The 50,304-nt window shown below is 61.0% G+C and carries 45 protein-coding genes and 1 pseudogene (1 of these 46 running past the window's edge); 37 read left to right on the forward strand and 9 right to left on the reverse strand.

Annotation, left to right across the window (positions count from 1 at the left end):
• The 11 genes from nusA to MTX36_RS20240 form a co-directional block, all read left to right on the forward strand.
• On the forward strand, positions 1-330 hold the 3' end of the coding sequence (gene nusA, locus MTX36_RS20190; RefSeq protein WP_243621458.1) for a transcription termination factor NusA. It extends 702 nt beyond the left edge of the window; only the last 330 of its 1,032 coding nucleotides appear in the window; the start codon falls outside the window, past its left edge; its stop codon occupies positions 328-330.
• A 44-nt stretch (positions 331-374) separates the two neighbouring features.
• On the forward strand, positions 375-725 hold the full coding sequence (locus MTX36_RS20195; protein WP_243621459.1) for a YlxR family protein: 351 nt from the start codon (positions 375-377) through the stop codon (positions 723-725).
• 108 nt (positions 726-833) lie between these two features.
• Positions 834-3,857: a translation initiation factor IF-2 gene (infB, locus tag MTX36_RS20200; protein ID WP_243621460.1), complete on the forward strand. Its 3,024-nt coding sequence runs from the start codon at positions 834-836 to the stop codon at positions 3,855-3,857.
• A 140-nt stretch (positions 3,858-3,997) separates the two neighbouring features.
• Positions 3,998-4,288, forward strand: a complete 291-nt coding sequence (locus MTX36_RS20205; RefSeq protein WP_243621461.1) for a DUF503 domain-containing protein — start codon at positions 3,998-4,000, stop codon at positions 4,286-4,288.
• A gap of 117 nt (positions 4,289-4,405) precedes the next feature.
• Entirely contained in the window at positions 4,406-4,891 is a 486-nt protein-coding gene (gene rbfA / locus MTX36_RS20210; protein ID WP_094272389.1) for a 30S ribosome-binding factor RbfA, read from the forward strand.
• Positions 4,892-4,903: 12 nt separating this feature from the next.
• Positions 4,904-5,896 carry a bifunctional oligoribonuclease/PAP phosphatase NrnA gene (locus MTX36_RS20215; protein WP_243621462.1) on the forward strand — a complete coding sequence of 331 codons (993 nt, stop codon included), beginning with the start codon at positions 4,904-4,906 and terminating at the stop codon, positions 5,894-5,896.
• A complete protein-coding gene (locus MTX36_RS20220) occupies positions 5,893-7,296 on the forward strand; it encodes an MATE family efflux transporter (RefSeq protein WP_243621463.1) in 1,404 nt (467 codons plus the stop codon). The genes MTX36_RS20215 and MTX36_RS20220 overlap by 4 nt, the downstream gene beginning before the upstream one ends.
• Entirely contained in the window at positions 7,281-8,204 is a 924-nt protein-coding gene (locus tag MTX36_RS20225; RefSeq protein WP_243621464.1) for a metallophosphoesterase, read from the forward strand. Before MTX36_RS20220 ends, MTX36_RS20225 begins: the two co-directional genes overlap by 16 nt.
• A gap of 13 nt (positions 8,205-8,217) precedes the next feature.
• Positions 8,218-8,877, forward strand: coding sequence for a 4'-phosphopantetheinyl transferase (locus MTX36_RS20230; RefSeq protein WP_243621465.1), 660 nt, complete (start codon positions 8,218-8,220; stop codon positions 8,875-8,877).
• A 24-nt stretch (positions 8,878-8,901) separates the two neighbouring features.
• The gene (truB, locus tag MTX36_RS20235; protein ID WP_243621466.1) at positions 8,902-9,822 is read left to right on the forward strand and encodes a tRNA pseudouridine(55) synthase TruB; all 921 of its coding nucleotides are present in this window, start codon (positions 8,902-8,904) and stop codon (positions 9,820-9,822) included.
• Positions 9,823-9,845: 23 nt separating this feature from the next.
• Complete coding sequence (locus tag MTX36_RS20240; RefSeq protein ID WP_243621467.1) at positions 9,846-10,307, forward strand: hypothetical protein; 462 nt, start codon at positions 9,846-9,848, stop codon at positions 10,305-10,307.
• 9 nt (positions 10,308-10,316) lie between these two features.
• On the opposite strand, the gene MTX36_RS20245 is transcribed toward MTX36_RS20240, so the two are convergent.
• Positions 10,317-11,063: a metal-dependent transcriptional regulator gene (locus MTX36_RS20245; RefSeq protein WP_374230509.1), complete on the reverse strand. Its 747-nt coding sequence runs from the start codon at positions 11,061-11,063 to the stop codon at positions 10,317-10,319.
• Between the two features lie 116 nt (positions 11,064-11,179).
• On the opposite strand from MTX36_RS20245, the gene MTX36_RS20250 reads away from it, so the two are divergent.
• The 22 genes from MTX36_RS20250 to MTX36_RS20350 all read left to right on the forward strand — a co-directional run bounded on the left by MTX36_RS20250 (position 11,180) and on the right by MTX36_RS20350 (position 34,280).
• Positions 11,180-12,178 carry a bifunctional riboflavin kinase/FAD synthetase gene (locus MTX36_RS20250; protein WP_243621468.1) on the forward strand — a complete coding sequence of 333 codons (999 nt, stop codon included), beginning with the start codon at positions 11,180-11,182 and terminating at the stop codon, positions 12,176-12,178.
• 169 nt (positions 12,179-12,347) lie between these two features.
• The gene (gene rpsO / locus MTX36_RS20255; protein WP_243621469.1) at positions 12,348-12,617 is read left to right on the forward strand and encodes a 30S ribosomal protein S15; all 270 of its coding nucleotides are present in this window, start codon (positions 12,348-12,350) and stop codon (positions 12,615-12,617) included.
• A 487-nt stretch (positions 12,618-13,104) separates the two neighbouring features.
• Positions 13,105-15,375 carry a polyribonucleotide nucleotidyltransferase gene (locus MTX36_RS20260; RefSeq protein WP_243621470.1) on the forward strand — a complete coding sequence of 757 codons (2,271 nt, stop codon included), beginning with the start codon at positions 13,105-13,107 and terminating at the stop codon, positions 15,373-15,375.
• 134 nt (positions 15,376-15,509) lie between these two features.
• Positions 15,510-16,856, forward strand: coding sequence for a pitrilysin family protein (locus tag MTX36_RS20265; RefSeq protein WP_243621471.1), 1,347 nt, complete (start codon positions 15,510-15,512; stop codon positions 16,854-16,856).
• A 31-nt stretch (positions 16,857-16,887) separates the two neighbouring features.
• Complete coding sequence (locus MTX36_RS20270) at positions 16,888-17,994, forward strand: alcohol dehydrogenase catalytic domain-containing protein (RefSeq protein WP_243621472.1); 1,107 nt, start codon at positions 16,888-16,890, stop codon at positions 17,992-17,994.
• Between the two features lie 186 nt (positions 17,995-18,180).
• Complete coding sequence (locus tag MTX36_RS20275; protein WP_243621473.1) at positions 18,181-19,905, forward strand: cutinase family protein; 1,725 nt, start codon at positions 18,181-18,183, stop codon at positions 19,903-19,905.
• Between the two features lie 139 nt (positions 19,906-20,044).
• On the forward strand, positions 20,045-20,374 hold the full coding sequence (locus MTX36_RS20280; protein ID WP_243621474.1) for a hydrogenase maturation nickel metallochaperone HypA: 330 nt from the start codon (positions 20,045-20,047) through the stop codon (positions 20,372-20,374).
• Between the two features lie 2 nt (positions 20,375-20,376).
• Positions 20,377-21,180 carry a hydrogenase nickel incorporation protein HypB gene (gene hypB / locus MTX36_RS20285; protein ID WP_243621475.1) on the forward strand — a complete coding sequence of 268 codons (804 nt, stop codon included), beginning with the start codon at positions 20,377-20,379 and terminating at the stop codon, positions 21,178-21,180.
• Between the two features lie 148 nt (positions 21,181-21,328).
• On the forward strand, positions 21,329-22,402 hold the full coding sequence (locus MTX36_RS20290) for a hydrogenase expression protein HypE (protein WP_243621476.1): 1,074 nt from the start codon (positions 21,329-21,331) through the stop codon (positions 22,400-22,402).
• A 51-nt stretch (positions 22,403-22,453) separates the two neighbouring features.
• Positions 22,454-24,247: a nickel-dependent hydrogenase large subunit gene (locus tag MTX36_RS20295; protein WP_243621477.1), complete on the forward strand. Its 1,794-nt coding sequence runs from the start codon at positions 22,454-22,456 to the stop codon at positions 24,245-24,247.
• Between the two features lie 15 nt (positions 24,248-24,262).
• On the forward strand, positions 24,263-25,168 hold the full coding sequence (locus MTX36_RS20300) for a NifU family protein (protein ID WP_243621478.1): 906 nt from the start codon (positions 24,263-24,265) through the stop codon (positions 25,166-25,168).
• A gap of 14 nt (positions 25,169-25,182) precedes the next feature.
• Positions 25,183-25,806 carry a DUF5947 family protein gene (locus MTX36_RS20305; protein ID WP_243621500.1) on the forward strand — a complete coding sequence of 208 codons (624 nt, stop codon included), beginning with the start codon at positions 25,183-25,185 and terminating at the stop codon, positions 25,804-25,806.
• Complete coding sequence (locus tag MTX36_RS20310; RefSeq protein WP_243621479.1) at positions 25,803-26,441, forward strand: DUF6084 family protein; 639 nt, start codon at positions 25,803-25,805, stop codon at positions 26,439-26,441. Before MTX36_RS20305 ends, MTX36_RS20310 begins: the two co-directional genes overlap by 4 nt.
• The gene (locus tag MTX36_RS20315) at positions 26,438-27,823 is read left to right on the forward strand and encodes a hypothetical protein (protein ID WP_243621480.1); all 1,386 of its coding nucleotides are present in this window, start codon (positions 26,438-26,440) and stop codon (positions 27,821-27,823) included. The genes MTX36_RS20310 and MTX36_RS20315 overlap by 4 nt, the downstream gene beginning before the upstream one ends.
• Positions 27,820-27,939: a hypothetical protein gene (locus MTX36_RS30590; protein ID WP_371851312.1), complete on the forward strand. Its 120-nt coding sequence runs from the start codon at positions 27,820-27,822 to the stop codon at positions 27,937-27,939. Before MTX36_RS20315 ends, MTX36_RS30590 begins: the two co-directional genes overlap by 4 nt.
• Before the next feature lie 6 nt (positions 27,940-27,945).
• Entirely contained in the window at positions 27,946-28,434 is a 489-nt protein-coding gene (locus MTX36_RS20320) for a hydrogenase maturation protease (protein WP_243621481.1), read from the forward strand.
• Between the two features lie 3 nt (positions 28,435-28,437).
• Positions 28,438-28,695, forward strand: coding sequence for a HypC/HybG/HupF family hydrogenase formation chaperone (locus MTX36_RS20325; RefSeq protein WP_243621482.1), 258 nt, complete (start codon positions 28,438-28,440; stop codon positions 28,693-28,695).
• Positions 28,692-31,013, forward strand: a complete 2,322-nt coding sequence (hypF, locus tag MTX36_RS20330) for a carbamoyltransferase HypF (RefSeq protein ID WP_243621483.1) — start codon at positions 28,692-28,694, stop codon at positions 31,011-31,013. The genes MTX36_RS20325 and hypF overlap by 4 nt, the downstream gene beginning before the upstream one ends.
• A 16-nt stretch (positions 31,014-31,029) precedes the next feature.
• Positions 31,030-31,347, forward strand: a complete 318-nt coding sequence (locus MTX36_RS20335; protein ID WP_243621484.1) for a HypC/HybG/HupF family hydrogenase formation chaperone — start codon at positions 31,030-31,032, stop codon at positions 31,345-31,347.
• Positions 31,344-32,456: a hydrogenase formation protein HypD gene (gene hypD, locus MTX36_RS20340; protein ID WP_243621485.1), complete on the forward strand. Its 1,113-nt coding sequence runs from the start codon at positions 31,344-31,346 to the stop codon at positions 32,454-32,456. Before MTX36_RS20335 ends, hypD begins: the two co-directional genes overlap by 4 nt.
• Complete coding sequence (gene hypE, locus MTX36_RS20345; protein ID WP_243621486.1) at positions 32,446-33,516, forward strand: hydrogenase expression/formation protein HypE; 1,071 nt, start codon at positions 32,446-32,448, stop codon at positions 33,514-33,516. The genes hypD and hypE overlap by 11 nt, the downstream gene beginning before the upstream one ends.
• Positions 33,516-34,280: a DUF6390 family protein gene (locus tag MTX36_RS20350; protein WP_243621487.1), complete on the forward strand. Its 765-nt coding sequence runs from the start codon at positions 33,516-33,518 to the stop codon at positions 34,278-34,280. Before hypE ends, MTX36_RS20350 begins: the two co-directional genes overlap by 1 nt.
• On the opposite strand, the gene MTX36_RS20355 is transcribed toward MTX36_RS20350, so the two are convergent.
• Together MTX36_RS20355 and MTX36_RS20360 are read right to left on the reverse strand one after the other, a co-directional pair.
• A complete protein-coding gene (locus MTX36_RS20355; protein WP_243621488.1) occupies positions 34,248-34,649 on the reverse strand; it encodes a Zn-ribbon domain-containing OB-fold protein in 402 nt (133 codons plus the stop codon). The two genes, MTX36_RS20350 and MTX36_RS20355, sit on opposite strands and share 33 nt — an antisense overlap.
• 234 nt (positions 34,650-34,883) lie before the next feature.
• The gene (locus MTX36_RS20360; RefSeq protein ID WP_243621489.1) at positions 34,884-35,819 is read right to left on the reverse strand and encodes a helix-turn-helix domain-containing protein; all 936 of its coding nucleotides are present in this window, start codon (positions 35,817-35,819) and stop codon (positions 34,884-34,886) included.
• Positions 35,820-35,959: 140 nt separating this feature from the next.
• On the opposite strand from MTX36_RS20360, the gene MTX36_RS20365 reads away from it, so the two are divergent.
• The gene (locus MTX36_RS20365) at positions 35,960-36,127 is read left to right on the forward strand and encodes a hypothetical protein (RefSeq protein ID WP_243621490.1); all 168 of its coding nucleotides are present in this window, start codon (positions 35,960-35,962) and stop codon (positions 36,125-36,127) included.
• Between the two features lie 23 nt (positions 36,128-36,150).
• On the opposite strand, the pseudogene MTX36_RS20370 reads toward MTX36_RS20365, so the two are convergent.
• Together MTX36_RS20370 and MTX36_RS20375 are read right to left on the reverse strand one after the other, a co-directional pair.
• Positions 36,151-36,431, reverse strand: a pseudogene (locus tag MTX36_RS20370) (pyridoxamine 5'-phosphate oxidase family protein).
• Between the two features lie 267 nt (positions 36,432-36,698).
• Positions 36,699-38,066, reverse strand: a complete 1,368-nt coding sequence (locus MTX36_RS20375) for an HNH endonuclease signature motif containing protein (RefSeq protein WP_243621491.1) — start codon at positions 38,064-38,066, stop codon at positions 36,699-36,701.
• Positions 38,067-38,253: 187 nt separating this feature from the next.
• On the opposite strand from MTX36_RS20375, the gene MTX36_RS20380 reads away from it, so the two are divergent.
• Entirely contained in the window at positions 38,254-39,303 is a 1,050-nt protein-coding gene (locus MTX36_RS20380) for a biotin/lipoate A/B protein ligase family protein (protein ID WP_243621492.1), read from the forward strand.
• Between the two features lie 20 nt (positions 39,304-39,323).
• On the opposite strand, the gene MTX36_RS20385 is transcribed toward MTX36_RS20380, so the two are convergent.
• Complete coding sequence (locus tag MTX36_RS20385) at positions 39,324-40,487, reverse strand: hypothetical protein (protein ID WP_243621501.1); 1,164 nt, start codon at positions 40,485-40,487, stop codon at positions 39,324-39,326.
• Positions 40,487-41,413 (reverse strand): metal-dependent hydrolase, encoded by a 927-nt coding sequence (locus MTX36_RS20390; RefSeq protein ID WP_243621493.1) that lies wholly within the window; start codon positions 41,411-41,413, stop codon positions 40,487-40,489. The genes MTX36_RS20385 and MTX36_RS20390 overlap by 1 nt, the downstream gene beginning before the upstream one ends.
• A 275-nt stretch (positions 41,414-41,688) precedes the next feature.
• Here MTX36_RS20390 and MTX36_RS20395 point away from each other — a divergent pair, with 275 nt between their 5' ends.
• Entirely contained in the window at positions 41,689-42,309 is a 621-nt protein-coding gene (locus MTX36_RS20395) for a TetR/AcrR family transcriptional regulator (protein WP_243621494.1), read from the forward strand.
• Here the strand turns inward: MTX36_RS20395 and kstD are convergent.
• Entirely contained in the window at positions 42,306-44,003 is a 1,698-nt protein-coding gene (kstD, locus tag MTX36_RS20400) for a 3-oxosteroid 1-dehydrogenase (protein WP_243621495.1), read from the reverse strand. The two genes, MTX36_RS20395 and kstD, sit on opposite strands and share 4 nt — an antisense overlap.
• On the reverse strand, positions 44,003-44,623 hold the full coding sequence (locus tag MTX36_RS20405) for a TetR/AcrR family transcriptional regulator (protein ID WP_243621496.1): 621 nt from the start codon (positions 44,621-44,623) through the stop codon (positions 44,003-44,005). Before MTX36_RS20405 ends, kstD begins: the two co-directional genes overlap by 1 nt.
• A gap of 267 nt (positions 44,624-44,890) precedes the next feature.
• Between MTX36_RS20405 and MTX36_RS20410 the strand changes: the two genes are divergently transcribed.
• A partial coding sequence (locus MTX36_RS20410) for an amino acid adenylation domain-containing protein (RefSeq protein WP_374230510.1) occupies positions 44,891-50,304 on the forward strand: 5,414 nt, incomplete at its 3' end.

Raw genomic sequence — 50,304 nt, forward strand, 5'->3', positions numbered from 1 at the left:
GCGTGCATCGGCCCGATGGGCCAGCGTGTGCGCAACGTCATGAGCGAACTCGCGGGTGAAAAGATCGACATCATCGACTTCGACGAGGATCCCGCGACGTTTGTGGGCAACGCCCTCTCTCCGTCAAAAGTGGTCTCTGTCACTGTCGTCGATCCCGATGCTCGTGCAGCCCGCGTTATCGTGCCTGATTTCCAGCTCTCGCTGGCTATCGGCAAGGAGGGCCAAAATGCCCGCCTTGCTGCACGGTTGACCGGCTGGCGCATCGATATCCGTAGCGATGCCGCACCGGTCGACGAGGGGTCGGAACGCTCCGGCGCGTCCAACGGATAACGGTGGAATGCAGTGTTCGAGACGGTTCGACGGTAGAGTGGACGATGGTTCGACGTGAGTCCTCGGATTCTGCGCGCGTGAGGCCCGGTTCACCGGTCCGGACATGCGTGGGATGCAGGGAACAAGGGTCGGCTGCCGATCTGTTGAGGGTCGTGGTTGGTGAGCTGGGGCCGGAGGGTTCCTTGCTCGTCCCCGACGTATTGCGACGGCTTCCCGGTCGAGGTGCTTGGCTGCACCTTGATCCGAGTTGTCTGAGCCTGGCAGAGCGGCGCCGAGCATTCAGCAGAGCACTGCGAGTGTCCGGAAATCTGGACACGTCCGCTGTCGACCAACTGGTCGACGCAGTTCACACAAAAGCAGTACCTCTCGAGAAGAACAGGCACAAGCACTCATGAGCACACCGTGAAGCACCAACGATGAACGTCCATCGGCTATAACCCGAGGTCGTGTGGGACCCACATCTGTGGGAAGCCTCCTGCTCGACCTCATCAGTGAGGAGAGCAGTGGCAGGCAAGGCCCGCGTACACGAGTTGGCTAAAGAACTCGGTGTCACCAGCAAGGAACTACTCGCAACGCTCAAAGAGCAGGGCGAGTTCGTGAAGTCTGCGTCATCCACAGTGGAGGCGCCCGTCGCCCGTCGTCTGCGGGAGTCATTCCCGTCTGCCGCCGGCGCAGAAACCAAGTCCGATTCCGGCGATGCAGCGGCAAAGCCCGCAGCAAAGCCCGGTACTCCGGCACCGTCCGCGGCAAAGCCGGGCGCTCCGCGTCCGGGTCAGCGTCCCGGCCCCAAGCCGGCCGCACCCGCTCCGGCTGCTCCCGAGGCTCCGGCAGCACTTGTTGCTCCCGCAGCAAAGGCGCCGGCACCGGCTGCACCCGCCGCTCCGGCAACTCCGGCGGCTCCGGCCGTCGCATCTCCGGCAGTGCCTACACCCACGTTCAACGCACCGAAGCCCGGTCGTCCGGCTCCGGCTGCTCCCGCGGCTCCGGCTCCGGCAGCACCCGCAGCTCCGGCACCGGCTGCACCCGCAGCAGCAGCTCCGGCCGCACCGTCGACCGGCGCAAAGCCCGGTGGACCGCGTCCGATGCCCAAGGCTCCGCGCGTTGGCAACAACCCGTACTCCTCGGCTCCGACCGAGCGTCCGGCTCCTCGTCCGGCTCCCGGCGCACCGCGTCCGGCACCGGGTCAGGGTGGACCTCGTCCGACTCAGGGCCAGGGTCAGGGCGGATCTCGTCCGGCTCCCGGCCAGGGCGGTCCTCGTCCGGCTCCCGGCCAGGGCGGTCCTCGTCCGGCTCCCGGCCAGGGCGGTCCTCGTCCGGCTGCAGGTCAGGGTGGACCCCGTCCTAGCCCCGGCTCCATGCCTCCTCGCCCGAACCCGGGTGCAATGCCTGCTCGTTCCGCTCGTCCCGCGCCCGGTGGCGGCGGACGTCCGGGTCGTCCCGGTGGCGCTCCCGGCGGTCGTCCCGGTGGTGGCGGCGGCGGTGGCGGTGGATACCGCGGTGGCGGCGCTCCCGGCGCCGGCGCTGGTGCAGGTGCTCCCGGTGGAGCAGCTCCCGCAGGTGGTTTCCGCGGTCGTCCCGGCGGCGGTGGCCGTCCCGGTCAGCGCGGCGCAGCAGCAGGTGCATTCGGTCGTCCCGGCGGAGCAGTTCGTCGTGGACGTAAGTCGAAGCGGGCAAAGCGCGCCGAGTACGAGAGCATGCAGGCTCCCGCAGTCGGTGGCGTCAGGCTTCCTCGCGGCAACGGCGAGACCATTCGTCTCGCTCGCGGCGCGTCGCTGTCCGACTTTGCCGACAAGATCGATGCGAACCCCGCAGCGCTCGTGCAGGCACTGTTCAACCTCGGCGAGATGGTCACGGCAACTCAGTCGGTAAACGACGAGACGCTGGAGCTTCTCGGTGGCGAAATGAACTACGTCGTTCAGGTCGTCAGCCCTGAGGACGAAGATCGTGAGCTGCTCCAACACTTCGACCTCACCTACGGCGAAGATGCCGGTGGAGAAGACGACCTCGACGCCCGTCCGCCTGTGGTCACCGTCATGGGCCACGTCGACCACGGTAAGACTCGTCTGCTCGACGTGATCCGTAAGGCCAACGTCCGTGAGGGCGAAGCCGGCGGTATCACGCAGCACATCGGTGCTTACCAGGTGCTTACCGAGCTCGAGGGCAACGAGCGTCTCGTGACGTTCATCGATACGCCGGGTCACGAGGCCTTCACGGCTATGCGTGCTCGTGGTGCCAAGGCCACCGACCTCGCGATTCTTGTTGTCGCAGCCGACGACGGCGTCATGCCGCAGACGGTGGAAGCGATCAACCACGCCCAGGCGGCCGACGTGCCGATCGTGGTCGCGGTGAACAAGATCGACAAGGAAGGCGCGAACCCGGACAAGATCCGTCAGCAGCTGACCGAATACGGACTGGTTGCCGAGGAATACGGCGGAGACACCATGTTCGTCGACATCTCGGCGAAGCAGGGTCTGAACATCGACCAGCTTCTCGAAGCTGTTCTGTTGACGGCGGATGCTTCCTTGGATCTGCGTGCTAACCCGGACATGGACGCACAGGGTGTTGCCATCGAGGCACACCTCGACCGTGGCCGTGGTCCCGTTGCTACCGTGCTTATCCAGCGCGGAACGCTGCGGGTCGGCGACTCCATCGTTGCCGGCGATGCTTACGGCCGCGTCCGCCGCATGGTGGACGAGCACGGCGAGGACGTCCACGAGGCAACGCCTTCACGTCCCGTTCAGGTCATCGGCTTCACGTCGGTTCCCGGCGCAGGCGACAACCTGCTCGTGGTCGACGACGACCGGACTGCCCGTCAGATCGCAGACCGTCGTAATGCGCGCAAGCGCAATGCGTTGGCAGCGAAGAGCCGCAAGCGCATCAGCTTGGACGATCTCGATGCAGCTCTGAAGGAACATTCGCAGCTGAACTTGATCCTCAAGGGCGACAACTCGGGAACCGTCGAGGCTCTCGAAGAGGCATTGCTGGCAATCCCGATCGACGACGAGGTGCAGTTGCGCGTCATCGACCGTGGTGTCGGTGGCGTCACGGAGACCAACGTCAACCTGGCAGCGGCTTCCAACGCGATCATCATCGGCTTCAACGTCCGTGCCGAAGGCAAGGCGACCGAGCTGGCGAACCGCGAGGGTGTCGACATCCGGTACTACTCGGTGATCTACCAGGCCATCGACGAGGTCGAGAAGGCTCTCAAGGGTCTGCTCAAGCCGGTCTACGAAGAGGTCGAGCTGGGCAAGGCGGAGATCCGTGCGATGTTCCGTTCGTCCAAGATCGGCAACATTGCCGGTTGCTTGGTCACTTCGGGTTCCATCCGTCGCAACGCCAAGGCACGTCTCATCCGCGACAGCATGGTTGTCGCCGAGACGGTCACCATCTCCTCGCTCAAGCGGGAGAAGGAAGACGTCACCGAGGTTCGCGAAGGCTACGAATGTGGTTTGACCGTCACCTACTCCGATATCAAGATCGGTGACGTTCTCGAGTGCTACGAGCTTCGTGAGAAGCCGCGCGACTGATAGTCGCCCACGAGTGTTGGGGCGCTCGTGAGTACTGACTGACTGGACTCTCCCGGACATTGACAAAATGTCCGGGAGGGTCCATTCGGCTATTTCTAGGCCGGTGGCAGTAGAGTTTCTCGGGTATTTCGAGGGGGAAAATGTTTGTAGGAGCATTGGAGTTCGACATTCTTTTCGGAGATGTCCACTCACTCAAGGAAAAGCGTTCTCTGGTGTCACCGGTACTGACCGAACTGCGTCGGTTCGGTGTCAGTGCGGCCGAAGCCGGTGAGCAGGGACGGTTTCGTCGGGCTCTGGTCGGGGTCGCGGCTGTCAGTTCGTCCGTCGATCATCTACACGATGTTCTCGATCATTGCGAGCGTGCAGTGGCCGCGCGACCGGAAATGCAACTACTCGCAGTACGACGACGAATATTCGGTCCCGAGGACTGATTTGGTTGCCAGGCTGCGATGCACAAGACTGTTGTCGGTAATAATTCTTGTTAATCAGCACTTTGATCGATCGAGTCAGCTCGTATCGAATGTCCAGGGAGAAGGAGACAGAGAGTCATGGTGGATCCAGCCCGGGCCCGTAAGCTCGCAAAACGAATCGGCACGATTGTCGCAACCGCAATTGACCACGAGATCAAGGATCCGCGGCTCGATTATGTGACTGTCACCGATACCAAGGTCACCAACGACCTGCACGACGCGACCGTGTACTACACCGTCAGAGGTGAAAAGGTCGACTCCGCGCCGGACGTCGAAGCTGCCGCGGCCGGTCTCGAGAAGGCCAAGGGCGCACTGCGCTCAAAGGTGGGAGCAGGAACGGGCGTCCGTTTCACTCCGACTCTGACGTTTGTCGCGGACACAGTTCCGGACACTGCACGGCACATGGAAGAACTGTTGGCGCGTGCACGTGCAGCCGACATCGAAGTTGCCAAGGCACGCGAGGGGGCGCAGCCGGCCGGCGACGCAGATCCGTACAAAGAGCCCCGCACAGTAGCCGACGACGAGGACGACGTCGTGTCCTCGGACGCTCGTGACAACGACTGACGCGTAGCGAAGATGACGATCACCGCGCCCACTGGCGAAGACCTCTGCGAGGCAGAATTCGCCCAGGTGGTCGAGGTGTTGGACGTGGCACGGACGGTAACCGTCCTGTGCCACGTCCAGCCGGACGCCGACACGATCGGCAGTGGGCTGGCACTCGGCCTGGTGCTCGAACGCAAAGGCGTCTCGGTTCAGGTTGCATTCAGTCGCCCTGAGGAACTACCGGAGTCGATGGCAGGTTTGCCCGGACTGCATCTGCTGGTTCCACCGGCGAGCGTGCGTGCGTCGGTTGATGTTCTTGTCACTGTCGACGTCGGCAGTATCGGTCGGCTCGGTGATCTTGCGAACCGTCTCGAGGGTGCCGATCGAACCATCGTCGTCGATCACCATCGGTCGAATTCCGAATTCGGCACCATCAACGTCGTGGACGAGTCTGCGGCGTCGACGACGGCACTCCTGGCGAGAATGTTCGATTTCTGGGGTGTGGAGATCGATCGGAATGTAGCGCATTGTCTCTACGCCGGTTTGGTGACGGACACCGGTTCCTTCCGATGGGGCGGCCCGTCGACACATGTTCTGGCGGCCAAATTGTTGGCGACCGGCATTGACGGAGACGCCATTGCCCGTCAACTTCTCGACACCCATCCGTTCGGTTGGCTGCCGATGTTGTCGTCCGTTCTGGGATCGGCGACGTTGGTGCGCGAGGCTGCGGATGGTCGCGGGCTCGTGTATGCGGTGATCCGCCGAAGTGACGTGGGAAACCTTCGTTCGGAAGAAATCGAGAGCGTCGTCGACATCGTGCGAACGACCGCCGACGCGGAAGTTGCGGCGGTTCTCAAGGAATCGGAACGTGGTGGTTGGTCGATCTCGTTGCGTGCGAAGTCCGAAATCGACGTGTCGGCTGTGGCGGAAAGTCTCGGCGGCGGCGGGCATCGGCTCTCGGCTGGATACACCTCGTCGGATTCGAGTGAGCAGACCGTCGCGGCATTGATTGCGGCGCTGGGGTGAGTTCGGGGTCTGTCGCTCCTGATACCGGCGCCGATTTCGAGGTGACCGGTCGTCGAATCTTTGGGCTGGCTTTTCCCGCATTGGGTGTGTTGGCCGCGGAACCCTTGTATCTCCTGTTCGATATTGCCGTTGTCGGACGACTCGGTGCACTCCCGTTGGCAGGGTTGGCGGTGGGCGGACTCATCTTGTCTTTGGTGAGTACCCAGCTGACGTTCTTGTCGTACGGAACCACGGCACGCGCTGCGCGACTGCACGGCGCCGGTCGTGAGCGGGACGCGGTGGGCGAGGGCGTTGCGGCCACGTGGTTGGCGTTGGCGATCGGGCTGATATTGGTGGCGATCGTGCAAGTGATCGCCGGGCCGTTGACGTCGGCAGTGGCCGGTGGTTCGGATATTGCGGACGCGGCCGAAAGTTGGTTGCGCATCGCAGTTCTCGGTGTGCCGCTGATTCTGGTGGCATTGGCCGGAAACGGTTGGATGCGCGGCGTCCAGGACACAGTTCGGCCGTTGCGGTTCGTCCTGGTCGGTCTCGGTACCTCAGCGATTCTGTGCCCCATTCTGGTCCACGGTTTGTGGGGCGCGCCGCGCCTGGAACTCGAAGGATCTGCCGTCGCAAATCTGGTGGGCCAGAGCATCTCCGGTGCGTTGTTCGGCTGGGCGTTGTTTCGTGAACCGGTATCGGGTCGTCCCAATGTTGCGATCATGCGAGCGCAGATGGTCATGGGACGCGACCTGATCCTGCGCAGTCTCGCGTTTCAGGCGTGCTTCGTCTCGGCTGCAGCGGTGGCGTCGCGATTCGGCGCCGCAGTTGTCGGTGCGCATCAGGTGGTTTTGCAATTGTGGAATCTGGTTGCGCTACTACTCGATTCACTCGCGATTGCTGCGCAGACGTTGATCGGTGCGGCGTTGGGCGGCGGATTTGCGGCAGCGGCCAAGAAGATGTCGTGGCGGATTACGGTGTGGTCGACGGCCTTCGCAGTTCTTCTGGCCGTGATCTTTGCAGCCGGACACTCGGTTATCCCGCAGTTGTTCACCGCTGACGAGGACGTACTCGGTCAGATGTCGATCGCGTGGTGGTTCTTCGTCGCGATCATGCCCGTCGCCGGAATCGTGTTTGCGCTCGACGGCGTTCTGCTCGGCGCGGGCGACGTCAAGTTCCTGAGAAACGCGACCATGCTGTGTGCCGTCGTAGGTTTCCTGCCGGCGATCTGGATGTCGTTGGCCTTCGACTGGGGCTTGGCCGGAATCTGGGCCGGACTCACGGTGTTCGTAGTACTGCGGATGATTGCGGTGTGCTGGCGCGCAGTCTCCGGCAAGTGGGCGGTCACCGGAACCGAGACAACTGCACATTCAGTCGAGAGTTCGAGCGAGGAAACTGAGGGATCGTGGCAGCAAAGTTGATGGCAGTGAGCGACATTCATGTCGGTCACAACGGCAATAAGCCGATGACGGAAGAACTGTTTCCGGATTCACCCGAAGACTGGCTCATTCTGGCCGGCGACGTGTCCGAGAAGACCGACGACATTCGCTGGGCTCTGACGCTGCTGCGCTCGCGCTTCGCGAAGGTGATCTGGATTCCCGGAAACCACGAGTTGTGGACCACGGCCAAGGACCCGGTTCAGATTCACGGCGCGGCGCGGTACGAGTACCTGGTCAACATGTGCCGCGAGATCGACGTCATCACGCCGGAAGATCCGTTCCCGATCTGGGACGGTGAAGACGGTCCGGTGACGTTGGTGCCGATGTTCCTTCTCTACGACTACTCCTTCTTGCCGGCCGGGGCCCGGGACAAAGCGCACGGACTCGAGATCGCCCGCGAGAAGAACGTTGTCGCGACGGACGAGTTCCTGCTTTCTTCCCAGCCGTACGCGACGCGGGACGCGTGGTGCCATGCCCGGATCGAGTACACGAAGGCTCGGCTGGATGCCCTGCCCGACGGTACGAAGACAATCTTGATCAATCACTTTCCGATGGTCCGTCAGCCCACTGATGTTCTGATCTATCCGGAGTTCGCGCTCTGGTGCGGTACGACGCTGACGGCCGACTGGCACGTGAAATACAACGCGGTGTGCTCGGTCTACGGGCATCTGCACATCCCGCGTACGACGTACTACGACGGCGTCCGCTTCGAAGAAGTCTCACTCGGATACCCACGAGAATGGCGTCGGCGAGGATTGCCCGAAAAGTTGTTGCGTCAGATATTGCCCGTGCCGGAATATCCGCCGGGAACTCTCAACAAGTGGGGCGGCCACTTCAAGGTGACGCCGGAGCAGGAAGCCGAAGTCGAGCGCATGCGCTCGGGGAAGTGAGAGGTACCGACACGTGATCGAACAGATTCTTCCCGGCGGCATCGCGACGGCTGAAGCGTTCGAGGATCCGCCCGGGCTCGTTCCGCACCCGAGTGAAGAGGCGCTGATCGGCCGAGCAGTGGAGAAGCGTCGTCGTGAATTCGTGACGACACGACATCTCGCCCGAACGGCGATGGGGAAACTAGGCGTCCCGCCGGCGCCCGTCATGCGAGGCGAGAGGGGCGCGCCGTTGTGGCCGCGCGGTGTTGTGGGCTCGCTGGCCCACTGCGACGGATATCGGGGCGCCGTGCTGGCGTATTCGATGCAGGTTCGTTCGCTCGGGATCGACGCGGAACCGCATGCGCCCCTACCCAAGGGTGTACTGCCGGCCGTCAGCATCGAAGACGAGCGAACGTGGCTCGGAACGGTGGACATGGATGGCCCCGTCCACTGGGATCGAGTCCTGTTCTGTGCCAAGGAAGCCACGTACAAGGCGTGGTTCCCGCTCACCCAGCGTTGGTTGGGATTCGAGGACGCGCACATCACTTTCGAATCCGAGTCCGCCACGTCAGGCACGTTCAGGTCGAAGCTGCTGGTCCCCGGGGAGGCGACGTCGGGTGCGCCGCTCACCGAATTCGACGGCAAATGGATGGTCTCCGGCGGCCTGATTCTGACGGCAATTTCGGTGCGGTGAGTTCGGCTGGCAGAATCGGGACACGTGTCAGCTCGCGAAAAGCCTTCCTCCGGACTTGTCGGCGCCGGAATCCTGATCGTCGACAAAGAGGCAGGTCTTACCAGCCATGATGTTGTGGCTCGGTGCCGCAAACTGTTGAACACCCGAAAGGTCGGTCACGCCGGCACACTCGATCCGATGGCGACGGGCGTTCTCGTGCTCGGCGTGGAGCGCGCAACCAAGTTGCTGGGCTTGCTGGCCCTGACGACCAAGGCGTACTCGGCCACCATTCGTCTGGGTGCGTCCACGGATACCGACGACGCCGAAGGCGCGATCCTGACGACGGCCGACGCGAGTGCTGTCACCGATGAGGAAATTGCCGCCGTCGTGGCGACGCTGACGGGGGACATCGAACAGATTCCGGCCAGTGTCAGTGCAATCAAGGTGGACGGCCAGCGGGCTCATGCGTTGGTGAGGGCCGGCGAAACCGTCGAACTTGCCGCGCGTCCGGTGACGGTGTCGACGTTCGATGTTCTGGCTCGCCGCGATGTCGACGGCGGTTTTGTGGACCTGGATGTCGAGGTGGAGTGCTCGTCGGGCACCTACATCCGTTCGTTGGCTCGGGATTTGGGACGCGAACTCGGAGTGGGTGGCCATCTGACTGCGTTGCGTCGCACGAGGGTCGGTCCGTTCACACTCGATCATGCACTGACTCTCGAAGATCTTGCCGAAGCTCCCAGTGTCAGTTTGGATATCGACGAGGCCGCGCAGACAGCGTTCCCGCACCGTCAGATCACGGCCGAGGAGGCCGAGGCCATCAGTCAGGGCCGTTGGCTCGAACCGATGGGCGTCAAGGGCATCTATGCGGCCATCGATCCCACCGGTCACACGATTGCCCTGCTCCAGGAGAAGGGCAAGCGTGCCAGCTCGGTGATGGTCGTGCGGCCGGCGACCCTGCGACAGTGAGTACGCCCCGCGACCCTGCGACAGTGAGTACGCCCCGCGACCCTGCGACAGTGAGCCTGCCCGACACGGTTCTCATCGTCCTGAAACGGTCGAGGATCTCGTTTCTGCGGTGCGGCGCCTACCGCCCGTTCGTCACGATCAACGGCCACACGGATGTACTTCCGTGGGGTGAGCACCGTGTGTCGATTCCGGATGCGCAACCGTTGTCGATCGATATCTATGTCAACCTGCGAGATCCGAAATCGAAGAGATGGACGTTCGGGCGTTGCGACGCCGTCGTTCCTCCCGGAATCGGTCGGGTGGTGGAGTATTCGGCACCGGCGCAGGAGAGCTTCAAAGGTGATCTGGGGCCGTTAGGCACCACGCGGTCGCACGGGTTGATCGCTCAGGCGCTGATTGTCGGCGCGCTGGGGCTGCTCTGTGCGCTGATTCTGCTCGGGTTTCTGGGTATGGGGCTGGCCGCACTCAACGGTGAACTCAGGTGACAGGCGAAGCTAAACCAGCCAGATAGCTTGGGCCACCGGACTTCCCAAGTCGATGCAGTCAGGGTTGTCGCCGAGTCGCACGGAGACTGTGCCGGCAAAATCGCGTCGTTCTTCCACCATGATTTCGACGTCGAGGCTGACGCCGACGGAATCGAAATAGCGGAGCATCTCCGGATCGGAATCGGAGATGCGAGCTACGCGACCGCGCTCACCGTTGGCGAAGTCGCTCAGTTGCCGGGCCGGGGGAGTCGGTACCGAACCGTCGGCGGACGGAATGGGATCTCCGTGCGGATCGCGCTCGGGGAAGCCGAGTTTGGCGTCCATACGCGAGATCATCAGATCCGAGACGGCGTGTTCGAGGATCTCGGCTTCATCGTGGACCTCGTCCCAGCCGTACCCGAGTTCTTGAACCAGATACGTCTCGATCAAGCGGTGGCGTCGCACCATGGACACTGCGGCTGCGCGTCCGGTGTCCGTCAGTGCGATGGATCCGTACCGGGCGTGATCGACGAGTCCTTGATCCGACAGTTTGCGAATAGCCTCGGACACCGTCGATGCGGAGACGCTCATCTTCTCGGACAGCAGCTTGGTGGAGATCCGTTCATGCGACCATTCCTGGACGGTCCAGATCACCTTCAAGTAGTCCTGGGCGACGGAGGAGAGCGCAAGTGTGTCGATCGATGCATTCGATGTCTGTTCGACAGCGTTGTCCGCATTGGAGGGATCGCCGGAGGGTTCGGTCTTGTGAGCTGCCACGACACTTAGCTTAGGCTACGAATTCCCGAAGGTCCGTACGCGAGCGAGCATGCAGTGTGAGCCGCTCGGCGGGTCCGAAGGTGAGAGTCGCCGACGCGCCCCGTAGGCTGCCATTCGTGCTGAGGTGGCGTGGTCTCGACGAAGTTCCGGCCGATTGGGGTCGTTGTGTGCTCACTGTCGGTGTATTCGACGGTGTGCATCGTGGGCATGCCCAATTGATTGCGACGGCGGTTACCGCTGCGCGCAAGCGGGGTGTTCCCAGTGTTTTGATGACATTCGATCCGCACCCCATGGAAGTGGTGCGCCCGGGCAGTCATCCGGCTCAGTTGACGACGCTGGCCCGCCGGGCGGAACTGGCCGAGGAGCTCGGCATCGACGTTTTCTGCGTCATACCGTTTACCGCGGAGTTCATGAAGGTGACCGCTGAGCGTTACGTCCACGAGATCCTCGTCGAGCGCCTGCATGTCGCCGAGGTAGTAGTGGGGGACAACTTCACTTTCGGTAAAAAGGCCCTCGGCAATGTTGATCTGTTGCGCGAGATGGGTGCTCGATTCGGGTTTGCCGTTGACGACGTCCAGTTGCTCGTGGAGCATGCAGTCACGTTCTCTTCCACCTACATTCGCTCCTGCGTCGACGCCGGAGACATGGCTGCGGCAACCGAAGCGCTCGGCCGGCCTCATCGGGTCGAAGGCGTCGTAGTCCACGGAGACAAGCGTGGCCGCGAACTCGGATTCCCTACGGCAAACATTGCGCCGCCGATGTTTTCGGCCATTCCGGCCGATGGTGTGTATGCAGCCTGGTTCAGCGTTCTCGGAATCGGTGACGCCGTCGCGCCCGGCGCAGAATTGGGTACCGTCGTACCAGGTCGCAAGTACAGGGCGGCGGTTTCGGTGGGAACCAATCCGACGTTCTCCGGACGCACCCGTACCGTCGAGGCGTTTGTCCTCGACACGGACGCAGATCTGTACGGCCAGCACGTCGCGGTCGATATGGTCGAGCGGATTCGGGGGATGGAGAAGTTTGATTCCATCGAAGCGTTAATCGTGGCCATGAACCGAGATGTCGAGCGCACTCGCGAGATATTGGGCAAGGATGCCGAGCGTAGCGTCGGCTGATTTTGCTCATCTCGTGACCGGCCGGAGTGTCGACCGCCACACTTCTCCGTGGCCGTCGAGTTGGCCGCATTCCTCCTGGTAGGATCATCTCTCGGTGTGTGCTGCGGTTTGCGGCGGCCGCATCCGATCTAGATCCTTTTGCGCAATCGTCATCACAGGAGTGAATCAAGTGGCATTGACCACCGAAGAAAAGAAGACTGTTCTCGGCGAGTACGGCTTGCACGAGACCGATACGGGATCGCCTGAGGCTCAGGTGGCAATGCTCACCAAGCGCATCCTCGATCTCACCGAGCACCTCAAGATGCACAAGCATGACCACCACTCGCGTCGTGGACTGCTGCTCATGGTCGGCCGTCGTCGTCGTCTGCTCAAGTACGTAGCAAAGACCGATGTCGCTCGTTACCGTGCGCTCATCGAGCGTCTCGGCCTGCGTCGCTAGTTTTACGACGCTGATCGAAAGCAACACGGCAAACTCACGTTTGCTCAACACTCCGTCAGCCGGCGAATCCACGGATAGACTGGGATTCGCTGGCTTTCGGCGTTACTGCCGCAAGGCAAGTGAATGGCTGTAACTGAACAGCGATCGGCTGCAACTGGACAGTGATTCAGCTGTGACAGGCAGTCGAGTTGGCGGGCGAAAGCGCCGTCAACACACCGTATGCACCAGAGAACGTGGTGTCGGTTGTCGGTAGTGGTTTTCCGGATCGGACTCGAGTCTGTCAATATCTCGAGCCCGTCATGTTCCGGCGAACTTCGATCGACGGCCGCCCGAAGGTCAGTGACGTCCCGAAGCAGAGAAAAGTTCGCAGCTATCGCGAACCTCTGCAATTCAAGAGGGGGACGTCCCTCGGTGCGCAGTTTCCACCAGGAGGGTGGAAACGCCCGCGCGGGTACGGCGAAGACGAGAGGGAAGTGAAGAGAAAAAGATGACAGAGAATTCCGTAGTAGAGGTCGACGAAGGCGTGTTCGAATCCACCGCCGTGATCGACAACGGGTCCTTCGGTACCCGCACCATCCGTTTCGAGACCGGACGCCTTGCTCAGCAGGCTGCCGGCGCCGTCGTTGCTTACCTGGACGACGAGACCATGCTGCTTTCCGCCACGACGGCCGGCAAGCACCCCAAGGAAAACTTCGACTTCTTCCCCCTGACGGTGGACGTCGAAGAGCGTATGTACGCAGCGGGCCGTATCCCGGGCTCGTTCTTCCGTCGTGAGGGCCGCCCCTCCACCGACGCGATCCTCACCTGCCGTCTGATCGACCGGCCGCTGCGCCCGTCCTTCGTCGACGGTCTGCGTAACGAGATCCAGGTCGTCGTCACGGTCATGAGCCTCAACCCGCAGGATCTGTACGACGTCGTGGCTATCAACGCTGCTTCCGCGTCGACTCAGATTGCAGGTTTGCCGTTCTCCGGTCCCGTTGGTGGCGTGCGTGTTGCACTCATCTCGACGGACGAGAACAAGGCCGGCCAGTGGGTCGCATTCCCGACGGTCGATCAGCTCGAGAACGCCGTCTTCGACATGGTTGTTGCCGGCCGCGTCGTTTCCGGCAGCGGTGACAATGCCGATGTCGCGATCATGATGGTCGAGGCCGAGGCTTCCGTCAACGTGATCGCGAAGATCGCCGACGGCGCTCAGGCCCCCAACGAGACCATCGTCGCCGAGGGTATCGAAGCTGCCAAGCCGTTCATCGCTCGTCTGTGTGCTGCTCAGTCGGCACTCGCGTCCAAGGCTTCCAAGCCGACGGGCGACTACAAGGTCTTCCCGGCTTACCAGGATGACGTCTTTGCTGCCGTCGAGGCTGCTGCAGCCGAAAAGCTCAATGCTGCACTGACAATCGCCGGCAAGCAGGAGCGCGACGAAAAGACCGACGAGGTCAAGGCCGAGGTTCTCGAGCTCGTTGCACCCAACTTCGAGGGTCGCGAGAAGGAACTGGGAGCAGCGTTCCGCTCGCTCACCAAGAAGCTGGTTCGCCAGCGCATCCTGCGTGATCAGTTCCGCATCGACGGCCGTGGCATCACGGACATCCGTTCGTTGTCCGCCGAGGTTGCGATCATTCCGCGCGCACACGGCTCTGCACTGTTCGAGCGTGGCGAGACCCAGATCCTGGGCGTCACCACCCTCGACATGGTCAAGATGGCTCAGCAGGTCGACTCGCTCGGTCCCGAGACCAGCAAGCGCTACATGCACCATTACAACTTCCCGCCGTACTCCACCGGTGAGACGGGTCGCGTCGGTTCGCCCAAGCGTCGCGAAATCGGCCACGGCGCACTCGCCGAGCGCGCTCTCATGCCGGTTCTGCCCAGCGTCGAAGAGTTCCCGTACGCGATCCGCCAGGTCTCCGAGGCGCTGAGCTCCAACGGCTCCACCTCGATGGGCTCCGTATGTGCTTCCACGCTCGCACTGCTCAACGCCGGTGTGCCGCTGAAGGCTCCGGTTGCCGGTATCGCAATGGGCCTCGTGTCCGACCAGGTCGACGGCGAAACCCGTTACGTGGCACTGACCGACATCCTCGGCGCCGAAGATGCTTTCGGTGACATGGACTTCAAGGTTGCCGGTACCAAGGACTTCGTCACGGCTCTGCAGCTCGACACGAAGCTCGACGGAATTCCGTCCAAGGTTCTGGCCGGCGCTTTGGCTCAGGCCAAGGATGCTCGCACCACGATCCTCGAGGTCATGGCCGAGGCCATCGACACCCCGGACGAGATGAGCCCGTTCGCTCCCCGCGTGACGGCCATCAAGGTCCCCGTCGACAAGATCGGTGAGGTTATCGGCCCCAAGGGCAAGATGATCAACTCCATCACCGAGCAGACCGGTGCCAGCATTTCCATCGAAGACGACGGCACCGTGTTTGTCGGCGCCACCGATGGACCGTCTGCACAGGCCGCGATCGACATGATCAACGCCATTGCCAACCCGCAGCTCCCCAAGGTCGGCGAGCGGTTCCTGGGCACGGTCGTCAAGACCACCGCCTTCGGTGCCTTCGTTTCGCTCCTGCCGGGTCGCGACGGATTGGTTCACATCTCCAAGCTGGGCAGTGGCAAGCGCATTGCCAAGGTCGAAGACGTGGTCAACGTCGGATCCAAGATCCGCGTCGAGATCGCCGACATCGATGCTCGCGGCAAGATCTCGCTGATCCCCGTCGAAGAGGGCAACGACGACGCAGCAGCTCCCGTAGCTGAAGAGGCTGCTTCCGAGTAAGCATGTTCACTCAGCGGCCCCGTGCGGATTTTCGTACGGGGCCGCTGGCGTAAAGTTCCTTTCGCCGTGGCGACCACACGGCGTTCTTCCCAAAATTTTCACCCCAACTTCTTCAAGGACCGTTGACACACTTCATGGCCAACACCGCGCGCAGCCGTACAACTGCACTGAAATCCCCGATCGACGCGCAAGCTCCCGAGTCCGGGGTCCAGCGGACGGTCCTGCCCGGTGGACTCCGTGTAGTCACCGAATTCATTCCGGGCGTGCGCAGCGCTTCGGTCGGCGTCTGGGTTGGTGTCGGATCGCGTGACGAGCAACCGAGTGTTGCCGGCGCGGCACACTTCCTCGAGCACCTTCTGTTCAAATCGACTCCGTCGCGGACTGCGCTCGATATCGCACAGGTCATGGACGGTGTCGGCGGCGAACTCAACGCCTTCACGTCCAAGGAGCACACGTGCTTCTACGCGCATGTGATCGACGAGGACCTGCCGATGGCGGTGGACCTTGTTGCGGATGTCGTTCTTCGTGGCCGATGCCGTACCGCGGATGTCGATGTCGAGCGGCAGGTAGTTCTCGAAGAGATCGCGATGCGCGACGACGATCCGGAAGACCTTCTCGGCGACGCGTTCATTACGGCGCTGTTCGGTGATCATCCGATAGGCCGTCCCATTATCGGCAGTGTGGAATCGATCGAATCGATGACCCGCAGCCAGTTGCATTCCTTCCACGTGCGCCGGTACACCCCGCAGAGGATGGTTCTTGCTGTGGCCGGCAACGTCGACCACAAGCAGGTTGTGACGTTGGCCCGGCGTGCATTTGCCGGGCATCTCGAGCGTGGCGTGAAGCCTGCTCCGCGTCGTGAAGGAACATTGCGACTGCGCACGATGCCCGAACTGAGCCTGACCCATCGCGACAGCGAGCAGGTTCATCTGGCACTTGGAGTGCGGGCATTCGGTCGCCACGAAGGTCATCGTTGGGCATTGTCCGTGCTCAACACTGCTGTGGGCGGCGGCCTGAGTTCTCGTCTGTTCCAAGAGATTCGGGAACAACGAGGCCTCGCGTACTCCGTGTACTCGGGCGTCGACACCTTTGCCGATACCGGAGCGTTCTCGGTGTACGCGGGCTGCCAGCCCGAAAACCTCGGCGAGGTCACCACGGTAATCCGCGAGGTTCTGGCGCAGGTTGCAGCGAGCGGCATCACCGATGCCGAAATTGCTCGCGCCAAGGGTGCTTTGCGGGGTAGTTTGGTTCTTTCCCTGGAAGATTCGGGTTCACGAATGACCCGGATCGGCCGTAGTGAACTCAATTACGGCGACCATCGCAGTGTGGCGCAAACCTTGGCCACCATCGACGCGGTCACTGCCGAAGAAGTTCTCGAAGTAGCTCAGGTTCTGCTGACGCGTCCGTTCGCGGCTGCTGTCGTCGGACCGTACAAGCGTGTGAGGGACCTCCCGGCTTCGGTGCGCGGGATCGTCGGGTAATCAGTCGGTTCAACGAAATCGAGGTGGGCAGTTGAAGATTCGCGGCGGCGTGCTCGAAGAGATCGGTCGCAGCCGGCCGTATGCATCTTCACTTCCCATCTCGGTGTCCGAACTCGAGCTGGATCCGCCCGGAAATGGTGAGGTCCTCGTCAAGATCGAGGCTGCCGGACTGTGTCACTCCGATCTTTCCGTGGTGGACGGCAATCGCGTTCGCCCCGTGCCGATGCTGTTGGGGCATGAGGCTGCTGGCCGGATCATTCAGGTCGGGGAGGGTGTCGACGACTTAGTCGTCGGTACACGTGTTGTCATGACGTTCCTTCCTCGCTGCGGTGAGTGTGCGGGCTGCGCCGCAGATGGTCGGCTGCCCTGCACGGTGGGCGGGGCTGCTAACAACGAAGGAAGCTTGCTTGGAGGTGCCCACCGGTTGCGCCGCGGCAGTGGGATCGTTAAGCATCACCTCGGAGTCTCGGGCTTTGCGACGCATGCGGTCGTGAACGCCAAATCCGTCGTCGTAGTCGACGACGACGTTCCGCCGGACATCGCGGCAGTGCTGGGTTGTGCCGTATTGACCGGTGGGGGAGCTCTGCTCAACGCAGCCCGGCCACTCCCGACGGACACCGTCATGGTGGTCGGGTTGGGCGGCGTCGGGATGGCCGCGATTCTGACTGCCCGCGCGCTGGGGGTGGAGACGGTGATCGGAGTCGACGCCCTCGAATCGAAGTTGGCTCAGGCAGTTGAAATGGGTGCGACGCAGGTATTCACCCCGGCAAGTTTGACGAAATCGGGCCTTCGAGCGGACATCGTCGTCGAAGCTGCTGGTAACGCGGGGGCCTTCGAAGCTGCTGTGGCTGCTACTGCGCCCGGCGGGACTACGGTCACGGTCGGATTGCCGGGGCCCCATGCGCGGTCCTCGATCTCGCCGCTGGGTTTGGTGGCCGAAGCTCGGACCATTATCGGGAGCTACCTCGGGTCGGCTGTGCCGGCCCGAGACATTCCCATTTACGCGCAGTTGTGGCGCGACGGAAAGTTACCCGTCGAGAAGCTGATCTCTTCCCGAATCACTCTGGACGATATCAATGCGGGGATGGACGAACTCGCTGACGGCAAGGCGATCCGGCAAGTGATCATGTTCGACTGACCTGCGCACTTGTCCCACATCGCCGGCGAAAATGCCCCGGGGTGGGCCGACGATCGCAGCCTAAACCGTTCGCTCGAGTGTTACCCGCTGTAACGCGATCGATGTACTCGACGACTTCAGTTGTGACGTTACGTTCTGCCCTGGGGGTCGGTCGGTACGTTTTCCGGAGTGAATTGGGGAGTAGATATGGCTGTACGTGGGTTCTTTTCGCGACATCGAATACTTGCGGGGGCAGTTGCGCCCGCAGCGCTCGGCGTGGCTGCGCTGGTCGCAGTCGCAGTCGCCGTGGACTCGCCGCAGTCCCGCACGATCGACACCGAACTGACGGCATCGGTCACCGAATGCCACGACATGGTGAGCATCGCCGTTGCCGGTCGCCACGACACACCGGACCCGAACACAGTCCTGATGTTGGAAGGCGCAGACGGAAAGCTATTGCCGGCCGCGATGTCGGGCGATTACAAGAGTGATCGCGTCGATCAGGTAATCAATCCGGCCGGATCGGTCAACACCACCAAGCCGGGCTCTTACGCTGCGATGTACATCGCCTATCCGGCCAACATGGCGACGTATGAGGATGCCGTGGCTGCAGGCGCAGCCAATACTCAATCCGTGATGAGTGCGATCAGTGCAGCATGCCCGAACACCCAGTTCTCGATCGTCGGATACAGCGAAGGCGCAGACGTCGTCCGCCGCGTTGCCATGGATATCGGTACGCAGAAGGACAACGAGTTCGGTGTCAGCGCCGACAAGGTTGTCGGTGTTGTGCTGCTCGCCGACGCGGGCCGACAGGAAGGCGACGGTACGTTCCTCGGCGCGAAGGATCCGTTCACGAACCCGGACAACTTTGACAAGAAGTACCAGAACGGAACGTCGGCGATACCGGGCCAGGGTGCACTCCCGGATACCGCAGGCGGTTTCGGAAAGTTGAACGGCAAGGTCGCTTCGTTCTGTTCCGACGGTGACTTCACTTGTTCGGCTCCGGAGAACATCTCCTTGCTGATTTTGGCCGCGAACGTCGGTCGTCAATTGAATGTCGACCAATTGGAATCGCAGGGCCTCACGCCGACGACGGGTCAAGATGTCGCGGTTGTATTCAGTGGGATCATGTTCAAGGCATTCAACGATATTTCGTCTCAGCCGGATTGGATGCAGAGCGACGAGACGTTCATGGACGTCCTGCTGAAGGTCTCGACTCCGGGGTACAAGCCGGGTACGACGGACACCGTGACGCCGGTCGCCGAGGACGGCACGATTTCAGCGGAGAAAGTGTCGCCGCTGGCGTACCTGCCGCAGAAGCTGTTCAAGGAGATCGTCGGTCTGATCGCCACCAACCAGAACACGATTCCGGTGATCATGAGCGATCCGTACCAGATGACACTGGCTCCCGGTGTCGGCCATCACTTCGACTACTGGACTGACGCTGATGCTGCCAATGGCAAGCCGTTGACGTCGGCGCAGTATTCGGCAGCGTGGCTCACGTATCTTGCTCAGCAGGCGCAGGAGGGCAAGCCCGTTGACACGACGGTAAAGCCGACCCCTGAACAGCTTGCAGCTGCCGTGGATCTGTACATGGCAAATGGTGGCGGTGAGGCCGGAGCCACTGACGGAAATGGCACGACGACCGATACCACTTCCGGGTCCGGTCAGGCCCCCAGCGGGACCACTGGTTCGACGGAATCTTCGGGCGCTGCCGCAACGCCGTCGCAGGCACCTGCTGCGGGATCGGCTTCTGCAACGTCGAGTGCCGTCGCTTCACCGACCGGATCGGTAGCACCGACCTCGAGTGCGGCCGTAACGAGCGCTCCGACATCGCAGGCTGCACAGTCGGACGCAGCAGTCACACCCACCACTACCACCACCACCACCACCACCGGCGCGACGACAACCACGAAGGCTCCGGCCAACTGACCTTCGTCAGTAGCACTGCAGCAGGCTGCGATCCGCACAAATGTGCGGATCGCAGCCTGCTTTTTGTGTCTGCTCTGTTCTCGACGGTCGGTGGCGCTTATCGTGGAATGCACGATCGATCTCGAATTGTGGGTCTGCCGTGCATGAATTGTCGATTGCCCAGAGTGTGGTCGACGCTGTGTGCGAGCGCGCCGGGGATCGAAGGATTATCACCGTTCGTCTCGAGGTCGGTCGGTTGTGCGCAGTAGTTCCAGATTCGTTGTTGTTCTGCTTCGACGTCGTGACCGCGGGTACCCACGCCGAGGGCGCGAGTTTGTGCATCGACGAGGTCCCGGCCAGTGCACGGTGTAGAGCGTGCGGTGACTCGTTTTCACCGCCGGACATGTTTCTTCTGTGCCCGTGTGGCAGCGCCGACGTCGAGGTTCTTGCCGGCCAGGAGCTGCGAATATTGTCGATGGAAGTGAGCTGATCATGTGTGCGACGTGTGGCTGCGGGGAGAGTGCGGGAGTGCGGGTTTCCGACTCTGCACACAGTCATGACCATGACAGCCATGACCATTCTGTACATAGCCATGACCATGGCGATCTGCACCATCATCCACACAGCGAGACTGTGGTTCTGGAACAACGGGTATTGGCCAAGAACGACGAGCTGGCGGCGCGCAATCGAGAATGGATGCGGACTCGCGGGATCTCCGCGCTCAATGTCATGAGTTCTCCCGGCGCCGGAAAAACAACCTTGCTGGTTCGTACGATCAACGATCTCGGTGGCAGGTTTCCCATTGCTGTCATCGAAGGAGATCAGGAGACTCAGCTGGACGCCGAGCGAGTTCGCGCCACGGGATCGACTGTTGTACAAGTGAATACGGGCGCAGGATGTCATTTGGACGCCGACATGATCGATCGCGCGCTTGCGGTGAGTCGTCCGGTTGACGGGTCGTTGCTTTTGATCGAGAACGTCGGAAACCTTGTATGTCCGGCACTTTTCGACCTCGGCGAGGAAGGCAAGGTTGTCCTAATTTCAACGCCGGAGGGCGCCGACAAACCTGTGAAGTACCCGCACATCTTTGCTGTTGCGGATCTGGTGATCATCAACAAGATTGATCTGCTGCCGTATCTGGATTTCGATGTCGAGGCCTGTGTTCGGCAAGCCGAAGCGCTCAATCCTGCTGTGCGCGTGATGACTTTGTCGGCGACAACGGGTCAAGGTCTGTCCGAGTGGTACAGCTGGATCGGTGCTCGACTGGGCCGGGCGCCGGTGACCGTTGACAACTGATGTGCTCGGGTAGTTAATGAAATGAGTGGGTGCCACAGACGAGGGCCGATTTTCGGTTCGGGTGGCGTTCGATACCGGCGGCAGTTCGACCCGGTGGAACAGACTCGGTGGAACACATGGTGCCGTCGCACACGTGAAAGCGGCTGACATGGACACTCGAATTGAGACTGCTGAGAGCGCAGCAGCCAAGGCAGAAGAAACTCTGATCCATGTTCTGTGGATCAACGCCGGACTCAGTTGTGACGGAGATTCAGTGGCGTTGACCGCCGCCACACAACCGAGCGTCGAAGAGATCGCACTCGGCGCGCTACCGGGATTACCCAAGGTTGCGATGCACTGGCCGCTCATCGACTTCGAGTGTGGTCCTGAGGGTGGTGCCGACGATTTTCTGGAGTGGTTCCGGAAAGCCGACCGTGGTGAGTTGGAACCGTTTGTCCTCGTCGTCGAGGGTTCCATCCCGAACGAGAAGCTGCACGACGAGGGCTACTGGTGCGGATTCGGAAATAACCCGGAGACCGGGCAGCCCATCACGACGAGTGAATGGCTGGACCGACTGGCTCCCAAAGCGACAGCTGTGGTGGCGGTGGGTACATGCGCGACGTACGGCGGTATCCACGCGATGGCGGGCAATCCGACCGGTGCGATGGGTGTGCCGGACTACCTGGGGTGGGGTTGGAAGTCGAAGGCCGGCATTCCGATCGTGTGTGTGCCGGGCTGCCCGATCCAGCCGGACAACCTCTCCGAGACTTTGACCTACCTGCTGTACATGGCTACGGATCAGGCGCCGATGATTCCGCTCGACGAATCACTGCGGCCGCAATGGTTGTTCGGTGCGACCGTGCATGAGGGGTGTGATCGCGGCGGGTATTACGAGCAAGGTGAATTTGCGACGGAATACGGTTCACCGAAGTGCATCGTCAAGTTGGGTTGCTGGGGTCCGGTCGTGAAATGCAATGTGCCCAAACGAGGTTGGATCAACGGTGTCGGGGGATGCCCCAATGTCGGCGGTATCTGCATCGGCTGCACGATGCCGGGATTCCCGGACAAGTTCATGCCGTTCATGGACGAACCACCTGGCGGCAAGCTATCGACAAATGCAGTTGGCCTGTACGGCACGGTAATTCACAGCTTGCGCCGAATTACCGGGAGCACCCTGGACCATGAACCGCACTGGCGTGAACGCGGGTCGACGCTGCTCACCGGAGCCCGGCGCACGTGGTGAAGGACGCACTATGAGAACACGAGTTTTCGACTTCTCTGGGAGGCACTGAAAATGACGGCCATCATTCCCGAACCCACCTCGACGGCAGACCGTGACGGTCTGGTCGAGATGGCCTGGGACCCCATCACACGAATTGTCGGAAGCCTCGGCATCTACACCAAGATCGACTTCGCCAATCGTGAAGTCGTGGAATGCCACAGCACGTCGTCGATCTTCCGCGGATATTCCCTGTTCATGAAGGGAAAAGATCCGCGTGACGCGCACTTCATCACCAGCCGTATCTGCGGGATCTGCGGTGATAACCACGCGACGTGCTCGTGCTACACGCAGAACATGGCGTACGGAGTCAAGCCTCCCCACCTAGGCGAGTGGATTGTCAATCTCGGTGAGGCTGCGGAATACATGTTCGACCACAACATCTTTCAAGAGAATCTTGTGGCGGTCGACTACTGCGAGAAGATGGTGTCCGAGACCAATCCTGGCGTCCTGGCACAGGCCGAGAACACTCGCTGCCGCCATGAGGATCAGCACGGATACCGCACGATCGCCGACATCATGCGCACGCTCAATCCCTTCACCGGTGAATTTTACCGTGAGGCACTTCAGGTTTCGCGTTCTACCCGTGAAATGTTCTGTCTGATGGAAGGGCGTCACGTCCACCCGTCGACTCTCTACCCGGGCGGAGTCGGAACCGTCGCAACCATTCAGTTGATGACGGATTACATGACGCGGTTGATGCGGTACGTGGAGTTCATGAAGAAAGTTGTGCCCATGCACGACGATCTGTTCGATTTCTTCTACGAAGCTCTCCCCGGATACGACAAGGTCGGTCTGCGTCGAACGTTGCTCGGCTGCTGGGGGTCTTTCCAGGATCCGGAGTACTGCAATTTTGCATACAAGGACATGACCGAGTGGGGACGGAAGATGTTTGTCACCCCCGGTGTTGTTGTCGACGGCAAACTGGTGACCACGGATCTCGTGGATATCAACCTCGGAATCCGGATCATGCTGGGCTCTTCGTACTACGAGGACTGGAAAGACCAGGAAATGTTCGTCACGACCGATCCGCTCGGGAATCCGGTGGATCGGCGTCACCCGTGGAATCAGCACACCAACCCACACCCGCAGAAGCGCGACCTCGAGGACAAGTACAGCTGGGTGATGTCGCCGCGTTGGTTCGACGGCCAGGACAACCTTGCACTCGACACGGGCGGCGGCGCGCTCGCCCGGTTGTGGAGCACAGCTCTGGCGGGGCTGGTCGATATCGGCTACGTGAAGTCGACAGGGCACAGCGTGCAGATCAATCTGCCGAAGACGGCGTTGAAGGGTCCGGTGTCGCTCGAGTGGCACATCCCCGAATATGGCAGCAACACCCTCGAAAGAAATCGGGCACGTACCTATTTCCAGGCATATGCTGCGGCGTCAGCCCTGCATTTTGCCGAGAAGGCCCTGGTGGAGATTCGCGCGGGCCGGACCAAGACGTGGGAATCCTTCGAGGTGCCCGACGAAGGCATCGGTTGCGGATTCACCGAAGCTGTACGCGGAGTTCTCTCGCACCACATGGTGATTCGCGACGGCAAGATCGCGAACTACCATCCGTATCCGCCGACGCCCTGGAACGCGAGTCCGCGCGACAGCGAAGGCACCCCGGGTCCGTACGAGGATGCCGTGCAGGGGCAGCCGATCTTCGAGGAGAATGATCGCGAGCACTTCAAGGGCATCGACATCATGCGCACCGTCCGCAGCTTCGATCCGTGCCTTCCCTGTGGCGTGCACATGTATCTCGGCGGCGGCAAGACCATCGAGAAGTTGCATTCACCGACGCAGTCCGTGACGGGGGAGTAGCCGATGGACCACGAGATGCCTGCAGATTACTGGCGCGGCGCGGGTGACCGTATCGAGACCTTGTTGCAGAGTAGCGCCGGCGGCGGACCCGTAGCGCGGGATCGTGCCGAGCAATTGGTGCGCGAGGTCGTGCAATTGTACGGCGCTGCGCTCGAACGGGCTGTGCAGCTTGCAGATCCGGAGATGGTCGAGAAAATGGTGCGCGACGATCTGATCTCGAGCCTGATGCTGGTCCACGGGTTACACCCCCACGACGTCGAAACCCGTGTCCGAACCGCGCTGGACAGCGTGCGTCCATACCTCGGATCGCATGGCGGGGACGTCGAATTGATCGAAGTGTCCGGTGGCGTCGTTCGTTTGCGACTTCTGGGCAGTTGCAACAGTTGCCCGTCCTCGTCGGTGACCCTCGAGTCGGCGGTGCAGGATGCCGTTCAGTCCGCAGCGCCGGAGACGACGGGAATCGAAGTCGAGACGCCGACCGAGCACGCGCCGAAAGCCGGTGTGATTTCGGTGGAATCTCTTTTTTCGCATGTCCACCGCGATACCGGCAGCCAGTGGGTCAGCGTTCCGGAGTTCGCCGAGGTCGCTGCCGGTGAAGTTGCAGGCTTCCGGATCGGCGGCGTGGATCTGCTGGTGTGCCGATCCGGTGACGACCTGTACGCGTACCACGATCACTGTCCGGCGTGTGAACGCTCGTTGGCCGGAGCCGTACTGGAACGCGTGATGGGGCGGTCCACACGCAATGCGGCTGTGTTGACCTGCCCCCATTGCGCCGCTCACTACGATGTCCGAGGTGCCGGAGCGAGAGTCGACGCCGGCGCTGAGCATCTTGCACCGTTGCCCATCCTGACCCGTGACGGCGCGCTGTCGGTAGCGGTGCCGATCGACTCCGTTGCAGGGTCTCAGGTTCCGGTGATGTAGTGGCGAAATCTACAGTGGGAGAGGTTCTCACACAAATAGCGTCGGCGCGCCCGGTATCGACTGGGCCGCGATGCGAGATGTGCGCCGTCGATATCGGCGACGAGCATCAACATGTAGTCGACGTCCAGGTGCGCAGTCTCCTGTGCGTCTGTCGGCCCTGCTATCTGTTGTTCGCACCGGTGGACGCGGATCTCCGATACAAAGCGGTCCCGGACCGATACCTTGAGCTGGCCGAATTCGAATTGGGACCGGGCCGATGGGAATCGTTGGAGATTCCGGTAGGTCTGGCGTTCTTCTTCCGAAATTCGTTGCTGGAGCGATTCATCGCGTTCTATCCCGGTCCGGCTGGGGCCACGGAATCCGAACTGCCCATCGACGCTTTCGAGACCGTCCTGCGCGAGAACCCGATCCTGCGCGAGGTGAGGTCGGACGTCGAGGCGCTGATCGTCCACATCGTTCCGGGTGAGCAGGTACCGAGATGCTTCATTGTGCCGATCGACGCGTGCTACGAGTTGGTGGGGCGATTGCGCACGGTCTGGCGGGGATTCGACGGTGGCCAGGACGCGAAGCGTGAGGTATCACAGTTCTTCGAGTGTGTGCAGTTGCGCAGTACTGTCGTATCAGGTGAGCGGCAGTGACCGCCCTCGAATTCTCGGTTGTGGACGTCGTCGTAGATCCGTATTCGGTGACGCCGAACCTCACTGTGCGGTTGCGCATCTCGGAATCCACCGGTGCTCATGTTCGGGCCCTGGCGTTGCGGGCGCAGATTCGCATCGAGCCGCATCGTCGGCCGTACACGGAGTTGGAGGAAGAAGCTCTGTTGGATCTATTCGGCCGAAGGGAACGGTGGTCCAGCACCTTACGGACCTTCCTCTGGATGGAGTGCTCGACAGTGGTGCAGGGCTTCGACGGCGTTACCGTCGCACACCTACCCATGCCGTGCACCTACGACGTTGCGGTGACGGCATCGAAGTACATGCACGCGCTTGCCGGTGGGACAGTGCCGGTGGTCCTGTTGCTGAGCGGAACCGTTTTCACAGACGGTAATCGAGGATTTTCGGTCGAGCAGATTCCCTGGGACAGGTCGGCGTCGTACGACATTCCGGTGGCGACGTGGAAACAGTTGATCGAGACGCATTACCCGGGCTCCGGCTGGGTACGCCTTGATCACGACACCATCGCCGAGCTTGCCCGATTCAAGGCTGCTCACGGGCTCACCGACATGGAATCTGCAGTGCGGGAGCTACTTTCCGGAAGTGAGGTCGCGACATGAGCGGAGTCGGTACCGGTCATGACGTCCGGGCGGTTGCCGACGCTGTTCTCTACGAGGGCTATCTCCTGTACCCGTATCGGGCGACTTCGGGAAAGAACCAGTCGCGCTGGCAGTTCGGAGTTCTCGGTCCACCCGGTGCTGCGGAAGCCGGGGTAGGCGAGGAATCGGGGATGTCGGTGCAGTGTGTTCTGGATTCGGATGCAGGCGCCGTGGGTGTGACCTTGAGGTTTTTGCACTTACAGGCACGCACTCTGGAGTGTCCGGGGCTGCACGGGGAGTGGGTCCCGGTCGACCGTCTCACTTCGGGTGATCGTGAATGGATGTCCTGGGACGAGGCAAGTGAGTGCGAGATCGAGTTAGGTTCGTGGACACTGACGGAGTTGATGTCGGGGATCGAATTGCCCGTCGAGGTTCCGGCCGGTGTGGAAACCGAACCAGTTCTCGAGTCCGACGGCCGGCAACTGGGGAGGATGGTTCGGACCCAGTGGGCCCTGTCGGGGCACGTCGAGATTCAGGCGGTGCCGGGCACACACTCTGTGTTGTCGATACGTGTCCAGAACACCACTGTGGTCGAGGATGTCGACAAGCGTACGGCGCCCGCCTATTCGATGCTCGGGGCGCATCTCATCCTGGAGTGCGACGCAGCGTCGTTCATATCGCTGTTCAGTGTGGACGACTCGCAGACACTGATTCAGAATCGGTGTTACCCCGTACTGGCCGGAGTTGAGAACCCCGAGTTGCCGGGTCGCTCGAGCACAGTTCTGGCGTCGCCGATCATTCTCTACGACTTTCCGGAAATCGCCGAACAGAGTGAGGGCGCGTTGTTCGACTCCACCGAAATCGACGAGATTTTGACGCTTCGCATTCTGACGATGACCGACGAGGAGAAAGTCGAAGCAAGAGCTACTGATCCGAAGGCTGCAGCCATCATTGATCGTTGCGAAGGATTGACCCCCGAAGGTCTTGCGGAATTACACGGAGTTCTCCGCGATCCGCATGTGGGGCAGAGGGATTCATCGGCTTTCATTCCCGAGGTGCCGGATGGTGTCGATTGGTGGACACTGGAGGCCGACACGAGCGTGAGGCCCCGCACCGACGCGGTGATGATCAGTGGCGTCCGTATCGCCGGTGGCAGCACAGTTCGGCTGCATCCTTCGCGCCGCGCGGACGCTCAGGACCTGTTCTTCGACGGCCGGATCGCCCACGTTGCCACCATCCATGAAGACGTGGACGGCGACATTCATGTGGGGGTGACGTTGATCGACGATCCGGCCGCCGATCTGCATAACTGGTACGGCCGCTATCTGTACTTCGCTCCGGACGAGGTGGAACCGGTGTCTGCGGTGGAGGAGCAGGGTTATCGAGAGGAGAACGGATCATGAGAGGCATGGGAATGTTGTCGACGGTACTTCTCGGCGCAACAGCGATCGCCGCGGCGGTCGTGCTGGTCGTGTCGATGCCGGACATTCAGCGGTATCTGCGGATGCGGAAGATGTAGTCCCGCATGCGGGTTCTGGTGGCGGGGGTCGGAAACATCTTTCTCGGAGACGACGGCTTCGGGCCCGAGGTGGTGCGCGTGCTCGAACGCGAAGATCTACCCGCAGGAGTGAGGTTGGTGGATTACGGGATTCGAGGCGTCCATCTGGCTTACGACCTGCTCGAACCTTGGGATGCGCTGGTCCTGATCGATGCCTTGCCGCAAACCGAACCACCCGGGCAGATTGAGGTTTTCGAGGTGGACTCCGAAAGTCTCAGCAGTACTCAAGGATTCGATGCGCACTCGTTGGATCCGACGTCGGTGTTCGGGAGTGTCCGGGCACTCGGCGGAACGCTTCCACGGACCTTTGTCGTCGGGGCACATGCAGGTTCGGTCGACGAGGGGATCGGCCTCACGCCGGAGCTGAAGAGTTCGGTGGGCGGTGCGGTGTCGGTGGTCTGCGGACTCGTCAGATCGATGGCCGTTGATGCCGCTACCTCGGGACAGGAGGCGTGAGCCATGTGTTTGGGGATCCCTGGACGGGTCGTGCGACTGCTGGAGGGGTACGGCGGGCAACTCGCGCTCGTCGACGTCGAGGGAGTGGCGCGCAAGGTCAATATCGGAATGCTCGACGAAAATACCGTGTCGGCTGGTGACTGGGTGGTGATCCACATGGGTTTCGCGGTCGACAAGGTGGACGAGAATGGTGCGGCCGAGGCGATGGCGGGCCTGGAATTGATGGGCCGGGCTCGCGCTGTGACAGAGGTCGACCCATGATCGCCGCCAGCCGGTTGATCGTGCGTGGGGTGGTTCAGGGCGTCGGATTCCGGCCGTTCGTGTACTCCCTCGCAACAGAATGGGGGTTGGCAGGTTCGGTAGGTAACTCGACTCGTGGTGTGGTGATAGATCTCGAGGGACAGGACATCGACGTTGCCGAATTCGTGACGGCGCTACAGCTACGGCAACCGCCGTTGGCCCGCATTGATTCGGTGGACTACGAACCCGCGCAGCCCTGCGGCCTGTCCGGATTTCGGATCGTCGAGACGGACACCAGTACCGTGGGGCAAACGCTGGCGCCACCCGATGTGGCGACCTGCGATGACTGCCTGCGCGAGATGACCGACCCGACGAACCGGCGGTTCCGCCATCCGTTCATCACGTGCACACATTGTGGTCCACGCTTCACGATTATCACGGCGCTACCGTACGACAGGTCCTCGACAACGATGAATCGCTTCCCGATGTGCGCGAATTGTGCGGCAGAGTATGCGGATCCGGCCGACCGCAGGTTTCACGCGCAGCCCATCGCGTGCCCAGATTGCGGACCGACCCTGTCGTTTCTCGAATCGTTGGTCGTCAGTTCGTCGGGGGAGTCGGCAGTGCTGGGGGAGTGCGCACTAGGGAAAGCACGGGAGTATCTGCGGGAAGGAAAGATCATCGCGGTCAAGGGCATCGGTGGATACCACCTGGCTTGTGATGCTCGTAGCGACTCTGCGGTTCAGGAGTTACGCGCCCGAAAGCACCGGCGCAGCAAACCTTTGGCTGTGATGGTGCGTGACCTGTCGGCCGTGAGTGCGTCGGCGCAGGTAAGTCCTGCCGAGGCCGCGGCGCTTGTCGATCGGTCACGGCCCATTCTTCTCCTTCGGAAAGCGCAGGGATATGCCCTGGCGCCATCCGTGGCACCCGGTCTTCCCGACATCGGAATAATGCTGGCCTACAATCCGATTCAGTATTTGCTACTCGGTTTGGTCGGGGATCCGGTCGGTCCGGAGGCATTGGTGATGACGTCGGCAAACTTCGGTGGTGAGCCGATCATCTACGACGAGCGCGATCAGGACCGTTTGTTCTCCTTGGCCGACGGCATTCTCACCCATGACCGCCCGATTCGGATGCCGTGCGACGACAGCGTCCAGCGAGTGGTGGACAAGGAGTTGACTACGGTGCGGCGTTCACGTGGACATACGCCGTTGCCTATCGATCTACCCGCCACTCTGCCGTTCGATGTGCCCCCGACCCTGGCAGTAGGCGCGGACCTGAAAAACACGTTCTGTCTGGCGCAGGGGGCCTCTGCCTGGCTGAGTCAGCACATCGGCGACATGGGCGATCTCGCTGTAATTGACAGCTTCGCGAACTCGGAGTCGCACTTCGAATCGCTCACCGGCGTAGCGCCGATCCAGGTTGCCTGCGACGAGCATCCAGGGTATCGATCGTCGCGGTGGGCTCGGCAACATGCCGGGCCGCTACCGGTACGTGCAGTTCAACACCATCATGCGCATGTGGCTGCAGTCATGGGTGAAAATGGTTGTGACGGTGATGAACCCGTTCTCGGTCTGGCTTTCGACGGTACCGGATACGGCGCCGACGGTGCGGTGTGGGGTGGGGAGATGTTGTTGGCGACCTATAAGGGTTGTCAGCGTCTCGCACACCTGAAATATGTGCCGTTGCCCGGCGGCGACATCGGCGTCGAACGTCCGTACCGAATGGCGTTGTCACACTTGTGGAGTGCCGGAATCGACTGGGATCCGGATCTGCCGCCAGTTGTGGCATGTCCGCCGCGGGAACTGGGAGTCCTGCGTCATCAACTCGAAACCGGATTCGGATGCTCCGACACATCGAGTATGGGCCGGTTGTTCGACGCTGTTTCTTCCCTGATCGGCGTGCGTCACGTTGCCGACTACGAGGCCCAGGCGGCGATCGAATTGGAGGGGATCTCCCGTGGAATCGTCTGTGGTTCGGAGTGCTACGCCTTCGATCGGATTGACCTTGCGGACAGTGATTCCTGGGTCGGCGACTCCTCGTCGATGATTCGAGGTGTTGTCCGGGACCATCGCGGCGGAGTGCCGGCCGGCGTTATCGGTGCCCGCTTTCACGAGGCTGTCGCTCAACTGGTGCTCGATTGGGCACTGCGGGGGCGTGAGCTTGCCGGTGTCGATGACATTGTGTTGACCGGCGGGGTATTCCAGAACCCACTGCTGCTCTCCCGCTCGCGAATCCTCCTACGAGAGGCCGGATTCGCGCCGCTGACCAGCCGTGAACTGCCACCCAACGACGGAGGTCTCGCGTACGGCCAAGTGCTGGTGGCGAGTTCGTCATGAGATCAGGAGTTGTGCCATGTGCCTAGCAGTGCCGGGACGAATCGAATCCCTGGAGAATCGTGACGGCACACTGATGTCTGTCGTGAACTTCGGAGGGGTACGTAAGGAAGTGTGCCTGGAGTACATTCCGGGTGCGGAGGTCGGTGAATACGTAGTTGTGCATGTCGGTTTCGCCATTCAGCGGCTGGACGAGGAATCGGCACAGCGCACCCTGGCGGAGTTCGAGCACCTCGGTGTCCTGGAAGAGGAATTCGGCGACGGGTTCGCTCGTGCTGCTCGCGCCGCAGGCGTCCAACCTGATGGTGGTATCCAATCGAAGGAGAAGGAATCGTGAAGTATCTGGATGAGTTCTCCGACCCGGAGTTGGCGGGAAAACTACTGGACCAAATCCGTGCGCTTGCCACCCGCCGGTGGGCAATCATGGAAGTGTGCGGAGGCCAGACGCATTCGATCATCAGACACGGAATCGACCAATTGCTGCCCGAACAGATCGAAATGATTCACGGCCCGGGATGCCCAGTCTGTGTCACACCGCTGGAGATCATCGACAAAGCCCTCGAGATTGCCGCCCGTCCGGACGTGATCTTCTGTTCGTTCGGAGACATGCTGAGGGTGCCCGGAAGCTCCTCGGACCTGTTTCGCATCAAGAGCGCCGGCGGTGACGTGCGGGTTGTGTATTCACCCCTCGATGCCCTCACTATCGCGAAGGAGAATCCGGACCGACAAGTCGTGTTCTTCGGTATCGGATTCGAAACCACCGCGCCGGCCAATGCCATGACTGTGTACCAGGCGCGCCGCTTGGGCATCAAGAACTTCTCGCTGCTGGTCTCGCACGTACTCGTCCCACCCGCAATGGCGGCGATCATGGATTCACCGGATTGCCGTGTGCAAGCATTTCTGGCGGCGGGCCACGTGTGCAGCGTGATGGGCACGTCCGAATATCCGTCTCTGGCCGAGAAGTACAAGGTACCGATCGTGGTCACGGGATTCGAGCCGCTCGATCTGCTCGAAGGCATCCGGAAGACCGTGCTGCAATTGGAGACTGGCAGATACGAGGTGGAAAACGCCTATGCACGGGCCGTGACGGCTGAGGGGAATACCGCAGCCAAAGCGATGCTCGAGGACGTGTTCGCGGTCTCCGATCGTACGTGGCGAGGAATCGGCTCCATCCCCGACAGCGGTTGGCAACTGGCGCCGAAGTATGCGGAATTCGATGCAGAACAACGATTCTCGGTCACTCACATTCACACCGAGGAATCCACGGTGTGCCGATCGGGTGAAGTGCTCCAAGGTCTGATCAAGCCGCATGAGTGCAGTGCGTTCGGCAAGCAGTGCACGCCGCGTAATCCATTGGGAGCGACAATGGTTTCGTCCGAAGGTGCGTGCGCCGCCTACTACCTGTATCGACGCTTGGACTTGCAGGAGGTGGGTCATGCCGGCTGAAAAGGGTGCACTCGTAGACGCGTCGTCCTGGGTTTGCCCTCTGCCGCTGCGTGATTCACCGAACATCGTCATGGGTCACGGCGGCGGCGGAGCGATGTCGGCGGAGTTGATCGAGCATCTCTTCCTACCGGCATTCGGTGAGGCAGCCGACGCAGACCTGGGAGATTCGGCGCTGATCGATATCGGCGGTGTGCGGCTTGCCTTTTCGACGGACTCCTACGTCGTCAAGCCGATGGTGTTTCCCGGCGGCACAATCGGCGATCTTGCTGTCAACGGTACGGTCAACGATCTGGCGATGGCGGGTGCGCAACCACTGGTGATGTCGACGGCCTTCATACTCGAGGAAGGTACCGCCCTCACGGACATCGCAGGCATCGCGTCGGCGTTGGGCAATGCGGCGCGCATCGCCGGAGTTCGGTTGGTAACAGGCGATACCAAGGTGGTCGATGCTGGTCACGGTGACGGAGTATTCATCAACACGGCTGGGATCGGCGTGGTACCGGAGGGCGTGGATATCCGTCCGACGCGTGCCGCCGAGGGTGACGTGGTGATCGTCAGCGGAGACATCGGGGTGCACGGCGTTGCGGTGATGAGTTGCCGGGCCGGTCTTGAATTCGGAACCGAAGTGGAAAGTGACTGCGCTGCACTGAACGGCGTCGTCGCGGACATGATTGCGACCGGGGTCGATATTCACGTGCTTCGCGATCCGACTCGCGGCGGTGTGGCGGCCACGCTCAACGAGATCGCCCAGGCGTCGAACATCGGTGTGGCACTGGTGGAGCGCAGCCTTCCGATTCCGGCGGAGGTCCGTGATGCCTGCGGGCTTCTGGGGTTGGATCCTCTGTACGTAGCCAACGAAGGGAAACTTGTAGCGTTTGTTCCGCGCGAGGATGCCGACCGAATCCTGGAAGCGATGCGTGGCAACCCCCTGAGTAAGAGCGCGGCTGTGATCGGGGAGTGCGTAGCCGAGCATCGAGGAATGGTGGTTGCCCGGACGGCCCTCGGTGGAAACCGGGTAGTGGATCTTCCGGCCGGTGAGCAACTTCCGCGGATTTGCTGATGCCTGCCGTTGAAACTGCGGGGCCGATCCTATTCGCACGGTACGCGTATCCACCCAACGAGTTGGGGTACTGCGGGCCGGATGATCCGTCGGCGTTGTTGCGTCAGGCCGGCGGAGTTGCGACAAATGAGGATCGGGACCGGGCGCGACAATTCGACGGAGCGTGGCCGTACTTGGAGGCACTGGCATTGGGCGCCGGTATCGACGATCCGCTCGATCCGCGGGTGATCGAGGCCTATTGGGTTGGTAGCGATCTACTTGGCTCCCTGGAACCGAGAAAACTGTTGCAGCACTTACGTAGAGAGTTCGGTCTGCGCAACAATGTGGGTCTACTCGCCGATCTCGGAGGGCAAGATCACGCCCTCGCGCACCACAGTTTTCACGTTTTCGTCGTGTATCCGTGGGTGAAACTCCTCCGTAAACACGGTGCGGTGCCCCTCTCCGTTCTCCAGAACTGTCGAATCAGGTGGGGTGAAGTGCAAGAAGTCGGTGAGCAACACGCTGTTGTGCGTTCCGCGCCAATCACATTCGAGGGTGAGCGACTGGCGCGTGGCGCGCCGATAGTCGAGCGAGTGCGTTGGAACGTCGACGGAATGTCACTGGCAGCCGCCCCGGTGCACGGTGGTTTGGTGACAATGCACTGGGATTGGTTGTGCGACAGCATCACAGCAGGGCAGTCCCGGGCATTGGACGGCGCTGAAGATTCAGCTCTCGAGATCGTGAACCGACGATTAAGCGAGCGCCGACTGTCGGACTTGGCCTGACGAAACCTCGAAGACGGGCAACTGCCCGGCGCTCCCCATCGACGTATATTCGACTCGGATCCGGCCGTCGGACGTTGTCGGAACCGTTCCGGTTACCCACGAATACACCCAAGGGCCGTCGTCGAGTTCGACAATCGCGATCGTGCAGGGTTCGATCTTGCTGAAAAGGTGGTCGACCTCGCGCTCGACTACCTTGAACGACACGATGGAACCGACGCCGCAAGACTCGACTGGTACGAACGTGGTGCCGTGACACCACGAGCACTCTGCCATTGTCGGTGCGAGCAAGGTTGCGCAGTGCGAGCAACGCAGGATCATGAGTTTGCAGTGTGAATGCACGCCCGCTCGGGTCAGGCCGTCGACGGTCATTTGTGTGGCTCCGTGAAAAGCGTGCTGTCGCCGAGGTATAGGGGCTTGCCGATCATGGGGTTCCGCTTCTGGTTACGCGGACGAGTTCTGGTGAGGGTTGTTCCGGTCCGCTGCGTCTTTTTCTTCTACTGATCTTCTCAATCGAACCCTCCGTGGGTTTGCTGATCAGCGACACATGCTTGACGCTCGGCGACAGGTCTTCTGGTCTTCTACTGGCCTCCTTCTGGGACGAGGTCAGTGACAACGGGCTCGAAACTGCGTGGGGTTGACCCCGTACCGCGTTGTGAAGTTCCGACTGAATTGCGCGAGGTCGAAGTATCCGTAGCGGGCAATGATCGTCGAAATGCTCGACTTCGGTTCGACCAACAGTGCATGACGGCTCTTCTCCATCCGTCGGCCCCGAATCCAATTGGCCACGGTTTCTCCTTCGCGGGCAAACAGTCGGTGCAGAGTGCGTGTGGAGATGAAGAAGTGATCAGCGACGTGCTGCGGGTCGAGTAGAGGGTCAGCAAGGTTCAGCTCGATGAAGTGGAGTACCTGTTTGGTCAGGCTTTGCGTCGAAGCGGTGATTTCGCGTTGTTCGAGGCCTGCGGTGACGGCCAGAGCAGCGAGTTCATCGGCAAAACGGATTCCGCTGGCAGCGGAGACATCGCTACCCAAGTTCACGACATCGGTGAGGGCGTGAGCGAGAATCCCGCTGATTCCTGAGTTTCCAGGCAAGCAGAGAGCAGTAATCTGCTCGGATTCGAGTCGGTCAAGGGCAATCGCTTCTCGCTGCCAGGTAAATACCAACAGCTTCCAATCGTCATCGAGTTGCCAGCGGAATGGACGCGCGGTTTCGTAGACGGCAAAGTCGCCAACTTTCACGTTGCAGGATCGACCGTCCTGTCTGAGGTGACCAGAGCCTTGGGTGACGAGTCCGATCTGAAAGAGTTCTGCGGGTTCGGTGGCAACCAGCCGTTTCGACCTGGTGAAGACTTGCGGCGACGACGAGACCTCGGCCGCGGAAAGGTGTCCCAATTCCCGATTCCAGACAGTGCCGTTGAGTGGTCCCCGTGGTTCTGGCTCGATTTTTGGGGCGATATCGAGCGCCACGAACTTGGACCGGATCAGATCGGTCCACTCGTCGATACTTCCCGCTGTCACGGGTTGGTTCGGACGTGTGGTCATCGGCGATTCTCGAGTGTGTGCGACAAGTCTGATCATGGCTGGCGATGGGACTGTGAAACCCTCATTGCTATTCCAGATATTACGCTGATCAGCTGGGTGACAGAGAGTAATCTGCGCGCACCGGTGGAAGAATTGGAGTCATGTTCCGTGATCGGCCGGCACGTGTCGACGGTGCGCTGGCGGTGTCCGCCGGAACCTTCTCCGGGGTCGCTGCCGGAGCGACGAGCGGAAGCGTGTGGGAAGGAATTATCACCGGGACGGCGATAGCGGCCGCATTTGTTGTCGCAAGGTTGCTGATCCGCGGTTGAAGAGCGGGGCAGGCGAGTGATCGTTAGATGTCGCGCGCGTTCGTGACGAGTTTATGGACATCGAGCTCCATGTCGTCGAGGCCGAAGCTGATGATGCGTTCGGGGTGGATGCGGACTATCGGACCATCCAGACCACGAGAAGCAGCAGTGCCATGTTGTAGCCCTGGATGTCGATAGTGGCTGTATCGGGGTTGTAGTGGAAGCCCACGGGACTTACTTGCAGAGTGCCGTTCGGTTGAACGGTCGCCAGTCGTCCGAGGCGTTGTGACGCCAGATAGTCGAGTTCCTGCTGGGTGAAGGACATGAAACAACGTTCGAACCTCAAGCGCACTCGAGGTCAAGGTGGCGTCATCGGGTCAGCTGACTCGCCAAGAATGTCCGAAATTTCCTGATCTTCTGCTTGGATCGCTAATTTGTGAGGGGCTGTCGGAGGTTGGGTAGGCGACGCTGTGGGTTTGTGACTGCTGTGGGTTTGTGACTGCTGTGGGTTTGTGACCGCATGCGTCGGGCTTCGCATCGGCGAGAATCTGATGCGAAGCCTGGCACGTCTGCAGTTGTGGTGCAACATAATTCAGGTGCGTAGCACCGGCCCCGGACGCAGGGTTGATCGCCGCGGCCGCTGTTCCGGATCGATTCCCGCCGGCGGAATGAACCACGGCTTCCGATCGGACCCCATCTTGATTTCCCACTGCCCCGCGAACCCGGCCTTACGGTGAATCAGAGTGTGGTGCGCTCGGCACAGCAAGGTGAGGTTGTCCATCACCGTCAACCCGCCCTTCGACCACGGCCGAATATGGTGCGCATCGCACCACGCCGGCACCGCATCACAGGAGGGGAACGCGCACCCCTTGTCGCGGGCGATCAACGCCGTCCGTTGCGCCGTCGAGACCAACCTTTTGAGAGGACTCACATCGAGCGGGGCACCGTTCTCATCCAGCAGCACCGTCGAGAGCATGCAATCACACGCCAGCATCCGGGTGCGGGTGATACTGAGCGGTCCCATCCACGGCATGTGCCCGACATCAAGATCGTCGAGGTCGTCGAAGCTCCACACCGGTATACCTTCGACGTCAGTCTCGTCATCGGGAGAAGCCGAGCGAGAAGTTGCAGTACTGGCGCAGTCCCGATGCTCCGCAAGATCTTTCGCAGACACATGCACATTCACATGCGGACGCTGACCACCGTCCACCCCTGTCGCCGCATTGTCGAGATACCGGCGAATCAACTCCGTCAACGCATCCGCCGTCCGCTTGGCCGCCGACCGCGCATCCGGAGTCCCGTCCGCGGCAGGGGTCGGCATCGACAACCCCGACAACGCCGAAAGAAGCATCTCGCCGGTCAACGCATCGAACTCACCTTTGATCACCACCCGACCGTTCAACGTCGGCGCGATGCGCAACTCATTCCGGTCGTCGTCTTCCCCGGCCGAGATGTCCTCGGATTCGAAGATCCGCTCGAGCACTGCAATGGCGTAGCGCAGTTTCGTGGTGGTCGCCTCCACCCCGGAAGCTGCGGCGAGCAAGGTTTTCAAGCAGTACGGCAGAGCCGACTCCGGCATCCCTTTCGGTGGGAACTCGCAGAATGCGGTGATCAGCGCGGCATGGTCGACGGTGAGGTCACCGGCATCGAACTGGGCCGCGACAGCGGGGAATGCCCGTAGTGCCACTCCGAGGGCGGCGATCTTGTTTCCGGCCGCATTCTGCAACATCGTGTTCGCGGCCAGCCAGCGGCCGACGCCGCGGTAACACAGCACTTGCTCGTCCGGATGAAGGGCTAACGCGTCGACCGCGGCAACCCGGATGGCTTCCAGCCGTAGGATTTCCGCCGATGCCGTGATGGCGACTTCCCGCACGTCGCACGGACGTAGTTGCCACAGCATGCCGCGCACATTAATTGCAGAACCAGCTACAACATCGGCAACTGCGGTATCGACGCTCATCGGATCCCCCATCCTTGCCCCCAATGATACTCGAACATCTATTCGAGTCAAGGGAAAGTTTCAGTGGAGATTCAGCAGACTTTCCGAAAACCGTTGCAGCAAAGAATCTTCAGGAACTTAACGGTGGGGATCCAGGACTTGCTCAAGCCGTGCCGGCTGTCGATCCACGCACCGATAGACTGACCAGATGCGCGGAGAGTACAAGGTCCCAGGTGGCAAGCTGGTAGCAGTCGATGTCGAGATCGAGGAGGGACAACTGTCCCGAGTCGCGGTGTCCGGTGATTTTTTCCTCGAGCCCGACAGTGCTCTGGACGATATCAACGCAGCCTTGACCGGAATGCCGGCTGACGCCAATGTGGACCAACTCGCTGACGCCATCACTGCCTCGCTCGATGCCTCCGTTTCAATGATCGGGTTCACTCCGGAGTCGGTCGGTATCGCGATCCGGCGTGCACTCGGCCACGCCACGAGTTGGGCGGACCACACATTCGACGTCATCCCGCCCGTGGTGCTCGATCCCGCGATGCATGTTGCGCTGGACGAGGTCATTGCGCGTGAGGTGGCGTCCGGCGAGCGGCCGCCTACCCTGCGGTTCTGGGACTGGGACTCGCCGCTGGTAGTTATCGGCTCGTTCCAGTCCGTTCGGAACGAGGTCGACGCCGAAGCTGCTGCGCGGCACGGTATCGGCGTCGTGCGGCGGATTTCCGGTGGTGGCGCGATGTTCATGGAGCCGGGCAACTGCATCACGTATTCGCTGGCGGTGCCGGCGTCGCTGGTGGAGGGGCTGAGTTTCGAGAGGTCCTACGCGTTCCTCGACCAGTGGGTGATGGGTGCGCTTGCGGACGTCGGGATCAACGCCCGGTATGTGCCTCTCAACGACATCGCTTCCGACAAGGGCAAGATTGCCGGCGCCGCGCAGAAGCGGTTCGCTTCGGGCACCGTGCTGCATCACGTGACGATGGCCTATGACATCGATGCGGAGAAGATGACGCAGGTTCTGCGGATCGGGCGGGAGAAGATGTCGGACAAGGGCACCACGAGCGCAGCGAAGAGGGTCGACCCGCTTCGTTCGCAGACCGGCATGACCCGCGCCGCGATCCTGACTGCATTCTTGGACCACTTCCGAGCCCAGTACGACACTCACGACAGTGATTACACCGCCGCCGAATTGACACAGGCAAGTGAGCTGGTGGAGACGAAGTTCAGCACCGAGAAGTGGACGCACCGCGTGCCGTGAGGTGCGTCCACTTGCATCGGTTACGTCGTGCGAGCCGCTGCTGATTCGTCAGAGACAGGTATGTTGCTCTCGTCGGACTTTCCAGTTGGCACAGTGAATGTTGCTGCAATGCAGAGTATTGCGACGGCGAAGCATGCCAGCGTGTACCAGAGATTGCCGATGGGATCGCCGGCACTGGTGGAACCGTCGACGGCACCGAAGAAGTCAGGCAATGCGGTAGCCCAGAGTATTGCCATGATCGCCAGGTAAACGGCGGCGTAGTACCGGACAAAATTGTTTGTGTAGGAGGGAACATTCGTCGACGGTTCCGTGCGCAATCGCATCCACTGTCGGACTAGAACTGCGATTGCGACAACAGTGAGTATGACAAGTTCGGCTGCGTAGAGGATCCCGCGGATAGTGTCACTTCTGGCCCCGAAAACTGTTGCCGGAATCGGCAGAATGAATGTGCCGACCGATGCCAGAACTCCGATCACCAGTGTGCGCCAAACCAATTGGAGGCCGGAGAAATGCTTGCCCGCATCGACGTGACGACCGACAAAGAACTGGACGCAGAATGCCAGCGACATCGGCCACAGTGCAGCGAAGACGACAACGCTCGGTAGTGGGACCGAGTCGAACATCGGTTGGTTGATCGGGTTGTCGGTCGACCATTCCCACCAACGAAGTTGTGGACCGAGGTGGTCGAAGATTTCGTAGAAGGCGTGGTGCACGAATCCGGCGCAGACTGCGCCGACGAGCACACCGTACCGTCGGAAAATGCCCAGCATTTTCACGATTTCGAAGGCGATCGTGGCCATCAGTGGGTAGATGGCGATGATGTACAGGGGGAGTCGACCCCACAGGAAATCGACGGTGAATACGTTGTGCGCGAACATCGTGTCCACATGCTCTTCGATGCCGAATGCCGCGGGAAAGTACAGCGGTGGTTCGATGATGAAAAGGTATGCGGTGGCGCCGAACCAGAGCACCAGGTTGGTGGGATCGCCGTTGCGGCGCAGACGCACGATTGCGAGTACGAGTGCAAGTACGGAGCCGATGATGATGGTCCACTCGAGGACCGGCAGGGTCCAGTTTTCGAGTCCCAGGGGATTTCGGAACTCGACGAGTCCGCCGGCCTCGTCGCAGGAAAACCCGAGTTCCGTCGCAAGTTGACTGAAGGTGGGCGAACACAGATCAGCCATCATTTCACCTCTGCATCGGCGGTGTACCAGCGTGTGACGTCGTAGCCGGCGTCGAAACGTTCGAACCACACATCGGCTAGTGCGGGGAGCTTCTCGTGGGCAGGGTTGTGCTTGGGCAGTTGGCTGCGGACAACGCCCCGCAGTGCGGTGAGTTGTTCTCCGAGAGGGAGAACGTCGAATGCTCGCGACATCGGGCCGTTGTACTCCTCTTGAAGCATCGGGAGTCGCTTACGGAGGAACTGCATGTTGCGGTACGAGGCGAACATCGCCATGGCATCGACCTGTCGATCGTCAAGGGGGACATGCTTATTGAATCCGAGGCAGGCCAACCTGATGACCTTCATGACGTGCCGGAAGATCGACGGGGCCATGCGCATCCGGTAGAGATCGCTTCCGACCACGGATTCGAAGATGATGAGGGCGGAACTGCGATGCTCTACTTCCTCGACGAAGTGCCAGATGAACAGTGACGCGACCCGGTCGTCTCCCGGCTGGAACAGTGTCGAGTCATTGTCGAGCATCAGCTTGAACACCGATGTGAAGGTTGCTTCCAAGTCTGCGGTGTAGGCGAGCCGGTAGTTCACCGAAGTCTCGGCAGTGAGCTTGTCGAACTCTCCGATTACTTCGTCGAGTGTCTCCTGCAATCCGGGGAAGCTCTTGATCAGTCCCTTGACGTGTTGGCGATGCGCCGTCGAATGCTGGCCCTCCTGGCGCATGAAAGCGTCGGCTTCCTCGGCGACGGCAGGATCGGTGAGCAGCGGCTTCGCCTGAAGAATGAGCTTCACGATCATCTTCTCGAAGCCGATCGCCAGGAAGGAGACCGCGTTGGCCATGCTCGAGAATGCCGGATTCTCTTCGTTCCAGAGGAAGGGGACGTCGTAGTCCGCGAATGCGAAATTCATCTTTCGGACTTGAAGGTCGGTCACTTTCGAAACCTCGTCTTTCGGAAGGGGCAGGTTCGGTGGCCGCGTTCGGACGTTCCGAAGCCACAGTGACGGCAATCATACGCAGATCGACACTTGTGTATGTTCACATTCGGCAACAGAGTTTCGAATTGAGGTCTGGTGAGGCGCGGTAGGCGTTGTGTTAGCCTGTGGCTCTTGTAATCCGGATGGTCTGCGAGCTTTCCCAAATCAGGTTTTCAGCGTGAGTTCGGCGCGAGACAGCATGATTCGAGCATGGTTCGGGCGAGGAAGCGGCAGTGGCACGAAGGCGTGGGTGGGGCGGCAACCCGCCGGACAGCGACGAAGAAGCGACTCGTCGAATTGTCGACACAGCAGTCGATCTCATCGGACAAACGGGTTCGGCAATCAACATCGCGGACGTTGCGGAGTCGCTGGGCGTCATCCGTCAGACGGTCTATCGGTACTTCCCCAGCGTCGACGCCCTCATGAGGGCGGCAGCGATCGCGTCGGTCGACGGTTTTCTCGATCGGCTGACCCAGCACGTGCGCGGTATCGAAGATCCTGTCGACGCGATGACCGAAGGAGTGGTGTACACGCTCGCCGAGGTCCGCAGAACACCGCATCTCGGCATTCTGCTCACGGGAACATACTCGAGCCTCCACCCCGACGGCATCACCTCCGACGAGGCGCAGGCCTTCGGAGTCATGATGATCAACCGTTTCGACGTCGATTGGGAGCGTTACGGATACGACGACGCGTCACTTCGTGAACTCGTCGAATTCCTCCTCCGGACCATGCAGTCGTTCTTCGTATCGCCGGGTAGTCCGCCGCGTAGTGACGACGAATTGCGCCGGTACCTGCGCCGCTGGATTGGAACCGCGATTATCGCTCAAAAGGATCTGCCTGCAAGCTTTTAGGCGTGAGCTAATTTCGCCGCGGCATCGAGAGCGGCAAGGTAGCCGAACACGATTGCGGGGCCGATGGTTGCGCCTGGTCCGGCATAGGTATGGCCCATCACCGGCGAACTGGTGTTGCCGGCCGCGTAGAGTCCCTCGATGACCGTTCCGTCGTCACGCAAAGCGCGAGCCTGGCTGTCGGTATTGATCCCGCCTTTGGTACCGAGGTCTCCGGGCACCATCTTGGCCGCATAAAACGGTCCGTTGGACAGTTCGCCGAGGCTGGGGTTGGGCTTGTTGGTGATGTCACCGTAGTAGTGGTCGTATGTGCTTGCGCCACGGCCGAAGTCGGGATCGCTACCACTGCGGGCGTGACCGTTGAATCGGTTGATCGTTTCCGCAAGCGCAGTCTCGGGCACGCCGATGTCGAGAGCGAGTTCGACAATCGTTTCAGCGGTAACGATTGCGCCCGATGCCAGCCATGAGCGTGGCATCGAACTGCGCGCCGGCAGTCCCGCAAAGAGGTATCTGTCGCGGTAGGTCTGGTCGAAGATCAGCCAGGCCGGGATGTTCTCGGCCGGTCCGTCGCCGCGGCCGAATTTTCCTCCGAACATCGCGTGAGTGGCCTCGACGTAGGGGAGCGATTCGTTCATGAAGCGCTCACCTCTGGCGTTCACCATGATGCTGCGCGGCAGCGAGCGTTCCGCCAGCGCGAACCACGGTCCCTTCGGGAGAGGTATCGACGGTGCCCACCAAGCGTCGTCCATGTACGAGATCGCGGCACCTCGTTGGACTGCTGCTGTGATGCCGTCGCCGGTGTTCGTCGGTGCACCAAGGGTCCATTCGCCGCTACTCGGTTGCCGCTGGTACTTGATTCGCATCTCGTTGTTGTTCTCGAACCCACCACAGGCCAGGACGACGCCGTGTCGCGCGCGCATGGTTGTCTGAACTCCTCCGCTTTCGAGGTTCACTCCGACAACTCGATCATTGTCGGTGATCAGATCCACCATTGCGGTGTTGAGAAGTACCGGTACACCGGCCGCCCGGACTCCGATCATCAGTTCCGCCATTAGCGCGGACCCAAGCCCGATCAGCTTCTTTCGCCGCAGCTTTCCGACCATTGTTCGGGCGCCCACCTGGAGCATGCGCGCCGGACCTCGCCAGTGGCGAAGGCCGGTGCTCAGCCACCGATAGTCCGACTGCTTGACGACGACGTTGAGTGGGGTTTTCATGTACGACGGATGCAGCGTGGCGAGATCGTCGCCCAAGGCGCGCGCATCGAAAGGTAAAGGCTCGCAGGAGCGTCCGGAAGCGCGACCGCCGGGAGCTTCGGGAAAGTAGTCGGAGTATCCCTCTACCCATTCGAGCTTCAAGGCAGAATTGCGAATGAGGAAGTCGAGTGCTTCGTGGCCTCGGTCGATGTAGGTGTCGATGCGTTCGGTATCTGCGTCGTCGCCGACGATGCTGTTGAGATACTCTCGCGCAGAATCGAGTTCATCGACCGGCGCCTGTTGGCGGAGTACCGAATTTCCCGGGATCCATACTCCGCCGCCGGACCGCGCGGACGAGCCGCCCCAGTACGTGGACTTCTCCACGATGACTGTCGAGAGGCCATTGGAGGCAGCGGTGATGGCTGCGGACATGCCGGCTGCGCCGGATCCGACAACGATCAGATCAACTTCGGTGGGGATCGGGCCATTCGGAATTGAGTTCATCAAGCGTGGTGTCCTTTGGGGTCTTGGGCGTTCGGTGTGCGCCAACGGGTGTCGAGAACGGCGTCGAGTGCACCCTCGACGCAGACGGGCAGGGAAGCTTCTCGTTTCTGGGGACTCCGAATCCACTGGCGATAGCCGAATTCTGCTGCGGCCAACATCAGGTGTACGAGAAGGCCTGGGCGACTGTCAGTTTCGGGATCACATTGCATTCGTTGGGCCACGAGCTCGACAAGTCGGTCGCGATGCTCCGGTGCGATCAACGCGACACGATCCATCAGGTGTGGGGCCGTCCGGAAGGCTGCTCGCCAGTGCTCAACCTCGGCGGAATCGAGAGTGCTGGACCTTTCCAGGATTGCCCTCGACACCGCGAGGTCTGCGGGTTCCGATTCGGGGCGAGCCTCGAGGAGCGCCACAATCCCCGCGCCACCGTGTCTCACTGGATCCAGGAGGAGGTCTTCTTTGTTGCGAACGTGCCGGAAGTACGTACTCGCGGACACTCCGGCTGCGGATGCAATCTGGTCGGTGGTGACGTTTTCGAATCCGTCTCGGGCGAACAGGGTCAATGCTGCTCGTTGGATCTCTGCTCGTACTTGCAAGCGTTGCCTTGCGCGCAATGACATCGGGAGCACCCCTAAGTAGTGGATTGAATCTGTGGAATCTGACCGCCTAATGACAGCTTCACTTAATGTGATAGTCACTGTCAAGAGGCAATTGGCTGTCACGTTGATGAGCTTTCGAGTCTTCATATGTGCGTGTATGTCCTGATTCTGGGTACGCATTCGAGGAGGGGCGGGTTCCGCCTCTCGTCGATGTGAGTACAGATCTGTCAGGCGGCCACGTTTCCCCCGGTCGCGAGACTTACGCGAGACCTATAGGGCGGGACCGTGGTGGAACCTTTCGACGTCAGGAAGTCCGAAGAAAATAGTTCCGTAGAGCATATTTCGAGCGCCGAATATTTTCCGTTGTCCGCGGCGCAACGAGCGACCTGGTTTGCGCAACAATTTGGGCCCGACGTACCGATTTCGATTGCGCATTACGTCGAGTTGCGCGGAGAACTCGATGTTGACCTGTTGCGAAAGGAAACCGTTGCGGTTGCACACGAGTTCCAGTCGCCGTTACTCAAGGTGGTCGAGGTCGATGGCCGTCCGATGCAGTACGTGGACGACACGATCGATATTCCTGTCGACTTCATCGACTTTCGTGGCGCGGCCGACCCGGTTGCCGCTGCACACGAATTGATGAATCGGGACTACCAGGGGCAACTCGATCTCGGAGTCGATCGACTGGTAGAAACCTCGATCCTGTGTGTGGGGCCGTCGCATTACCTGTGGTACAGCCGCATTCACCATGTCGCGCTCGACGGATACGGTGCCATGACGATGATGAACCGCATCGCGCACCGCTATTCAGCCGCGGTCGCCGGCCGGGAACCGGATTCGAATCATGCTGCTACCCAGCGTGAGCTGTACGAGATCGACGCCCGCTATCGATCGTCGAATCGGTATGCAGCAGATCGGGAGTATTGGGCGGCACGAACTTCGGCTGTCGAAGGATCGAGCCTGTCCGACGTTTCGGCACCCTCACTAGCGAGGAGCAGAGTCGAAAGTGCCATGCTCTCCGGAACGGCGTGTGCCGGGCTCGAGGAATCCGAGCGGCAGGCCGCGACCGTCGTTGCCGCCATCGCCTGCTACCTGTCGCGGATGACATCTAAAACCACTGTGCTGGTGAATGTTCCACTATCCGGACGAACAACGTCAACGCTGCGCAATTCCGGCGGCATGATGGTCAACGTTGCACCGCTGGCGATTTCGGTCGACGAAGGGGATACGGTATCCGGCCTCGTGTCTTCAGTTCACCAAGAGCTGCTGGGTGCATTGCGACATCAGCGGTGCAGTCTGGACGATATTCGCCGCGATCTCGGTCGCAGTGGGGACGGACTGTCCGGACCCATGGTCAACGTCATGCTATTTCGGCAAAACATTGCTCTGGGTTCCATGGTGGGTGAGTACCACATCGTCACGTCCGGTCCGGTCGAAGATCTCCTGGTGAACGTGTACCCGAGCGGCACGCAAGGAGAGATTCTCGTCGACTTCCGGGCAAATCCGAATCGGTACACGGACTCCGTGCTGCGGACTCACCACACGCAGTTCGTCGATTTGTTGGAAGAATTCATTGCGTCAGAACCGAACTCCAGGCTCGACACAATTCACCGGGCGACAGCTCTCGAAGGCGAGCGACGACGTCGAGTAGTTGACCAACTCGAATATTGGAAGAATCAGCTTTCGGGGATTCCGGAGCTGCTGAAATTGCCGTCCGATCGGGCCCGGCCGGCCTCACAATCCCTGCGAGTCGATGGCGTCGAAGTCCAGATCGGCGCTGATACCCACCGCAGAGTGATCGACGTGGCCTCAGAGCACGGCACCACTAGTTTTGCAGTTCTGCATGCGGCTTTCGCCATGCTGCTGAGCAGACTTTCGGGCACATCCGACGTGGTGGTCGGAACAGTGGTCTCCGGGCCCGCGGATATCATTGTGCTGCGGACCTGCGTCGAGATGGAAATGTCCTTCGCGCATCTCCTGTGTCTGGTTCGGGACACTGATGCTGAGGGCTTCGATCACAGCGAGGTTCCTTTCGACGAGTTGGTTCGGTCGCTCGAGATGGGCGGCTCTTCGGCATATTCCCCGATCGTTCAGGTGATCTTCGATTATCACGAAGCGGCAGAGTGTTTAGGGGACAACGGAATCGGGCGCTTCGACCTTCGGGTGACCGCGTCGGAGGGTTTCGATGCAGTCGGCAATCCTTCCGGCATCACGGTGAATCTCGGGTTCGCGACAGATCTGTTCGATGCGGACACTGTTCGTGGTCTCGGGACGAGATTTCGCCGCATTCTGGAGGCGGTCACGATCGCCCCCAGTATTGCGGTAGGCGACGTCGATATCCTCGTCGATGCCGAACGTCACACTCTCGTTCCGGTTCAGGGCGCAGTGGCACGCTCGGAACGCACGCTACCGGAACTGTTCGAGGCGACAGCACAGGCGAATCCCGACGGTGTCGCCCTCTCGTATTGCGGTGTCGGGTTGACTTATCGCGAAGTCGACGAGCGCTCGAACCAGCTCGCGCGAGTGTTGGTTGCGCAGGGCATTGGCACGGAAAACTTTGTAGCACTGGGGATTGCACGCTCGATCGAGTCAGTCCTGTCTATGTTGGCGATAGCCAAGACTGGCGCGGCATTTGTACCGGTGGATCCGAGTTATCCCGCAGACCGGGTCCAGCACATGTTGGATGATTCCGGTGCCGCTGCGGGTGTGACTGTGTCTGCTGATCGTCCGCGACTGCCGAATTCGATTCCGTGGCTGGTGCTCGACGACCCCGAGTTTCGGACGCAGTGTTCGACGCGACCAGCGTCCGCGATTACCGACGCTGAACGTATCCGGCCGCTCCACCTGGATAATCCCGCCTACGTGATTTACACGTCCGGTTCTACGGGCAGACCCAAAGGCGTGCCGGTCACGCACCGGGGTCTGGACAGCCTTGCCGCCGAGCATCTTTCACGCTTCGGTGCGACGCAATACTCGAGGACCTTACATTTTTCCACTCCGAGTTTCGACGCCTCGGTCTCCGAATATCTGCATGCCTTCGGTGCCGGAGCGACAATGGTGATCGTTCCGCCCACGATTTACGGTGGGGAGGAGTTGTCCCGGCTTCTGAGAACAGAGAAGGTTACACACGGATTCATTACCACTGCTGCGCTCGGAACTGTTGAACCGGATGGGCTTTCCGAATTTCAGAACGTGGTGTTCGGCGGTGAGGCGTGTCCGCCGGAGTTGGTGAAGCGGTGGGCGCCGGGTCGGAGGTTGTGCAACGCCTACGGGCCGACTGAGGCAACCGTCATGGCGAACATCAGTGAACCGATGTCACCGGCGGACGTGATCACGTTGGGTGGACCGTTGCGAGGATTCTGCGAGGTCGTTCTGGACGCACGGTTGAAGGCGGTACCAGTCGGGGTCGCGGGGGAGCTGTACGTCTCGGGCGAAGCATTGGCTCGCGGGTATCACGGAAAGTCTGCTATGACAGCAGAACGGTTTGTGGCCAACCCCTTTGGTAACCCGGGTGAGCGAATGTATCGAACCGGGGATGTGGTGTGCTGGAGAGTTGATCGCACCCTGGAGTACTTGGGGCGTAGCGACTTTCAGGTGAAGGTACGCGGGTTCCGTATCGAATTGGGCGAGATCGATACCGTCTTCCACGCTCTTCCACACGTCAAGACTGTATTGACGATGCCCCGGCCAGGGCCGTCGGGCGACACGATGCTCGTTTCGTATGTATTGCCGGTGTCCGGCCACGTGCTCGCGGCTCCCGAGCTGATGGAGTATGCCGCAGAACAATTGCCGACATACATGGTTCCGGCCGCGATCGTCGTACTGGACGAGATGCCGATGACGGCGGTGGGGAAGCTCGATCGTGCAGCATTACCGGCGCCGCAACTTTTGTCGGCTGAGGCGGAGTTCCGCGCCCCGGCAGGCCCTGTCGAGCAGACAGTTGCGCAGGTATTGGCCGAAGTTCTGGGAGTGGCTCGAATTGGCCGGGGTGACAGCTTCTTCGACCTCGGAGGAAATTCGCTGATTGCAACCAGGGTGATTGCGCGTCTCAATCTGGCTCTTCGCGTTGATCTCAGTGTCCGGACGCTCTTCGAGGCTCCGACGGTTGAGGCACTGGCAGAGCAGATCGAGAAAGCCGCGGTGTGGCACCCCGACCGGCCAGTTCTGACAGCACGATCGCGTCCGGACAGAATTCCGGTTTCGCTGGCGCAGCAGCGTATGTGGTTTATCAACCAGTTTGACACCTCTTCGTCGGCCTACAACATTCCGATGGTGGTGCGACTATCCGGCGATCTCGATGTGGAGGCCCTCCGGGCGGCACTGGGTGACGTGATCGAACGGCACGAGTCGCTTCGGACTGTCTATCCGGCATCTGCAGACGGCCCTCATCAGGTGATCGTTCCGTCGACTCCGGTGGTTCCGGATCTGACACCGCAGGTGTGCAGCGATGTTGAAGCGTCGATCGCCGAGTTCGCTTCCGAGGGTTTTGATGTGAGCAAGACTGTGCCCGTCCGGGGCGTTCTGTTCCGGACCCGACCCGACGAGCACGTCCTCATGCTGGTGGTTCACCATATTTCGGCCGACGGAGCGTCGCTGGCACCGCTCGCTCGCGATCTGGCAATTGCCTACGACGCGCGGGTTCAGGAGAAGTCACCAGATTGGAATCCGCTCGCGGTGCATTATGCCGATTTCAGCCTGTGGCAGACGGAAGTTCTTGGTAGTGACCAGGATCCCGACAGCATCATGTCGGCGCAGTTGGAGTACTGGAAGTCGGCATTGTCAGACCTCCCCGGCCCGATCGATCTTCCCCTGGATCGGCCGCGTCCCCGGGACCGTTCGTTGCAGGGCGGGATCGTCAAATTTTCGGTATCTCCGGCGTTGCATCGGGACCTTCTCGCGCTTGCACGGCAACACAACTCCACATTGTTCATGGTCATGCATGCAGCGCTGGTGGTATTGGCTGCGCGTCTGAGTGGGTCCACGGACATCACCATCGGGACGCCGATCGGAGGACGAGGGGAGGAGGCGCTCGACGATCTGGTCGGGATGTTTGTCAACACTGTGGTGCTGCGGACGGCCGTCGACCCGGGCACGACCTTTGCACAGACGCTGTCCGTAGTGCGGAAGGTCGACCTGGAGGCATTCGGCCACACCGAGGTGCCGTTCGAGAGAGTGGTGGATGCGCTCTCACCGGATCGCTCGACGTCACACTCTCCGCTGTTTCAGATCCTGCTGGAGTTCCAGAACACCGCTGCCCCCAATCTGGAATTGCCGGGACTCGCGGTCGAGGTGGTTGACGTTGATGCCGGAGTGTCCAAGTTCGATCTGCAGTTGACGCTGACGGAGCGCTACGACGAGTTGGGTGCTGCCGGTATCTCCGGAGCGTTCACCTTCGCATCCGATGTGTTAGATCGGCCGACTGTGTCGGAATTCGGGGAGAGATTCCTTCGGATTCTGGAAGGTGTTGTTGCGGAATCGGATCGGGCTGTCGGCGATATCGAGGTTTTCGGGCTGGGTGAGCGGGAGTTGGTTCTCGACTCGTGGAATGCGACGGGGCATGAGTTGCCGGGGGTGACGTTGGCGGATCTCTTTGATGCGCAGGTGGCGCGGACTCCGGGTGCTGTTGCGGTGGTGTTCGAGGGTGCGGTGTTGTCGTACCGGGAGTTTGATGCTCGGGTGAATCGGTTGGCCAGGTTTTTGAT

Origin of the sequence: Rhodococcus sp. ARC_M6 (assembly GCF_022810305.1) — a bacterium.
GTDB lineage: Bacteria > Actinomycetota > Actinomycetes > Mycobacteriales > Mycobacteriaceae > Rhodococcus_F.

Excerpts from the sequence above, each read along its gene's own strand:
- MTX36_RS20360 (WP_243621489.1), bottom strand. The coding sequence starts at position 35,819 with ATGACCACACGTCCGAACCAACCCGTGACAGCGGGAAGTATCGACGAG.
- MTX36_RS20315 (WP_243621480.1), top strand. The coding sequence starts at position 26,438 with ATGAGCGGAGTCGGTACCGGTCATGACGTCCGGGCGGTTGCCGACGCT.
- MTX36_RS20205 (WP_243621461.1), top strand. The coding sequence starts at position 3,998 with ATGTTTGTAGGAGCATTGGAGTTCGACATTCTTTTCGGAGATGTCCAC.
- rbfA (WP_094272389.1), top strand. The coding sequence starts at position 4,406 with ATGGTGGATCCAGCCCGGGCCCGTAAGCTCGCAAAACGAATCGGCACG.
- hypF (WP_243621483.1), top strand. The coding sequence starts at position 28,692 with ATGATCGCCGCCAGCCGGTTGATCGTGCGTGGGGTGGTTCAGGGCGTC.
- MTX36_RS20265 (WP_243621471.1), top strand. The coding sequence starts at position 15,510 with ATGGCCAACACCGCGCGCAGCCGTACAACTGCACTGAAATCCCCGATC.
- MTX36_RS20405 (WP_243621496.1), bottom strand. The coding sequence starts at position 44,623 with ATGTCATTGCGCGCAAGGCAACGCTTGCAAGTACGAGCAGAGATCCAA.
- MTX36_RS20325 (WP_243621482.1), top strand. The coding sequence starts at position 28,438 with ATGTGTTTGGGGATCCCTGGACGGGTCGTGCGACTGCTGGAGGGGTAC.
- MTX36_RS20350 (WP_243621487.1), top strand. The coding sequence starts at position 33,516 with ATGCCTGCCGTTGAAACTGCGGGGCCGATCCTATTCGCACGGTACGCG.
- MTX36_RS20300 (WP_243621478.1), top strand. The coding sequence starts at position 24,263 with ATGCCTGCAGATTACTGGCGCGGCGCGGGTGACCGTATCGAGACCTTG.
- MTX36_RS20290 (WP_243621476.1), top strand. The coding sequence starts at position 21,329 with ATGGACACTCGAATTGAGACTGCTGAGAGCGCAGCAGCCAAGGCAGAA.
- MTX36_RS20355 (WP_243621488.1), bottom strand. The coding sequence starts at position 34,649 with ATGACCGTCGACGGCCTGACCCGAGCGGGCGTGCATTCACACTGCAAA.
- MTX36_RS20335 (WP_243621484.1), top strand. The coding sequence starts at position 31,030 with ATGTGCCTAGCAGTGCCGGGACGAATCGAATCCCTGGAGAATCGTGAC.
- MTX36_RS20295 (WP_243621477.1), top strand. The coding sequence starts at position 22,454 with ATGACGGCCATCATTCCCGAACCCACCTCGACGGCAGACCGTGACGGT.
- MTX36_RS20375 (WP_243621491.1), bottom strand. The coding sequence starts at position 38,066 with ATGAGCGTCGATACCGCAGTTGCCGATGTTGTAGCTGGTTCTGCAATT.
- MTX36_RS20365 (WP_243621490.1), top strand. The coding sequence starts at position 35,960 with ATGTTCCGTGATCGGCCGGCACGTGTCGACGGTGCGCTGGCGGTGTCC.
- MTX36_RS20385 (WP_243621501.1), bottom strand. The coding sequence starts at position 40,487 with ATGGCTGATCTGTGTTCGCCCACCTTCAGTCAACTTGCGACGGAACTC.
- MTX36_RS30590 (WP_371851312.1), top strand. The coding sequence starts at position 27,820 with ATGAGAGGCATGGGAATGTTGTCGACGGTACTTCTCGGCGCAACAGCG.
- MTX36_RS20215 (WP_243621462.1), top strand. The coding sequence starts at position 4,904 with ATGACGATCACCGCGCCCACTGGCGAAGACCTCTGCGAGGCAGAATTC.
- kstD (WP_243621495.1), bottom strand. The coding sequence starts at position 44,003 with ATGAACTCAATTCCGAATGGCCCGATCCCCACCGAAGTTGATCTGATC.
- MTX36_RS20320 (WP_243621481.1), top strand. The coding sequence starts at position 27,946 with ATGCGGGTTCTGGTGGCGGGGGTCGGAAACATCTTTCTCGGAGACGAC.
- MTX36_RS20260 (WP_243621470.1), top strand. The coding sequence starts at position 13,105 with ATGACAGAGAATTCCGTAGTAGAGGTCGACGAAGGCGTGTTCGAATCC.
- hypB (WP_243621475.1), top strand. The coding sequence starts at position 20,377 with ATGTGTGCGACGTGTGGCTGCGGGGAGAGTGCGGGAGTGCGGGTTTCC.
- MTX36_RS20195 (WP_243621459.1), top strand. The coding sequence starts at position 375 with ATGGTTCGACGTGAGTCCTCGGATTCTGCGCGCGTGAGGCCCGGTTCA.
- MTX36_RS20275 (WP_243621473.1), top strand. The coding sequence starts at position 18,181 with ATGGCTGTACGTGGGTTCTTTTCGCGACATCGAATACTTGCGGGGGCA.
- MTX36_RS20380 (WP_243621492.1), top strand. The coding sequence starts at position 38,254 with ATGCGCGGAGAGTACAAGGTCCCAGGTGGCAAGCTGGTAGCAGTCGAT.
- hypE (WP_243621486.1), top strand. The coding sequence starts at position 32,446 with ATGCCGGCTGAAAAGGGTGCACTCGTAGACGCGTCGTCCTGGGTTTGC.